This is a genomic window from Undibacterium sp. Di26W (assembly GCF_049340265.1).
GTDB lineage: Bacteria > Pseudomonadota > Gammaproteobacteria > Burkholderiales > Burkholderiaceae_D > Undibacterium.
Window position 1 is genome coordinate 55,053 of record NZ_JBMPOR010000017.1, and the last position, 57,671, is coordinate 112,723.

At 52.7% G+C, this 57,671-nt stretch carries 50 protein-coding genes, 1 tRNA gene, 1 pseudogene and 1 riboswitch (2 of these 53 cut by a window edge); of the genes and pseudogenes, 22 read left to right on the forward strand and 30 right to left on the reverse strand.

Annotated features, from left to right (window positions below):
* The 6 genes in view from ACO0LM_RS18845 to ACO0LM_RS18870 are tightly spaced (at most 27 nt apart) and all read right to left on the reverse strand, a layout consistent with a single transcriptional unit that may run on beyond the window.
* A protein-coding gene (locus ACO0LM_RS18845) for an RNA polymerase factor sigma-54 (protein WP_423038846.1) crosses the window boundary here: on the reverse strand, positions 1–81 show its 5' end (the start). It extends 1,407 nt beyond the left edge of the window; the window shows 81 of its 1,488 coding nt (coding positions 1–81); the start codon lies at positions 79–81; the stop codon falls past the left edge of the window.
* Positions 82–92: 11 nt separating this feature from the next.
* A complete protein-coding gene (lptB, locus tag ACO0LM_RS18850) occupies positions 93–845 on the reverse strand; it encodes an LPS export ABC transporter ATP-binding protein (RefSeq protein WP_423038848.1) in 753 nt (250 codons plus the stop codon).
* Positions 846–1,397, reverse strand: a complete 552-nt coding sequence (gene lptA, locus ACO0LM_RS18855) for a lipopolysaccharide transport periplasmic protein LptA (protein WP_423038850.1) — start codon at positions 1,395–1,397, stop codon at positions 846–848.
* 27 nt (positions 1,398–1,424) lie between these two features.
* The gene (gene lptC / locus ACO0LM_RS18860) at positions 1,425–2,069 is read right to left on the reverse strand and encodes an LPS export ABC transporter periplasmic protein LptC (RefSeq protein WP_423038852.1); all 645 of its coding nucleotides are present in this window, start codon (positions 2,067–2,069) and stop codon (positions 1,425–1,427) included.
* Positions 2,066–2,596 (reverse strand): KdsC family phosphatase, encoded by a 531-nt coding sequence (locus ACO0LM_RS18865; RefSeq protein ID WP_423038854.1) that lies wholly within the window; start codon positions 2,594–2,596, stop codon positions 2,066–2,068. The genes lptC and ACO0LM_RS18865 overlap by 4 nt, the downstream gene beginning before the upstream one ends.
* A 5-nt stretch (positions 2,597–2,601) precedes the next feature.
* Complete coding sequence (locus ACO0LM_RS18870) at positions 2,602–3,642, reverse strand: KpsF/GutQ family sugar-phosphate isomerase (protein WP_422989225.1); 1,041 nt, start codon at positions 3,640–3,642, stop codon at positions 2,602–2,604.
* 113 nt (positions 3,643–3,755) lie between these two features.
* Between ACO0LM_RS18870 and ACO0LM_RS18875 the strand changes: the two genes are divergently transcribed.
* The 7 genes from ACO0LM_RS18875 to ACO0LM_RS18905 all read left to right on the forward strand — a co-directional run bounded on the left by ACO0LM_RS18875 (position 3,756) and on the right by ACO0LM_RS18905 (position 10,922).
* Entirely contained in the window at positions 3,756–5,738 is a 1,983-nt protein-coding gene (locus ACO0LM_RS18875; RefSeq protein WP_423038856.1) for a monovalent cation:proton antiporter-2 (CPA2) family protein, read from the forward strand.
* A 32-nt stretch (positions 5,739–5,770) separates the two neighbouring features.
* Positions 5,771–6,313 (forward strand): adenine phosphoribosyltransferase, encoded by a 543-nt coding sequence (locus tag ACO0LM_RS18880; protein ID WP_423038858.1) that lies wholly within the window; start codon positions 5,771–5,773, stop codon positions 6,311–6,313.
* 38 nt (positions 6,314–6,351) lie between these two features.
* Entirely contained in the window at positions 6,352–6,810 is a 459-nt protein-coding gene (locus ACO0LM_RS18885) for a GNAT family N-acetyltransferase (protein ID WP_423038860.1), read from the forward strand.
* 96 nt (positions 6,811–6,906) lie between these two features.
* Positions 6,907–6,981: riboswitch (S-adenosyl-L-homocysteine riboswitch) on the forward strand.
* 25 nt (positions 6,982–7,006) lie between these two features.
* The gene (gene ahcY / locus ACO0LM_RS18890; protein WP_423038862.1) at positions 7,007–8,434 is read left to right on the forward strand and encodes an adenosylhomocysteinase; all 1,428 of its coding nucleotides are present in this window, start codon (positions 7,007–7,009) and stop codon (positions 8,432–8,434) included.
* A 103-nt stretch (positions 8,435–8,537) separates the two neighbouring features.
* The gene (locus tag ACO0LM_RS18895) at positions 8,538–8,894 is read left to right on the forward strand and encodes a phage holin family protein (protein ID WP_423038864.1); all 357 of its coding nucleotides are present in this window, start codon (positions 8,538–8,540) and stop codon (positions 8,892–8,894) included.
* Entirely contained in the window at positions 8,881–9,708 is an 828-nt protein-coding gene (metF, locus tag ACO0LM_RS18900; RefSeq protein ID WP_423038866.1) for a methylenetetrahydrofolate reductase [NAD(P)H], read from the forward strand. The genes ACO0LM_RS18895 and metF overlap by 14 nt, the downstream gene beginning before the upstream one ends.
* Positions 9,709–10,139: 431 nt before the next feature.
* On the forward strand, positions 10,140–10,922 hold the full coding sequence (locus ACO0LM_RS18905; RefSeq protein WP_423038969.1) for an MBL fold metallo-hydrolase: 783 nt from the start codon (positions 10,140–10,142) through the stop codon (positions 10,920–10,922).
* Positions 10,923–10,956: 34 nt separating this feature from the next.
* Here the strand turns inward: ACO0LM_RS18905 and ACO0LM_RS18910 are convergent, their stop codons facing one another.
* Positions 10,957–11,436 carry an Lrp/AsnC family transcriptional regulator gene (locus tag ACO0LM_RS18910; protein ID WP_423038868.1) on the reverse strand — a complete coding sequence of 160 codons (480 nt, stop codon included), beginning with the start codon at positions 11,434–11,436 and terminating at the stop codon, positions 10,957–10,959.
* 318 nt (positions 11,437–11,754) lie between these two features.
* Here ACO0LM_RS18910 and metC point away from each other — a divergent pair, with 318 nt between their 5' ends.
* Positions 11,755–12,981, forward strand: coding sequence for a cystathionine beta-lyase (gene metC / locus ACO0LM_RS18915; protein WP_423038870.1), 1,227 nt, complete (start codon positions 11,755–11,757; stop codon positions 12,979–12,981).
* Positions 12,982–13,024: 43 nt separating this feature from the next.
* On the opposite strand, the gene ACO0LM_RS18920 is transcribed toward metC, so the two are convergent.
* From ACO0LM_RS18920 to ACO0LM_RS18950, 7 genes are all read right to left on the reverse strand, one after another.
* Complete coding sequence (locus ACO0LM_RS18920; RefSeq protein WP_423038872.1) at positions 13,025–13,528, reverse strand: hypothetical protein; 504 nt, start codon at positions 13,526–13,528, stop codon at positions 13,025–13,027.
* Positions 13,529–13,881: 353 nt separating this feature from the next.
* Positions 13,882–16,152 carry a penicillin-binding protein 1A gene (locus tag ACO0LM_RS18925; RefSeq protein WP_423038874.1) on the reverse strand — a complete coding sequence of 757 codons (2,271 nt, stop codon included), beginning with the start codon at positions 16,150–16,152 and terminating at the stop codon, positions 13,882–13,884.
* Positions 16,153–16,160: 8 nt separating this feature from the next.
* Positions 16,161–17,927 carry an ABC transporter ATP-binding protein gene (locus ACO0LM_RS18930; protein WP_423038971.1) on the reverse strand — a complete coding sequence of 589 codons (1,767 nt, stop codon included), beginning with the start codon at positions 17,925–17,927 and terminating at the stop codon, positions 16,161–16,163.
* On the reverse strand, positions 17,917–19,668 hold the full coding sequence (locus ACO0LM_RS18935) for an ABC transporter ATP-binding protein (RefSeq protein WP_423038876.1): 1,752 nt from the start codon (positions 19,666–19,668) through the stop codon (positions 17,917–17,919). Before ACO0LM_RS18935 ends, ACO0LM_RS18930 begins: the two co-directional genes overlap by 11 nt.
* A gap of 528 nt (positions 19,669–20,196) precedes the next feature.
* On the reverse strand, positions 20,197–22,308 hold the full coding sequence (locus ACO0LM_RS18940) for a prolyl oligopeptidase family serine peptidase (RefSeq protein WP_423038878.1): 2,112 nt from the start codon (positions 22,306–22,308) through the stop codon (positions 20,197–20,199).
* Between the two features lie 272 nt (positions 22,309–22,580).
* Positions 22,581–24,650 (reverse strand): sensor histidine kinase, encoded by a 2,070-nt coding sequence (locus ACO0LM_RS18945; protein WP_423038880.1) that lies wholly within the window; start codon positions 24,648–24,650, stop codon positions 22,581–22,583.
* Between the two features lies 1 nt (position 24,651).
* On the reverse strand, positions 24,652–25,386 hold the full coding sequence (locus tag ACO0LM_RS18950; RefSeq protein WP_422989263.1) for a response regulator transcription factor: 735 nt from the start codon (positions 25,384–25,386) through the stop codon (positions 24,652–24,654).
* Positions 25,387–25,642: 256 nt separating this feature from the next.
* Between ACO0LM_RS18950 and ACO0LM_RS18955 the strand changes: the two genes are divergently transcribed.
* The 7 genes and pseudogenes from ACO0LM_RS18955 (at position 25,643) to ACO0LM_RS18985 (ending at position 34,301) form a co-directional block, all read left to right on the forward strand.
* Entirely contained in the window at positions 25,643–26,941 is a 1,299-nt protein-coding gene (locus ACO0LM_RS18955) for an SPFH domain-containing protein (RefSeq protein WP_423038882.1), read from the forward strand.
* A 2-nt stretch (positions 26,942–26,943) separates the two neighbouring features.
* Positions 26,944–28,356 carry a hypothetical protein gene (locus tag ACO0LM_RS18960; protein ID WP_423038884.1) on the forward strand — a complete coding sequence of 471 codons (1,413 nt, stop codon included), beginning with the start codon at positions 26,944–26,946 and terminating at the stop codon, positions 28,354–28,356.
* A 125-nt stretch (positions 28,357–28,481) separates the two neighbouring features.
* Entirely contained in the window at positions 28,482–28,985 is a 504-nt protein-coding gene (locus tag ACO0LM_RS18965; protein WP_423038886.1) for a hypothetical protein, read from the forward strand.
* A gap of 347 nt (positions 28,986–29,332) precedes the next feature.
* Positions 29,333–30,679, forward strand: a complete 1,347-nt coding sequence (locus ACO0LM_RS18970) for an HlyD family secretion protein (protein WP_423038888.1) — start codon at positions 29,333–29,335, stop codon at positions 30,677–30,679.
* A 265-nt stretch (positions 30,680–30,944) separates the two neighbouring features.
* Positions 30,945–31,214, forward strand: a complete 270-nt coding sequence (locus tag ACO0LM_RS18975) for a hypothetical protein (RefSeq protein ID WP_423038890.1) — start codon at positions 30,945–30,947, stop codon at positions 31,212–31,214.
* Positions 31,215–31,366: 152 nt separating this feature from the next.
* Positions 31,367–32,107 (forward strand): annotated as a pseudogene (locus tag ACO0LM_RS18980) (IS5 family transposase).
* Between the two features lie 76 nt (positions 32,108–32,183).
* On the forward strand, positions 32,184–34,301 hold the full coding sequence (locus ACO0LM_RS18985) for a peptidase domain-containing ABC transporter (protein WP_423038892.1): 2,118 nt from the start codon (positions 32,184–32,186) through the stop codon (positions 34,299–34,301).
* Between the two features lie 405 nt (positions 34,302–34,706).
* Here ACO0LM_RS18985 and ACO0LM_RS18990 read toward each other — a convergent pair whose 3' ends face one another.
* Together ACO0LM_RS18990 and metK are read right to left on the reverse strand one after the other, a co-directional pair.
* Positions 34,707–35,624 (reverse strand): M14 family zinc carboxypeptidase, encoded by a 918-nt coding sequence (locus ACO0LM_RS18990; protein ID WP_423038894.1) that lies wholly within the window; start codon positions 35,622–35,624, stop codon positions 34,707–34,709.
* Between the two features lie 56 nt (positions 35,625–35,680).
* Positions 35,681–36,862: a methionine adenosyltransferase gene (gene metK / locus ACO0LM_RS18995; RefSeq protein ID WP_423038896.1), complete on the reverse strand. Its 1,182-nt coding sequence runs from the start codon at positions 36,860–36,862 to the stop codon at positions 35,681–35,683.
* A gap of 241 nt (positions 36,863–37,103) precedes the next feature.
* Here metK and ACO0LM_RS19000 point away from each other — a divergent pair, with 241 nt between their 5' ends.
* On the forward strand, positions 37,104–37,964 hold the full coding sequence (locus ACO0LM_RS19000) for a lysophospholipid acyltransferase family protein (protein WP_423038898.1): 861 nt from the start codon (positions 37,104–37,106) through the stop codon (positions 37,962–37,964).
* The gene (locus ACO0LM_RS19005; protein ID WP_423038900.1) at positions 37,961–38,824 is read left to right on the forward strand and encodes a lipid A biosynthesis acyltransferase; all 864 of its coding nucleotides are present in this window, start codon (positions 37,961–37,963) and stop codon (positions 38,822–38,824) included. The genes ACO0LM_RS19000 and ACO0LM_RS19005 overlap by 4 nt, the downstream gene beginning before the upstream one ends.
* Here the strand turns inward: ACO0LM_RS19005 and ACO0LM_RS19010 are convergent.
* Positions 38,818–39,714 carry a LysR substrate-binding domain-containing protein gene (locus ACO0LM_RS19010; RefSeq protein WP_423038902.1) on the reverse strand — a complete coding sequence of 299 codons (897 nt, stop codon included), beginning with the start codon at positions 39,712–39,714 and terminating at the stop codon, positions 38,818–38,820. The genes ACO0LM_RS19005 and ACO0LM_RS19010 overlap by 7 nt on opposite strands.
* A 123-nt stretch (positions 39,715–39,837) precedes the next feature.
* Here ACO0LM_RS19010 and ACO0LM_RS19015 point away from each other — a divergent pair, with 123 nt between their 5' ends.
* On the forward strand, positions 39,838–40,455 hold the full coding sequence (locus tag ACO0LM_RS19015; protein ID WP_423038904.1) for a LysE family translocator: 618 nt from the start codon (positions 39,838–39,840) through the stop codon (positions 40,453–40,455).
* A gap of 251 nt (positions 40,456–40,706) precedes the next feature.
* Positions 40,707–41,528 (forward strand): DUF2087 domain-containing protein, encoded by an 822-nt coding sequence (locus ACO0LM_RS19020; protein ID WP_423038906.1) that lies wholly within the window; start codon positions 40,707–40,709, stop codon positions 41,526–41,528.
* Positions 41,529–42,011: 483 nt separating this feature from the next.
* Here ACO0LM_RS19020 and ACO0LM_RS19025 read toward each other — a convergent pair whose 3' ends face one another.
* Entirely contained in the window at positions 42,012–43,358 is a 1,347-nt protein-coding gene (locus ACO0LM_RS19025) for an ATP-binding protein (RefSeq protein WP_423038908.1), read from the reverse strand.
* Complete coding sequence (locus ACO0LM_RS19030; RefSeq protein WP_423038910.1) at positions 43,358–44,104, reverse strand: response regulator; 747 nt, start codon at positions 44,102–44,104, stop codon at positions 43,358–43,360. Before ACO0LM_RS19030 ends, ACO0LM_RS19025 begins: the two co-directional genes overlap by 1 nt.
* Positions 44,105–44,324: 220 nt before the next feature.
* On the opposite strand from ACO0LM_RS19030, the gene ACO0LM_RS19035 reads away from it, so the two are divergent.
* Positions 44,325–44,864 (forward strand): DUF2147 domain-containing protein, encoded by a 540-nt coding sequence (locus ACO0LM_RS19035; protein WP_423038912.1) that lies wholly within the window; start codon positions 44,325–44,327, stop codon positions 44,862–44,864.
* Positions 44,865–44,919: 55 nt separating this feature from the next.
* Here the strand turns inward: ACO0LM_RS19035 and phhA are convergent, their stop codons facing one another.
* Both phhA and hppD read right to left on the reverse strand, forming a co-directional pair.
* Positions 44,920–45,798, reverse strand: coding sequence for a phenylalanine 4-monooxygenase (gene phhA, locus ACO0LM_RS19040; protein ID WP_423038973.1), 879 nt, complete (start codon positions 45,796–45,798; stop codon positions 44,920–44,922).
* 74 nt (positions 45,799–45,872) lie between these two features.
* A complete protein-coding gene (gene hppD / locus ACO0LM_RS19045) occupies positions 45,873–46,985 on the reverse strand; it encodes a 4-hydroxyphenylpyruvate dioxygenase (protein ID WP_423038914.1) in 1,113 nt (370 codons plus the stop codon).
* Between the two features lie 179 nt (positions 46,986–47,164).
* On the opposite strand from hppD, the gene ACO0LM_RS19050 reads away from it, so the two are divergent.
* Positions 47,165–47,668, forward strand: a complete 504-nt coding sequence (locus ACO0LM_RS19050; RefSeq protein WP_423038916.1) for an Lrp/AsnC family transcriptional regulator — start codon at positions 47,165–47,167, stop codon at positions 47,666–47,668.
* Between the two features lie 603 nt (positions 47,669–48,271).
* Here ACO0LM_RS19050 and ACO0LM_RS19055 read toward each other — a convergent pair.
* The 4 genes from ACO0LM_RS19055 to ACO0LM_RS19070 all read right to left on the reverse strand — a co-directional run bounded on the left by ACO0LM_RS19055 (position 48,272) and on the right by ACO0LM_RS19070 (position 52,920).
* Positions 48,272–48,943 carry a GNAT family N-acetyltransferase gene (locus tag ACO0LM_RS19055; protein WP_423038975.1) on the reverse strand — a complete coding sequence of 224 codons (672 nt, stop codon included), beginning with the start codon at positions 48,941–48,943 and terminating at the stop codon, positions 48,272–48,274.
* Between the two features lie 113 nt (positions 48,944–49,056).
* Positions 49,057–50,256 carry a multifunctional CCA addition/repair protein gene (locus tag ACO0LM_RS19060; protein WP_423038918.1) on the reverse strand — a complete coding sequence of 400 codons (1,200 nt, stop codon included), beginning with the start codon at positions 50,254–50,256 and terminating at the stop codon, positions 49,057–49,059.
* A 9-nt stretch (positions 50,257–50,265) separates the two neighbouring features.
* Positions 50,266–50,979, reverse strand: coding sequence for a glutathione S-transferase family protein (locus ACO0LM_RS19065; protein ID WP_423038920.1), 714 nt, complete (start codon positions 50,977–50,979; stop codon positions 50,266–50,268).
* Between the two features lie 12 nt (positions 50,980–50,991).
* Positions 50,992–52,920 (reverse strand): transglycosylase SLT domain-containing protein, encoded by a 1,929-nt coding sequence (locus tag ACO0LM_RS19070; RefSeq protein ID WP_423038922.1) that lies wholly within the window; start codon positions 52,918–52,920, stop codon positions 50,992–50,994.
* 69 nt (positions 52,921–52,989) lie between these two features.
* On the opposite strand from ACO0LM_RS19070, the gene ACO0LM_RS19075 reads away from it, so the two are divergent.
* Positions 52,990–53,571, forward strand: a complete 582-nt coding sequence (locus tag ACO0LM_RS19075) for a 5-formyltetrahydrofolate cyclo-ligase (RefSeq protein ID WP_423038924.1) — start codon at positions 52,990–52,992, stop codon at positions 53,569–53,571.
* A gap of 19 nt (positions 53,572–53,590) precedes the next feature.
* On the opposite strand, the gene ggt is transcribed toward ACO0LM_RS19075, so the two are convergent.
* From ggt to ispE, 5 genes are all read right to left on the reverse strand, one after another.
* Positions 53,591–55,330, reverse strand: a complete 1,740-nt coding sequence (ggt, locus tag ACO0LM_RS19080) for a gamma-glutamyltransferase (protein ID WP_423038926.1) — start codon at positions 55,328–55,330, stop codon at positions 53,591–53,593.
* A gap of 135 nt (positions 55,331–55,465) precedes the next feature.
* A complete protein-coding gene (locus ACO0LM_RS19085; protein WP_422988348.1) occupies positions 55,466–56,053 on the reverse strand; it encodes a 50S ribosomal protein L25/general stress protein Ctc in 588 nt (195 codons plus the stop codon).
* A gap of 118 nt (positions 56,054–56,171) precedes the next feature.
* Positions 56,172–57,134 carry a ribose-phosphate pyrophosphokinase gene (locus tag ACO0LM_RS19090; RefSeq protein ID WP_422988346.1) on the reverse strand — a complete coding sequence of 321 codons (963 nt, stop codon included), beginning with the start codon at positions 57,132–57,134 and terminating at the stop codon, positions 56,172–56,174.
* 120 nt (positions 57,135–57,254) lie between these two features.
* Positions 57,255–57,331: transfer RNA gene (locus ACO0LM_RS19095), tRNA-Gln, on the reverse strand.
* Positions 57,332–57,363: 32 nt separating this feature from the next.
* Positions 57,364–57,671, reverse strand: the 3' portion of a protein-coding gene (gene ispE / locus ACO0LM_RS19100) for a 4-(cytidine 5'-diphospho)-2-C-methyl-D-erythritol kinase (RefSeq protein WP_423038928.1). Its footprint extends 583 nt past the window's final position; the window shows 308 of its 891 coding nt (coding positions 584–891); its start codon lies off the right edge, out of view — the gene reads right to left on this strand; the stop codon is at positions 57,364–57,366.

Genomic DNA, 57,671 nt, shown 5'->3' on the forward strand with positions numbered 1-57,671 from the left:
TTGCAGCAAGCGTATAGATTGCTGCAATTGAGGCGTCAATGCCAGATGCTGGGACGTGCGTAGTTGCAGGCTTTGTTTCATGATGATTCCCGTCACATCCGGAAATGTTCTCCCAGATAGACGCGACGCACGGATTCATTTTGTATGATGTCGTCTGGCTTGCCGCTGGCCAGTACAGCGCCTTGATTGATGATGTAGGCGTGATCGCAGATGCCCAGGGTTTCACGCACGTTGTGGTCGGTAATCAGCACGCCGATACCGCGCTCCTTGAGGAAGCGCACAATACGCTGGATTTCAATCACGGCTATCGGGTCAACACCGGCAAAGGGTTCATCCAGCAAGACGAAGCGCGGATTAGTGGCGAGGGCGCGGGCAATTTCTACCCGCCGGCGTTCGCCGCCTGATAGTGACAGCGCCTGATTTTCCCTGATCTTTTCAATCTGCAAATCGGCCAGCAAGGCATTGAGTCTTTTGACAATGGATTTTTCTGAAAGAAATTTTCCATTGGCATCTTTTTGCAATTCCAGCACGGCGCGGATATTGTCTTCTACCGTCAGCTTGCGAAATACGGACGCTTCCTGCGGCAGGTAGGACAAACCCAGCACGGCTCTCTGGTGTATCGGCAGTTGTGAGATATTGACGGCGTCGATCGTGATATCGCCGGCGTCAGATGGCACCAGGCCAACGATCATGTAGAAGGAGGTGGTTTTGCCGGCACCATTCGGGCCCAGCAAACCAACCACTTCACCGCTTTTCACTTCCAGCGAGACGTCGCGCACCACCTGGCGCGCACCGTAGCGTTTTTGCAATCCCTTGACGATCAAGGTACTAGGCGTGGCAGTCATTTAATTGGTCTGTTTGGGTTGCAGGGTGATTTTGACGCGGCCAGCACCGTCTACATGCTGGCCCGTGGTTGAATTGGTACCGACAGCGATATCATTTTTACTGTCATAGGACAGGTATTCCCCTTCCTGTTCCTGGGTGACTTTCTTGCCTTCCAGATAGCGGATCTTGGCTTTGGAGATGAACTTGACGATTTCTGTCGTCTGATTGTATTCAGCGCGATCGGCTTCGCCTTCTACCCACAGATCCGGGCCGCCATCCCGTTTTTGCCGGAAGCTTATTTTTTTGCTGACTCCGCCGGTCAGCACGACAAACTCGTCACCGTTCGGGGCTTCGGTGACGACGGCTTTTTCTGAATTGACGATCAGGGTGCCGCGCACCAGTTGCACGCCTTTGGACAAGACGCGTACGCTGTTTTTTCCGTCTATTTCAGAATAACCGGCTTCTATGACTGTTTCTTTGAGGCTGTCAGCTTTTTCTGCACTTGCAGGCGTGTGCACTAATGCAAAACAGGCCAGTCCCAGGCATGGGCCAAGGGAGCGTGTCAATTTCATATTTTTCATTGGCAAATATCGCTTTCTCTATTTGGATGGTGTGGAGGGAGCATATTCACGTTTTTTCAAGTGAATACGCACCTTGCTCAGCAGGGCCAGATGCTGGGTGGAATTGTTGGCCTCCATGCCGATGGCTGTGGTGTCCACTTTTCCTGTTTTGACGGTGACGTGTTTGTCGGTTTTGACAATATCATCGTCGGGTAATAACAATAGATAATCGGTTTCCAGTCGCATGAATTGCGAGCTGAGGCCTTCTGGCCTTTCCATGCTGACATTGTCATACAGGCGCACCTCATCGTGTTCACGCTTGGGTGTGATCACCATGGATTTTTGTGATACAACGGCCAGGTCAGCCAGCAAATGCAAAGGTGGGCGATCAACATCAAAGCTATTGATTTGCGGACGCTGAATTTCTATATTGTCATTGCGTGGCAGATGTATCAGGCGTTCGCCAGTGATATGGTAATTCGCCTTGCCATTATTCGACAAACGGATGAAATTGAATTTTTCTACATAGTAATCCGGTGCCGAGCGTGCCGATGTACGGTTCTGTTCATCATTCGCATTGCGGCGTATGACTTCCATCACCCAGATGGTACCCAGGGTAATGACGCCCAGCAGTATCACTGCCAGCCAGATGCGAAAGCGGTCTATGGTCATATGATGTTTCATGACAGGTATGCCTCAATTGCCTGTTCATATCTGCCCTGGGCGCGCAAGATGAAGTCGCAGACTTCGCGCGCTGCCCCCTTGCCGCCGCCGGCAGTGGTGACGTAGTGCACTCTTTGCCTGACTTCGGCGTGGGCATTCGGTACGCTGGCAGAAAAGCCGCAGCGTGTCAGTATCGGCAAATCGATGATGTCGTCACCGATGAAGCCGCAGACATCAGCAGACAGACCCAGTTCGGCGATCAGTTGCAGGAAGGCTGATTTTTTGTCGTGTATGCCCTGGCGCACGTGGGTGATGCCAAGGTCGCCGGCGCGCTTGCCGACGATCGCCGATTGCCTGGCGCTGATGATGGCCGTGGCTATACCTGCCTGTTGCAACAGTTTGATGCCCTGGCCATCCAGTACATTGAAGGTCTTCATCATTTCGCCTTCAGGGCCGAAATGCAGGCTGCCATCGGTAAGAATGCCATCCACGTCAAATATCATGAGCTGGATATTGCTTGCATTCTGGGCTGCAGTTTGTTTCGCCATTTCCATCAGATTACCTTGGCCCGTGTCAGGTCATGAATATGCAGGGCACCAACCAGTTTTCCCTGGTCGTCAGCCACCAGCAACTGGTTGATGCGATAAGTTTCCATAATTTCCACCGCTTCTACAGCCAGTTGTTCTGGCCGTATGCGGCGCGGACTGCCATGCATGACTTCGGCAATCTGCAACTGGGTAAAGTCGCGTGTGCCATCCATCAGGCGGCGCAGATCACCGTCGGTGAAGATGCCGACGATATACTGGTCTTTATCCACCACGGCGGTCATCGCCATGCCTTTTTTGGTGATTTCCAGCAGCGCGGTTTTCAGCCTGGTATCCGGTGTCACTTGCGGGATGGCGTCGCCGGTTCGCATAACATCCCTGACGTGGGTCAGCAGGCGACGGCCAAGCGAACCGCCAGGGTGGGAACGGGCAAAGTCTTCTTCTCGAAAGCCGCGTGCATCCAGTACGGCAACTGCCAGTGCATCACCCAGTGCCAGTGTCACCGTGGTGCTGGCGGTTGGTGCCAGGTTCAGCGGGCAGGCTTCTTTTGCTACATGCAGGTTCAGGTGCACATCTGCCAGTTTGCCCAGGCTGGATTCCGGGTTGCCGGTCATGGCGATCAGTTTGACCCCCAGGCGCTTGATGATGGGCAGGATGGACATCAGTTCAGATGCTTCACCAGAATAGGAGATGGCAATAAATACATCTTGGGATGTCACCATGCCAAGATCGCCATGTGCAGCTTCTGCCGGGTGGACGAAAAAGGAAGGGGTGCCGGTAGAGGCAAAAGTGGCAGCAATTTTGCGGGCGATATGGCCGGACTTGCCTATGCCAGAGACGACCACGCGTCCGTGGCAAGCTAACAACATATACACGGCTTCCGAGAAGCCGGCGGCATCACCGTTACCCAGGCGTTTTTGCAATGCAAGCAGGGCATCGGCTTCGATTTGCAGGGTTTCGCATGCCAGTTTCAAGGCACGCTGCGTGGCTTCAGCCGTACGCACAGGTGCAGCATGGCCGTGGGAAGATAGGGCATTGAATTCGTTCATGCCCGCAGTATAAACGAAATCTGCAAAGCAAGAACTCTGCCAGTTGTAACGTAGTGAATATTGTTTGCCTTAAGGCAGGTTTCAGACGCGATAAATCGGCAATAATAGGAGACATGACAGGTCTAGACACTACATTATTATTGCTGGCAGCCGCCGTAATGGGCGTGGTCGGTTTCCGCATGCTGCAACTGCCGCCCATGCTGGGTTACCTGGTAGTTGGTATTTTAATTGGCCCATATGGCCTGGGTGTGGCGGAAGAAAGTGCCGTCACCCATGAGCTGGCGGAATTCGGCGTGGTTTTCCTGATGTTTTCCATAGGACTGGAATTTTCCCTGTCCAAACTGATGGCCATGCGCAAGGCGGTATTTGGCCTGGGCATGGCGCAGGTGCTGGTGACCATATTGACCAGCATGCTGTTTGGCTGGATCGCCAGTCGCTGGCTACCGCCCTTATTCAGGATCAGTTGGGAAGCTTCGTTTGCCCTTGGCGGCGCGCTGGCCATGTCTTCCACCGCGATTGTGTCCAAAATGCTCACGGAGCGGCTGGAGCTGGAAAGCCTGCACGGGCGGCAAATCATCAGCGTTTTGTTATTTCAGGATCTGGCTGTTGTCCCCTTGTTAATCCTGGTGCCAGCGCTGGCATCAAAGTCCCCTGACCTGGTAAAAACCCTGGCGCTGGCCAGTGGTAAAGCCGTGGTGGTCTTGGTATTGCTGCTGGTGGTCGGGCAAAAAATCATGCGTACCTGGTTCAGCATCGTGGTCAAGCGGCGTTCGCAAGAACTGTTCATGCTGAATCTCTTGCTGATTACCCTGGGTGCCGCCTGGCTGACGGAGAAGGCCGGCTTGTCCATGGCGCTGGGTGCGTTTGTGGCAGGCATGCTGATTTCAGAAACCGAATACCGGCATCAGGTGGAAGAAGATATCAAACCCTTTCGCGATGTGTTGCTGGGGCTGTTCTTCATCACCATCGGCATGCTGCTGAATGTGCGTCTGGTGATCGAACATTTCTGGCTGGTCCTGTTGTTATTGACTGGCCCGGTATTATTGAAACTGATACTCATTGCTGCGTTGGCCAGGATATTTGGCAATTCCACCAGTGTTGCCTTACGTACCGGCCTGGGTTTGGCGCAGGCCGGCGAATTCGGTTTTGTTTTGCTGAACCAGGCCGGAGGCTTGCAACTGGTTGACCCCTTGCTGGTGCAATTGATACTGGCATCGATGGTGCTTTCCATGCTGGCCTCACCCTTTATCCTGGCCAAATCGGATGTCATCGTCATGAAATTCTCGGCCAATGAATGGATGATGCAATCCCTGGCCTTGACCCAGATTGCGGCCCGCACCATGACTACCAAGAAGCATGTGATCATTGCCGGCTTTGGTCGTAGTGGCCAGAGCCTGGCGCGTATCCTGGCAGAAGAAAATATTGATTATCATGCGCTTGATCTGGACCCCGACCGTATCCGTGAAGCACAGGCTGCCGGTGCCAACGTGTCCTATGGCGATGCGGCGCGGCGCGAGAGTCTGCTGGCGGCGGGTGTCAACCGTGCAGCGGCATTGGTGGTGACGTATACCAGCACGGCATCGGCCTTGAAGATCTTGCATTTCGTGAATGAAATGAATCCTAGTTTGCCGGTCATCGTGCGTAGCCATGATGATGTCGATCTGGAAAAACTCAGGGCTGCCGGTGCCACCGAAGTAGTGCCGGAATTGATGGAGGGTAGTCTGATGCTGGCCTCCCATGCCCTGGTCATGCTGGGCGTACCCCTGCGTCGCGTGGTGCACAGGGTGCAGGCAGCCCGCGAGGCGCGGTATGAATCCCTGCGCGGTTTTTTCCATGGCGCCAGTGATGCGGCTGACAGTCCGGAAAACATGCAGATACGTTTGCACACCATATTCCTGACCGAACGTGCCAAGGCTCTGGGACAACATCTGGCAGACTTGAAGCTGGGTGAACTGGGGGTGGACATCCAGGCCATACGGCGCGGCAAGACCAGGCTGGATCACGAGGATGAAATCGTTTTACAGAATGGCGACGTGGTGGTGGTCAGAGGAACTTCCGAAGCAGTCGCAAGAGCAGAGCAGCGGCTGTTAAAATAGCGGGTTATTTTTCAATTTGAAGGACATGCTTGATGTTAAATCCATCAGAGTACATAAAAGAACATATCCGCACCGTGGAAAACTGGCCACAGGAAGGCGTGATGTTCCGCGACATTACCCCTCTGTTGCAAAATCCCAAAGTATTTCGTGTGCTGATTGATATGTTTGTGCATCGCTACATGGACGAAAAGCTAGACGTCGTGGCTGGCCTGGACGCGCGCGGTTTCATTATCGGCTCTGTGCTGGCGTATGAACTGAACCTGGGTTTTGTGCCTATCCGCAAGAAGGGCAAGCTACCTTTCCATACTGTTTCCGAACAATATGAGCTGGAATACGGTAGTGCCACGGTGGAATTGCATTCTGACGCCTGTAAAAAAGGCGACCGCGTGGTCCTCATTGATGACCTGATCGCTACCGGTGGCACCATGATGGCCGGCAAGAAATTGCTGGAACGCCTGGGGGCAACCGTGGTGGAAGGCGCAGTCATCGTTGATCTGCCTGAACTGGGCGGTTCAAAAATCATCCGTGACAGCGGCTTGCCTCTGTATACGGTATGTAATTTTGATGGCCACTAAGATCGTAAGCAGGTTCTAAGTACTGAGCGTTTGCCAACATGCGTTTGTTTCATATTGAAGTAGCTGACCCGGCCTTGCCCGAGGCTGAGGTCTTGCTGGAAGAATTATCTGCCAGCCTGGCCAGTATCACGGGTGACAGTGGCCGCACTTCCTTTGATGTACAGGATGTGCGCGTACCTGATGCCCTGTTTGTACTGGCACGCGATGCCAGTGGCGTGGCGCTGGCTTGCGGTGCCATTCGTCCCATGGACGAGGGCGTGGCTGAAGTCAAACGCATGTATGCGCGGGTAAACACGCTGGGTCTGGGTTCAGCGGTACTCGTTCATTTGGAAACTGCTGCAAGGCAATATGGCTATCGCCATTTACGCCTGGAAACGCGCCTCATCAATCAGCGGGCCATCGCTTTTTACGAAAAACACGGCTATCAGCGGATTCCTAATTTTGGTAAATATGCAGACAAACCGGAGGCAGTTTGTTTTGAGAAAAAGCTGGCGTAAGCAAGCCGATGTCATTTCTCACAAAACCGCTCTGGTGAAGTACGGTCGTCGGCGCAAGAAATCAGCAAAAAAGCCATAGCTGCGCTATACTTCAAGTCTTCCAAGGAGCGTTGCGACGAAACCCCAGGGTTTTTGCCAGGCTTGGAATATCCACAACTGCGCTCACGTTACTTTTTTCATAAGAAAGGAGGGCGTGATGAACGCCGTCGTTACAAGTACATCAAACACCACATCCCAGGATTTTTACGTTGCTGATCTCAGCCTGGCTGACTGGGGCCGTAAAGAAATTCGCATCGCCGAAACAGAAATGCCTGGCCTGATGGCTATCCGTGAAGAATTCGCTGCTACCCAGCCCCTGAAGGGTGCCCGTATCACCGGTTCCCTGCACATGACGATTCAGACAGCCGTGCTGATCGAAACCCTGCTGGCCCTGGGGGCAGAAGTGCGCTGGGCATCTTGCAATATCTATTCGACACAAGATCATGCAGCCGCAGCAATTGCTGCCGGCGGCACGCCGGTATTCGCCTTCAAAGGTGAAAACCTGGATGAGTACTGGGATTTCACCCACCGCATTTTCGAATGGAAAGACGGCGGCTTTTCCAACATGATTCTGGATGATGGCGGTGATGCAACTCTGTTGCTGCATCTGGGCACACGTGCGGAATCCGATATTTCTGTTTTGGCCAATCCAGGCTCGGAAGAAGAAATCTGCCTGTTCAATGCCATCAAAACACACCTGACCATCGATGGCACCTGGTATTCCAAACGTCTGGCTGCCATCAAGGGTGTGACCGAAGAAACCACCACTGGCGTACATCGCCTGTACCAGATGCATAAAGATGGCAAGCTGGCTTTCCCAGCCATCAACGTCAATGATTCCGTCACCAAGTCCAAGTTCGACAACCTGTATGGCTGCCGTGAATCCCTGGTTGATGGCATCAAACGTGCAACTGACGTCATGATCGCGGGCAAGGTTGCCGTGATTGCCGGTTACGGTGATGTAGGCAAGGGCTCTGCCCAAGCCATGCGTGCCTTGTCTGCACAAGTATGGGTAACAGAAATCGATCCTATCTGCGCATTGCAGGCAGCAATGGAAGGTTATCGCGTAGTGACCATGGAATATGCGGCTGAACATGGCGACATTTTCGTGACCACGACAGGCAACTACCACGTCATCAGCCATGCCCACATGCTGAAGATGAAAGACCAGGCCATCGTTTGCAACATCGGCCACTTCGATAATGAAATAGATGTTGCAGCGTTGAAGAAATACACCTGGGAAAACATCAAGCCACAAGTTGATCACGTGATTTTCCCTGACGGCAAGCGCATCATCTTGCTGGCAGAAGGTCGCCTGGTGAACCTGGGTTGCGGTACGGGTCACCCTTCGTATGTCATGAGTTCTTCTTTCGCCAACCAGACTATCGCGCAAATCGAACTGTTTGCCAATACAGCGAAATATCCAGTGGGCGTCTACACTTTGCCTAAACACCTGGACGAAAAAGTCGCCCGTCTGCAATTGAAAAAACTCAATGCACAACTGAGCGTGCTGACAGATGAACAGGCTACGTATATCGGTGTTAAAAAAGACGGCCCTTATAAGCCTGATCACTACCGTTATTAATCACCTTGAGAATCTATCCGGGTTTGCCTAAGGCAAGTCCGGATAGCTGCAATGAAGCTGTATCTGTGGCTACAGCTTCATCTATCTACAGACAGGAGCATGTATGCGTTTACTGGCAACCTGGTTGGTCAATGCGCTGGCTTTGCTGGCTATCCCTTATCTGATGTCGTCGGTGCAGATCGACAACTTTGGCACTGCGTTGGTAGTGGCCGTGGTACTTGGCCTGGTGAACACCATCATCCGCCCCGTGGTATTGATACTCACCCTGCCGGCAACGGTATTGAGCCTCGGTCTGTTTATCTTTGTCATCAATGGCCTGATGTTCTGGGGTGTGGCAAATGTGATAGATGGTTTCCATGTCACTGGCTTTTGGGCTGCAGTGGGTGGTGCCTTGTTGTACAGCGTGATTTCCTGGACCCTCTCGACCTTATTGTTGCAACAAAAAAATGAAGACGCCTAATTTCAGCATAGAATTTTTTCCGCCCAAGACAGCGGAAGGCACGGAAAAGCTGCGTGCAACACGGGCCAAGCTGGCCGAACTCAAACCGAAATATTTCTCTGTCACTTTCGGTGCCGGTGGTACGACGCAGCAAGGTACGCTCGACACTGTGACCGAAATCCGCCGTGAAGGCCATGATGCGGCACCGCATCTGTCCTGCGTTGGTGGCACACGCGAATCGATACGCGCTATCCTTGACGAATTCAAGGCCAATGACATACACCGTTTGGTTGCCTTGCGTGGCGATTTGCCTAGCGGTTATGGTATGGGTGGTGAATTCCGCTATGCCAATGAACTGGTAGAATTTATTCGTGCCGAGACCGGCGACTGGTTCCATATCGAAGTGGCCGCGTATCCCGAAATGCATCCGCAGGCACGCTCACCGCAAGACGATCTGAATAGTTTTGTGCGCAAGATGAATGCTGGTGCCAATGCCGCCATCACACAGTATTTTTACAATGCGGACGCTTACTTCCGCTTCGTCGAAGAAGCCCGCAAGGCTGGTGTCACCGCCCCTATAGTGGCTGGCATCATGCCTATCACCAATAGCACACAGCTACAGCGTTTTTCTGAAATGTGCGGCGCAGAAATCCCGCGCTGGATACGCCTGAAACTGGCCAGTTATGGCGATGATACGGCCTCCATCAAAGCCTTTGGTCTGGATGTGGTGACTGCCATGTGTGAACGCTTGCTGGCAGGGGGCGCACCGGGTCTGCATTTCTATTCACTGAATCAGGCGGCTGCGACTACTGCGATCTGGCAAAGACTGGTGTAGTACTGAGAACATGTTTGCGATCTTAAGCGCGAGCGCAATCGTAGTCCACGCGGGGCTCATGCGCTGCTCTTCACCCCGCTGACGCTCGCTCGCTACAGATCGTAAACACGTTCTGACAAAATCAGAAAAAAGAGATTGCGAAATTATCTCTGATAAAAAATCCCCGAAAGATCTTATCTTTCGGGGATTTTTTTATTGAAGCAAAAGTGAGTGCAAGCCTGGCCACAAAGCAAAAGGACCAAACTCAAAGGCACACACTCAAAGGCACACACTCAAAGGCGCGCACAGCATTGCAGCTTTATTGCCAGCCAGGCCGACGGTAGCAAATGGGCCGGGTTCCTGCTGACTGGCCTTCTCTTGATCCAGCTCAAGAGACGCATTGCCAGCCTTACTACAATAGCAGCTTAAACTATGGCGCTGGCGAGGATCAATTGGCGATAGAACTTTTTAATGATGGCAAACACATCTGCGTGATGTTTAATGACCTGCTGGATGACACGGCAGATCACGCCGTCCAGGCCAATCAATTCCTTGTCGTTTCTGAAGGTGAGGGGGCATTGATAGATCCCTCTGGCAACCTGACGTATAACGCGCTGTTGTTGGCCCTGCATAAGTATGTGCCGAAGAAAAATCTCAAATACCTGTTTGCCTCGCATCAGGACCCAGACATCATCGGCGCGCTCGATAAATGGTTAATGGGTACCGATTGCGATCTGTATGTGTCGAAACTGTGGTCACGTTTCGTGCCACATTTTTGCAACCTGAACCGGGCGGAAGGACGTATCGTCGGCATCCCGGATGAAGGCATGCCGGTGCGTTTGCGCGACACCGTTATCTATGCCGTGCCTGCGCATTTTTTGCATGCAGAAGGTAATTTCCAGTTTTACGACAGCAAGTCAAAGATCCTGTTTTCCGGAGACGTCGGCGCTTCCATGGTGGATGCGCACGACATTGTAATGCCGATCACCACCAGGGCCCAGTTTTTGGAACATGTGCACACCATGGCCGGTTTTCATAAACGCTATATGGTATCCAACAAAGTGTGCCGGTTGTGGGCCAACATGGTCAGGCAAATGGATGTCGACATGCTGGTGCCGCAGCATGGCCGGTATTTCAAAGGCAGGGAAGCCATCACCGCGTTTCTTGACTGGATAGAAAACCTGCAATGCGGCATAGATTTGTTCACGCAAGAGCATTACCGCTTCCGCGCTTAGTGGTGACTTGCTGGGTATAGGCAGGCCCTGTTTTTCAGGATCTGGCAGTTTTCAATACGGCATAGTTGAGAGGCAGTGCAGTGGTGTTCTTGATGACTTCCATGACGAAGCTGGAACTGACATCTTGCAAGTCTGCCACCTTCACCAGTTTCTTGTATACCTGATCAAAGCCCGCCATGTCGGGTACGTGTACCTTCAATAAATAATCAATCTCACCGCTCATGCGGAAGATTTCGACGATCTCGGGAATGGCACCGACACCGGCGATAAAACGCTGCATCCACTTGTCATTATGCTGGGCAGCCTTCAGTGCCACCATCACCGTCAAACCCAGATTCAACTTGACCGGATCGCACAGCGTCACCTGTCGCCGTATGACGCCATCTTCCTGCAATTTTTGCACACGCCGCCAGCAGGGGGTGACAGAAAGATGCACGGCCTGGGCCAGGTCGGTCAGTGCAATAGACGCGTCTTTTTGCAAGATATTTAAAATTTCTAGATCTATTTTATCCATTTTTAATAAATATTAGAAAATGTTCCTAAAAATAGCATGAATTGCCCAAGTATTTGGTAAAAATTTTCTACCGGTGCTTGCTACGATGTAGTCATGCACAGTGCCGGGTTGTCTTGGTGTTGCCTTGATAAGAACCTGTTTGCGATCTTACTGCGCGAGCGTGATCGGGGCTCATGCGCTGCTCAAAATGCTCATGTACTTAAAGTACATTCCGCTTTTTGCGCTGCTCTTCTCCCCGCTGACGCTCGCTCGCTACAGATCGTAAACACGTTCTAAGCAAGCCGGTGCGGGAATCAAACGTGAAGAAATGGAACCGCTATGAATATCGTAGAGCCAGAATTGCAAGCAGCAACCCGTCTTACCCATGCCGGGCGCAAAGGCAAGGCACATTATGGCCCGGTAAATCCGGCTTTGGTGCGGGCATCGACCATCCTGTTTCCCGATGTAGCTGCACTGAAAAATGCCTGCGGTACCCGACGTGCCTATGGCCGCCACGGCAATGAAACCACGCAGGCGCTGGAACAGGCCCTGTGTGCCGCTGAAGGCGCGGCTGCCTGCATGCTGACTTCCTCTGGCCTGTCTGCCGTTACCACCACACTGCTGGCCTTGCTGCAGCCCGGTGATCATTTGCTGATGGTGGATACCGTGTATGACCCGACCCGTGATTTCTGTGATGGCCTGTTAAAGCGGATGAATATCAGCACGACGTATTACGACCCCCTGATAGGTCGCGACATCGCTGCGCTGATACAGGCGAATACCAAGGTCGTCTTTGTCGAATCGCCAGGCTCGCTGACCTTTGAAATCCAGGATATTCCGGCGATTGCTGCCCAGGCCCATGCATGTGGTGCCGTGGTGGTGTCTGACAGCACCTGGGCAACGCCGATAGGCTGGAATTCTTTTGATCTGGGGATTGATGTATCGATCCATGCTGCCACCAAATACATCGTCGGACATTCGGATGCGCTGATGGGTGCCATTCTGACCACGGCAGCCCTGCATGAACGCCTACGCAGCACTTACCGCCAGCTTGGCATGTCCATCGGTGCCGATGACGCAGCGCTGGCCTTGCGCGGCTTGCGTACCATGGCGGCGCGCCTGGCTGTACACCGTGAAAGTGCCAGGGTCGTCGCGCAATGGTTGCAGCAACAACCAGAAGTGGCTGAAGTGCTGTACCCGCCGCTTCCAGGTTGTGCAGGCCATGATTTATGGAAGCGTGATTTCAAACCTGAATATGCATGTGGCCTGATGGGCGCGGTGTTTCAGGCCGGTATCAGCGAACAGCAGGTGGCAGCACTGATCGATAGAACCCGCCTGTTTGGCATAGGTTTTAGCTGGGGTGGTTTCGAGAGCCTGTTACTACCGACCAGTCCGGCTGCATATCGCACCGTGAATGCGGATAAATGGACTGCACCCATGCTGCGTCTGCATGTCGGCCTGGAAGATGTTGATGATTTGCTCAACGATCTTGCACACGGTTTTGAGGCTTTGCGCACTACAGCCGCAGTCCCACAAGAGCGTTACCAGTTGAAGGCAGTGGTTTGATTTTCGTATACAGCCGGGAGCCTGAAAGAATCCCGGTTTTAGTTCAGCCTGCTACCCATTCATAGGCTTTTCTGAACAGGCTGGCGGGTGGCTGGCTGAATTCTTCAGCATGGTCTGCGCCAGGCTCATCCGGTTCCAGATGGCGCATCATGCTCAGGGTTTGCTGTTGGCGGATCAAGCCCTGGCGATTGATCAGGGCGATGGTGTTGGCAATTTTTTCTGCTGCCGCATCCAGATCCAGGTCATAGAAATCCTGGCCGCGTTTGCCCCGGCGGTGATGCTGGAATTGTTTCAGGATTTCGTCGAGTGCCTGCCCGCAGTCTTTGGTATGCAGTTCAAAAACGCATTCGTAAGTGCCAGGGATTAATTGTTGCAGGTCACGATTCAGTTCCATCGCCTTGGAAACACCGGAGCGACGGGTGGCACCGATTTTATACAGGCCATTGCGCAGGCCATCGTTTTGCAAAATGTAGATGGTACCAGGGGTGCCATGCATGAATTGTGGTTCACGCGGCAGTGTCCTTTGTGTACGGTAAGAAGTAGTCATCTTGAAACCTGACATTCTGTAAAGGGATGTAGACCAGTCTACAAAATGTCGCTGGGGTTCAAGAGCCGGAATAAGAGGGTGCTTTGTGCTCTGTTCGTGGATTCGCTTTGAATTTGTAAGATAGTAAACACGTTCTAACAAGTTCTCCCCCTATCCTGAACCCTTCATCAGCTCAGGATTTTAGCCCGCATGCTCCCGTGCGGGCTTTTTTTTGAGGATGCTGGTGCGCAGACTTACGGTCCTTGCCGTTTGTCATAACAATGTCATCTTCCAGCGCTACCATGCGGCCATCCTGAAAGTTTTTCCTCCAAAGGTCGGGATCTTTGCCCGCAGAATAATCTGCGGGCTTTTTTCTATTGCGCTGGCACCGGTGCTTGCGCGGGCGGCGGTGGGCTTTCCGTTATGTCCAGGGTACGCACGCTGGCCCCGTTCAGGAATTCATTGAACATCCAGTCTCCGTCGGCATTGCTGATACCTTCAGGGACGGCGCGTTGCCCTTCGGGTTTGCCAGCCAGTGCTACCCGCATGGTATCTATCCAGATAGGCAGGGCCAGGGTGGAACCAAATTCACGCCCACCCAGTGATTTGGGGTCGTCATATCCCATCCAGGCGACTGCCACGACGTTGCCGGCATAGCCAGCAAACCAGCCATCGACGGCATCGCTGGTCGTACCGGTTTTTCCTGCCAGATCATGCCTGCCCAATTTGACAGAAGCGCTGGCACCGGTACCACTACGTACCACTTCGCGCAACATGCTGTCGGTGATATAGGCATTGCGGGCATCGATGACCCGTGCTTCTTCCTGGGCCACGGCAGGTGGTTTGTTTTCAAACAAGACTTTACCCTTGCCATCGACCACCTTGCGGATCAACCAGGGGCTGACTGCATAGCCGCCATTGGCAAATACGGCATAGGCTGAAACCAGTTGCAGTGGTGTTACCGAACCGGTACCCAATGCCATGGTCAGATTGGGCTGGTGCTTGTCTTTGTCAAAGCCAAAGCGTGGCAGCCAGTTTCTGGCAGTATCCACGCCTATGGATTTCAATATCCTGACCGATACCACGTTTTTGGATTGGGCCAGGGCGGTGCGCATGCTGACGGGGCCATCATATTTGCCGTCATCATTGCGCGGGTCCCAGCGCAATGCATCTTCTGACGTCGCCGATAATTGAACATCATTGATCAGGGTGCCTGGATAAAACCCTTTTTCCAGTGCCGCAGAATAAATGAAGGGCTTGATACTGGAACCTGGCTGACGCCACGCACTAGTCACATGGTTGAATTTTTTGCGGTTGAAATCGAAGCCACCCACCATGGCGCGGAAGGAACCATCTTCGGCATTCAGGGCAACAAATGCACCTTCGACTTCAGGTAACTGGGTAATTGACCAATGTTTTTTGTTGTCCTTTTTGTTGTCTTGTATCACCCGGATGACCGCACCCGGACGTATCTTGAAGCCCGCTTTGGCCTTATCTGCCAGTGCGGCTGCGGCAAAACGCAAACCTTCACCGGTGATTTCCACGCTCTCGCCGGATAGTAATTCTGCCTTGATGATTTTGGTGGAGACCTGGGTCACCACGGCTGACAGCAATTTGTCATTGTCCGGGTACTTGCGCAAGATCTGGTCCATGACATCATCACGCTCATCTTCATCCGCAGGCAGCTCGACAAATGTTTCCGGCCCGCGGTAGCCGTGACGCTGGTCATAAGTCATCACGTTGCGACGCACTGCGTCATAGGCGGCATCTTGTTCTGCCTTGTTGATGGTGGTGTAGACCTTGATGCCCTTGGTGTAGGTATCTTCCTTGTATTGCGCAAAAATGCTCTGGCGTACCATCTCGGCGATATAGTCGCCCTGGGTGTCGAATTGCTGGCCTTTGACTACTTTGATATCTTCCTTGGCAGCGGCTTCCATTTGTGCCTCGGTAATGAAGCCATTTCTGACCATGCTCTTCAAGACCAGCAATTGCCTTTGTTTGGTTTTTTCAAAATTGACGGCGGGATTATGTCTGACCGGATTTTGTGGTACCCCGGCCAGCATGGCGGCTTCTGCCAGGCTGAGCTGGTCCAGCGATTTGCCAAAATAAGTTCTTGCTGCGGCGGAAAAACCATGGCTGCGCTTGCCCAGGAAAATCTGGTTCATATACAGTTCCAGGATCTGGTCTTTGCTGAGGGCATCTTCGATGCGGTAAGTCAACAGAATTTCCTTGAGTTTGCGTGGTATGGATTTTTCGTTTGTCAGGAAAAAATTCCGTGCTACCTGCATGGTGATGGTCGATGCACCCTGATGAAAACCGCCCCGCAAGTCAGCCAGTATGGCCCGTCCTGCACCAATGAAAGAGATGCCGCCGTGTTCATAAAAACGTGCATCTTCTATCGACAGCAGGGCATTTTTCATGACCGCCGGGATTTGTTTGATAGGTACAAAATCCCTGTGTTCTTCACCAAATTCACCGATGAGTGCATTGTCAGCGGTATAGATGCGCAGCGGGATTTTTGGCTGGTAGTCAGTCACCGCTTCCAGTGTCGGCAAATCGGGTACTACTACCAGATACACATAGGCTATGGTTGACAGTAAGACGGTGACGCTGGCACTGATGACAATCGTGATCCACTTCTTCATGGCTTTCCTTATTCTTCCAGGGTTTGCAGCAGGTACAGGCGTTGATAGATACCTTGTTCCACTTGCATTAATTCTTGGTGATTGCCTTGTTCCGCCAGCTTGCCGTGATTCAGCACAATGATGCGGTCGGCATCACGGATGGTGGACAGGCGATGGGCGATGGCAACAATGCTGACTTTGCCACGCAATTCCGTGAGTGCGGTTTGTACTACCTGTTCAGTTTCGCTATCGATATGGGAAGTCGCCTCGTCCAGGAACAGGACGCATGGTTTGCCAGCCAGGGCACGGGCGATGGCCAGTAATTGTTTTTGTCCGGTAGACAGGCGGGCACCACCTTCACCCAGTGGGGTATCGTAGCCATTTTCCAGTTGCAGGATAAAGTCGTGCACGTGGGCCGCCTTGGCGGCAGCGATGATATCGGCTTCGCTGATGTCACGCCCCATGGCGATGTTTTCACGTGCATTCGCAGCCAGCAAAAATGGCTCTTGTGGCACCAGCCCTACCTTGTCACGAAAATGCGCATCGCTGATGCTGGCCAGTGCTTGGTCGTCTATGCTGATGTGGCCAGACTGTGCCGTGTAAAAACGCAGCAAGAGACTGAGCAGTGTGGATTTACCACTGCCGGTATGACCGACGATACCGTAAAAACTGCCCGCTGGTATCTCAAGGCTGAAATCATGCAAGACCGGGCGTGCCGGGTCATAACCGAAACTGACCTGTTCCAGCTTCAGCTTGCCATCGACGATGCGGGCGTCGCTGCTGGCTATGGGCACCTGGTGTTCATTGAGCAGGGTGTTGACGCGTGCTGCGGAGACCACCGCCTGTTGTATCTGGCCAAATTGCAGGGTGATCTGTATCAGCGGCTCCACCACCCGCGCGATGTAGCTGACAAACGCATACAGTATACCTATCTCAACGCCAGAGAAACTGCGCTGGCTGAAACTGAAAATCACCACCACCAGCAAGATTGAATTCATCAGGTCCAGCGCCGGGCGCAGCAACCAGGCATTCGCCCGCAATTCATCCAGCCTGGCTGCGTAGTGCAATTGATTGGTGCTCGCAAAGCGTTCGCCAAAGCGGCGTTCGGCATTGCTGGCTTGCAGCGTACTCATGCCATTGATGCTCTCTGCAACCTGAGCATTGATTTCACTGCGCAACTGGCGTGCGCGGCTGACAGCAGGTGCACTCCAGCGCTGGTAAAACCAGACGATGATGATGACTGCAGGTATCAGCATGATGACGATCAGCATCAGGCGCCATTCCAGCCAGGCCATGGCGGCCAGTGCACCAATGACGACGATGGAACTGTCGAGCATCACAAACAGTACTTGTACATACAGGCTCTTGACGGCTTCGGTATCGTTTGTCACGCGGCTGACCAACTGCCCGGTAATTGCCTTGTCAAAGAAAGCCATGGGCAGGCGCAACACATGCTCATACACTTGCTCACGCAGGCGACGCACAGACCGCATGGCGACACCGGCCAGCCGCGTCAGTTGCAGATACCGCAGCCAGGTCGCGCCCCAGCCGGTCAGTACATAGGCTGCCAGCAGGCCGATGACCATGCCGTTATCCAATTTGTGCGGCAACAGGTAACGGTCTATGAATGCCTTGCCCAGCAAGGGGCCGACTGCTTCCAGGCCAGCTGCCACAAACAGAAAGAATATACCTAGCCAGACATGGCGTTTTTCAGTGCTGGCGGCCTGCAGCAGCAGGCGCACTGCCAGTTTTTTTTCTGACATGGTGGCTGTTTTTTTGTTGATATCAGGCTGCATCCAGGCTTGCTTCCAGTTGTTGATAACGCCATTGCGTTGCATACCAGCCATCCAGGTCCAGCAAGGCCTGGTGATTGCCTTGTTCGACGATTTTTCCTTCGCGCAAAACCAGGATGTGACTGGCTTCCAGCACCGCACTCAGGCGGTGGCTGACGATGACGGCACTGCGTTCGGGATGTTGCTGTCTCAGTTCTGCCAGATGCTGCAGGATATGCGTCTCGGTTTGTGTATCCACCGCAGACAGGGCGTCGTCGAGCAATAGCAGGGGGCTGGCCATCAACAGGGCACGGGCGATGGCGACGCGCTGTTTTTGTCCGCCTGACAGGGTGACACCACGCTCACCTACCAGCGTGTCATAAGCGTGCGGGAAGCGTTGTATATCCTCGTCCACCGATGCCAGCCTGGCGGCCTGCATGATGTCTGCCCGGCTGGCAGCCGGGTTGCTGAGACCAATATTGTCGGCAATCGAGGCCGAGAACAAAAAAGGTTCTTGTGCTACCCAGTTGATAGATTGGCGCAAGGCTTGCAAGCGATACTCCGCCAGCGCATGTCCACCCCAGGTGACCTGGCCTTGTCCGGCTTCTATCTGGCGCAGCAATAAACGAATGATGCTGGATTTGCCAGAACCTGTGGGGCCGACTATACCTATCGTCTGCCCCGGCGCAATCGTCAGGCTGATGTGTTGCAGGGCAGGCCTGGCTTGTCCCGGATAGGCAAAGCTGACCTGGTCCACACGCAGAGTGCCAGTTGGTGGTGTCGTCAGGCTGCCTTCATCATTGACGCTGAGTTCTTGTGTCAGCACCGGTTCCAGCCTGGCCCAGGCTGCCTTGCCGCGTTCCAGCAAGGACAAGACCCAGCCAGCGGCAAACATCGGCCAGATCAACTGCCCCAGATACATGGAAAAGCTGGTCAGTGCGCCTATGCTCATTTCGCCATGCCAGACCAGATATCCACCTACACCCAGGGTCAGTGCCCCGGCGGCTGTCAGGCTGATACCGACTGCCGGTTCATAGGCGGCTTCCCAGCGCTGTGCTGACAGGCTGGCGGCAGCTGCCTGTTCGGCCATGTCGGCAAACTGGGCTGCACTGCGTTGTTCCAGGCCCAGGGCGCGCAGGGTACGCACGCCGGCCAGGGTTTCCTGCACATGGTCATTCAGTTTGCTGAAGCGTTCCAGCGAATCGCGCGAAGCATCGTGAATATGATGGGTAATCCGTTTGAAGGCCCAGGCCATGAAAGGGAAGGGCAGCAGGGCCGCCAGCGCCAGTCGCCAGTCCACACCCAGCAGCATCATACCTATCACCAGGGCAAAGGTCAGGCTGCCATCAAAACCGGCCAGGGCGGCTTCACCGGCCGCCAGTTCGATGGCATCGGCATCATTGGTGCCCAGGGCCATCAGGTCACCGGTTCTTTGTTGCTGGAAAAAACGCGATCCCTGTACGCTCAGTCTTTGGTAAAGCCGGGTGCGTAATTGCATGCCCAGTTGATAGGACGCAGTGAATAACTGAGTGCGCCAGCCTACCCGCAAGAAATAGATGGCCAGGCCCATGCCTATCAGCCATGACAATTCCCACAGCAGGGCAGTGTTGTCAAAACGACCTGCTACCATGCCATCAATGATCATGCCGACACGACGTGGTATCAGGACAGTCATTACGGCGACGGCGAACAACATGGCACCGGCACCAAGGTAATGGCGCCAGTGCTGGCGGATAAACTGAGCAAGAAGCTGGTACAAACTCATATGTGGTTCAGACCTGAAATCAGGAAATTGGTTGCATGTACTCTGCCTGTGGGTGCGTGCGAGCATGAGCGGCAAAGCGGGAAATGATACAGCATTCGTAAATTCCATCCCCCATTCAGTCTGTAGAACTGATATTGCACCAGCGCAAGCATCTTTGCGCTGGCACATTAATTCATCAATACGGTGATAGTAAAAACAAGAAATAACATAGCAGTTTGCCTCATAGAAAGATTCTATAATGCCGTTTTTGTGTTAAGACTGACAAAAGGACGTTGTATGAAAAGTGGTTCACCAAACCGACACAGCCGAATGGCGTCGCCTTGGCCTTGCCCATGGGAATTTTGTTGAGTGAAACCATACGCTATCCATCTGACAAAGTGAATTAACGCGAATGGACAGGCATTAATGTAGCGTCATGATCCAAAAACAAAAGGCAGTCGGGGATGAGCGCTAGCCCAAAGCCGACTGCCTTTTATATTTCAAACCGATTTCAAACTGCTGCCTTCGCTGGCCGCAGTCCTGGCTTAATTAATGCACCTGATTGGCCAGGTTGTCACGCTTGAGCATATCCCACAAGAAGGTATAGATAATCGCATCCATATCGGCACGTTGTGCATTATTTGCTGCACCACCGTGGCCACCTTCTATGTTTTCGTAGTACCAGACATTCTTGTGGCCCTGATCCATCATCTTGGCTGCCATTTTGCGCGCATGACCAGGGTGGACACGGTCATCGCGGGTAGAGGTGATGAACAGTACATTCGGATAGGTCACGCCTGCCTTGACGTTCTGGTACGGTGAATATTTGGAGATGTAATCCCATTCCGCAGGCACATCCGGGTTGCCATATTCACCCATCCAGGAAGCACCGGCCAGCAACTGGTTGAAGCGGCGCATATCCAGCAAAGGTACCTGGCTGACGACGGCATTAAACAACTCAGGGTGCTGGGTCAGGGCGACACCTGCCAGCAGGCCGCCATTGCTGCCACCTCCGGCGCCCAGATGTTTCGGGCTGGTGATCTTGCTGGCGATGAGATCTTCTGCAACCGCTGCAAAATCATCATAGGCACGCTGACGGTTTTCTTTCAGGGCCAGTTGATGCCAGCGCGGGCCGAATTCGCCACCGCCACGGATATTCGCTACCACGTACACGCCACCTTTTTCCAGCCAGCTTTTACCCAGGCCGCCGGAATACAAGGGCGTCATGGAAATCTGGAAACCACCATAGCCATACAACAGGGTAGGATTGTTGCTGTCGTATTTGATATTTTTATTGCGTATGATGAAGTAAGGAACTTTGGTGCCATCTTTGGATGTCGCAAATTTTTGCACAGTTTCATAGGCCGAAGCATCAAAGAAACTGGGGGCAGATTTGAGTAATTCGCGCTTGTCATTACCTGCATGGGCCAGCATGTACACACTGGGTGTCAGGTAGTCGGAATAACTGAGCAGGTAATCATCGGAATTTTCTGCATCAATACCACTCACGCCGACCGTACCCAGGGTCGGTAATGTGACCTGGCGTGCAGACCATTTACCGCTGTCGAATTTCCATTCCTTCAGATTGCTCTTGACGTTGTCCAGGGTTTGCAGCAGCAGGTAATTACGGGTGATGGTGGCACCGGTATAGGACGTGGTATCGCTGGGTTCAAACAAGACTGTGAATGCGCGATTGCCTTTCATGAAGGCCTCAAAGTCGATGGCCAGCACACTGCCGGACGCATACGTCTTGCCACCCACGGTCCATGCTTCACGTGGTGTGATGACGACCTGTTTATCGAAGAAATACAGATCGCTCTTGGCCGGTATATCCAGCTTGATCAGCTTGTCGCCATCTTTCAGATATTGTTCTGAGGTGTAAAAAGTGATCTGGCGACTGACCAGTTCCCTGTGTACACCTTTATGTTCGCTGGAATTGGCTGCTACGGACATGTCGTTTTTCTGGCCTTCGAACAAGGTCCTGGCGGCGGATAATTCTGTGCCGCGCTTCCATTCCTTGACTACGCGTGCATAGCCGGAATCAGTCAGTGTGCCTGTGCCAAAATCCGTGGCAACAAACAGGGTATCTTTATCGACCCAGTCCAGGTTCATTTTTGCTTCTGGCAGGCTGAAGCCATCTTTGACAAAGGATTTGCTGGCGAGGTCGAATTCACGCGTGACAACTGCATCAGCACCGCCGCGCGACAATTCGATCAGACAGCGGTCATAGACGGGTTCACGGCACAGGCTGTTCTTGAAGACCCAGTTTTCGTTTTCTGTTTTGGCCAGGGCATCGACATCCAGCACCACTTCCCATTTCGGGAGGTTTTTTTTGTATTCTTCCAGGCTGGTTTTACGCCAGACACCACGCGGGTGTTCTGCATCCATCCAGAAGTTGTAGACGGCGTCCCCCATTTTACGTATGGCCGGAATACGGTCTTTGGAATCCAGCACGACCTGCAAGTCGGCCCTGAGTTTGTTGAAACCAGCATCGTTGTCGAGCTTGCTGCGTGTGAGCTTGTTCTGATCCCTGACCCAGCTCAGGGGTTTGTCACCCAGAACATCTTCCAGCCACTGGAATTTGTCTTCAGCCTGGGCCAGCGCCAGACTGCTTGCACCTGCCATGCATAACGCAGCGATCAGTTTCATTTGTGGTTTCATTGTTTTCCTAATTGTGGGTCAGGCCGTCTCAGCCCGATTATTTGTCTCTCGACCAGGACGTGTTAAATTGGCGAAGATTTCAGCGCCCCAGCAAAACATTCTAAAGCCAGGCTTTCCGATAGTGCGACGTGATTTACAGGAGGATGCAAAACTAAGTTTTGCTTTTTCGGAAAAAACTGTTGATGGTGGTGGATTGATGTTGTTTTAATATTTTCCTGGTTTGGTATGGCTAGGGCCACAACGCAGTTGGGGTGATTTTGCGTAAGTCTTGTTTAAGCATTCCCTCGCTGTAAAGTCAGCACAAAGCTCACACCATCCACCACATTCTGTACGTTGATGGTGCCTCCCATTTTTGCCATATAGGTTTTGGCGACAAACAGACCCTGGCCGCGGTTGCCGTTGGCACCGGAATCCTGCTGGTCTGACACGCCGTATTCAAAAATCTTGTCGATCATATCATCGGCGATGTGTGGGCCGTTATTGTGTATGGTGATAGTGACAGCGGTTTCACTGATTTGCAGTTTGATGCTGATCGTTGTGTCAGTCTTGCGATAACGTTCTGCATTGCGCAAGACATGGGTGACCACATCTTCAAGTGAATACTCGTCTGCCTTGACCATGATGGCATCATCAGTACCGTGGTAGGCCACATTGGGTATGCCTACCAGTGGCGCATTGCTGGCGACATTTTTCAGGAAGAGCGTGATGTCGATTTCACTGACCTGCAAGACGGTGGATTGAAATGCTTCGCTGGGTGAAGCACTGCCATACAGTATGCGTATGGCTTGCTGCATGCGGCTGATGTAGCGGTTGCTTTGGTCATCCGGGCTGCCATGCAAGACCATCAGAGACTGTAAAGGCGACATGATTTCATGGCCAACGGCATGCCACATTTCTTTTTCCTGTTCCGTACGTATGGTTTCGCGTTCTACATCTTCCTTCACCCGCCGCAACAAATCATGCAGGCAACTGGCGAGTACCCCCAGTTCATCCGGGCTACGCAAATCGCTGATATCGAATTGTTCCAGCTCGCCCGCACCCTTCATGGTTTTCGACAGTGATACTGCGCGTTTGGTCAGCAAGGTAATGCGGCGTATGATACTGATTTCGATCAATAGCCAGGCCAGCGTCAGCGCCAGCAACATGGCACCGACAAACCAGGATACGCGGCTGGCGACCACGCTCAGGCTTTTGCTGACGCTGCGCACATCGCCCTTCAGCAAGACTTCATAATTCGCCAGTGGGGTATTGATGGTTTCGCGGCTTTCCAGCGGAATATCGTATTCATCTACCGGCAGACGACGTATCAGGCGGGTGATGATGTTCCATGATTCATCGCTTTGTTCAACCGCACCGGTCAGGTTCACCAGGTCATCCTTACTGTCCTGAACATCGCGCTTGCGTATGCGCAGGGTTTCGCCAGGCAACAGATTGCCTTGCAAATCCCTGAGTGAAAACGGCGTGGCCGTTGGCGCATTCTTGCTGTCGAGCAGGGCGATGTCAGAGTCGGGTGGCAGTACCGCCAGGCTGACTTCCATCTTGTCCAGGTCTTGCGGTGGCCAGACCGGGCGTTTCTTTTCAAACAGGGCTTCTTGCAAGACGGGTATCGGCAGGCGCAATGAGAAGAAAGTATTCTTTTGGCAGTTGGCGTCCTTGTCGTCCTGATCAGCCTGGTTGCAGATTGCCTGTTGCCAGGCCCAGCCACGAAAATCCCTGACCGGGCGCGCATTTGGTTTATTTGCTTCGCTTTCATTGAAACCGGTCCAGCGCCCGCGCACCCCCTGGTTTTGCCGGGCTGGCGCGACTTCTTCCTCGAAAGGTGCGATCCAGCGATAGGTTTGACCACGCAGGCTGACGCTGACTTTTAGCCTGTGTGCCTGTGACAGGCTGTCATTGCCACGCTTGTGCGAGACCAGTTGTGTACTATTGAAATTGCCTGCCACATAGATGAAGCCACCGGCCCAGGGGTTATTGCCTATGCCGCTGCAAAGCGCCCCGTTATTGCCATATTGCACCAGGCAACCCGACATGGCGATGGCTTGCTGCACCTTGTTCTGGTCATCAAAATCAATCGCGGAATACGGCAGCAACAGGGGTCGTAAAGAGGCCGGCTGCTTGTCTGCCGGTGGATTGAGTAAAGCCAGTTGCCCGGCAGGATGACGCAGGGTGGCCGAAATCTGCAAACGGGTTTTATTGAAATTGCTTTGGTAATTATTGTAGCTGAGCTGTTTTTCCTGCTGTAGTACAGACAGTGCCAGGCCCACAGTTGCCATTGCCAGCAACAGGAAGACGCCACGAAATAAAATCCGCAGCCGGTAAGTCGCCAGCAGGAACTTGCTCATCTCAGTTTCTGCCTGCGTCGTCATCTACCCATCTGAAACCGCGCATGGGGACGTTTTCTATGCATTCAAAATCCGCATCAATTTCGCGGAAGGCATCGCGTATGGTAGAGACATGCTTGCGGATATTGTCGCGGTTGCGTCCGCTTTTGACGACTTCATACAAGTCTTCATACGATACCACCTGGCCACGGCGGGCAAACAGGGCCGCCAGTATGCGCTGGGCTGTCAGCGGCAGGTTGATGCGCTGGCCGCGCCAGATGGGGGTGCGCTGCCGCAAGGGATCCATGCTGAGCTGGTCGGCGACCGGTGTTTTTGCGGCTTCCTTGTAGGCTGCATTCTGGTTGCCATGTTGCTTGCGTTCTTTTACCGAGCGCAGGATTTCCAGGAAGGTTTCTATGAAATCGGCTTCTTCAAAAGTGGCTTTTTGCAGGTAATCCCAGGCGTCCAGCGCTTTCATGATGCTGCGGTAAATAGTCGCTGGCATGGCCGATACCACCAGCACGGGCGTCGCATGCTGCTTGTTGATGGCATTGATGATGGCAACGCCGGCATGGCGTTCGCGCCCCAGTTCTATGTCCAGCACCACCAGATCATAATTCTCACGCGCAATCGCCGCTTCGGCATCGTCGCGGCTGAACCACTGGTCTATGTGGATACCGGGCTTTGCCGCTTCTATCCAGCTTTTTAACTGATTGCTGGTAGGCAGATCGTCTTCGATGACAGCTACTTTTACCACGTTACACTCCGGCATTTAATACGATATCAGCAGTATCCACGGTTTTTCGGCAAAAGTCATAAAGCGGCTGTGAGTTTTTCTTCACACGCGGCAAGGCTTACTCCCGGATGGGAAAAAATAGCTTGCAACAGTGATATTTCTGCCCCTGCCACAGCATTGTATGCTCCGTGAAGGGCAGCGCATGATGCGTATCAGGGAAGCAGGGCAAACGCCACTGCAAGGAACCCTGGAAAAACACCATCATTGGAGAGTTATCATGTCTGACCGTATCAAATCCCTGGTACAAGCCGTACGATCCACTCTGTCTTCCGTCTTCAGCAAAAGCGCTTCGGGACTCAAAGCCGGGGCCAGGGTTACTGCGGGGTCTGGCGTTTTTAGCAAAAGTACTTTCAATCGACTGGTGGTGTTGAGCCTGGTGGGTGGTGCCGTGTATGCCATTAGTACCCACCCGCCGATGCAACGTGTCCCGCGTGGTGAAGTCGGTGTGCGCATCAATCAACTGACCGGCAGTGCCGAACAGGTACGTGACGGTGCCGTCATCGTTGTGCCTGGCCTGCATGAATTGCGTTTGTTCAATCTGCAAGATCAATTGTACCGCCCCACCCGCAGCAGCCGCGCCGATGGCGAAGCACCTTTCCAGTCGGTAGAAGGTTTGTCACTGGGTGTGGACCTGAGCATACGGTATGCGTTTGACCCCGCCAAACTGGCGACCATGTCCAAGAACCTGCCAGAAAACATCAATGCAGAAATCGTCGAGCCGGCAGTGCAGGGCGTGATTTACAAGGCATTTACCCGCTATACGGTAAGGGAAATCTTTTCCAGCAAACGTGCAGAAATCCAGCAAATGATAGAAGCCGAATTGAAACCCAAGCTGGCCGCTGACGGCATTCTTTTACGTAGCGTCATGATGGGCAAGGTGGACTTGCCAGCCGACTATAAGCGTGGCATGGAAAAACTGCTGGCGGAAGAACTGGAAAGTGAAAAAATGCGTTATACCCTGGAATTGAAAGACAAGCAGGTCAAGCAAACCGCGCTGGAGGCGGATGCCGACAAGATCAGGCGCGAGAAAGCCGCCGAAGCTGCCGGTAATGAGCAAATCATCGCTGCCAAGGCGCAGGAAGAAGCCATGAAGCATGTCCTGCCCTTCAAACAGAAACAGATAGAGCAGCGCCAGTTTGAAGCCGAGGCAGAAAAGGTTTCGCGCATCAAGACCTCGGAAGGTACGGCCCAGGCCCGCATCATCGAAGCCCAGGGTGAAGCCGATTCCCGTCGCAAGCTGGCTGATGCAGAAGCCTACCGGCAAGACCTGGTCGGCAAGGTCGCCAGTTCACAACTGGAACGTGACGGTGCCCTGTTGACCAAGCACCCCCTGCTGATACAAAAAACCATGGCCGATAAATTGTCGGACAAGATATCGGTCATCATCGCCCCTCCACCGGCTGATGGCGGCTTCATTGGTTCAGCTTTGCTGGGCGCAGGCAAGAATGGTCGTGCCACGCAGCAAAAAGTAGCGGCTGAAGCCGAAGCAATCAATGACAACAAGGAAAGCCAATAATCATGTTTGCCACTTTAGCTGCTGTCGCCGTACTCGCCGTTGTTACCCAGGACCAGGCACAATTGCGCGCCGCCCCCAAGGATGGCGCGCAACAACAGGCCATCCTGTGGCAGGGCGACAGCCTGGAAATTCGCGGTGAGAAGCTCGACTACCTGCAAGTGTATGACCACAGACGCGAACGCGCCGGTTATATCAAGGCATCGCAGGTGCGCCTGGTATCCATGCAACCGGACGATGCTCCCGATGCCTTTGCCGTCATCCGCTTTTTGCGTGATACGCCGGGGGCCGAAGCCTTGGGTATCAGCTATACCGCTGCTTACCTGAAGGCTGCACCAGCGAATGCTATCGGTGCTGAAGCCTTTGACGCACTTGGCACCATGGCAGAACGCCTGGCCAGGCGTGCTTCCAGCAAACAGCCCAAGCAAAATGAAGCGACCATTGCGGCGCACCTGGAAGTGGTCGCCAATTACGGCATCAGCATCAAGGGTTACGAGCGTGAAGGCCGCATGCAGCTTTGCTATGACGGTGAAGCCTTCCGTCGCGTGCTGGCCATGAATGCCACGCCTGATCAAAAAGCCCGCGCCGCCCTGGCATTGACACGCCAGGATTGCATAGACCCGACCATGCGCCCGACTGAACGTTTTGCCCTCGACCAGTGGCGTGCCGATGTACTGGACCGCGTGAATACCACCAGCCTGCCCGAGTACCTGAAAAATCGTGTGCGCATGCGCAAGGCCAGCGTCTGGTCCAGTATCGCCTTCCAGCGTGCACGCAAAGGCGAAAAGGTGGAAGAAGCCGCTAACCGTGCATTGACCGAACTGGCCGCCGTCAACAAGGAGGAATTTGCCGATGAAGATGTGTATGCCTACGCAGAGGCCGGTGTGCGGGTAGGCACAACACGCTGGGCCGCAGAGCCCGCAGTCATCCCCAAGCCTGGCCTGAACATCGTCACTGCTGCTGGCCAGCCAGGCGAAACCTGCGTCATGCTGACTGACACCAAACATGACGTCAAAACCCCGCTGGCAAAACGCTGTACCTATAGCGTGGTGTGGGCGGCATCAGCGCGCGCCAATACGCACAGCACGGCATTGACGCTGGCGGTACAACCGATGGAAAACTGGCGTGAACTCTGGCTATTCCACCAGACCAGCCAGGGCTGGATCATCGATATCCTGCCGCCGGCCAACAGTGACCCTGACCTGGGCTATGCCGAATTCGCCGGCTGGGTACCAGGTACCAACAAGATGCTGGTGGCGCGTGAAGCCAAGGTCGAAGGCAGATTCAAGAAAAGTTTTGAAGTCGTCAGCATGGATAGCCTGCAAGTTGAAAACGGTGCCGACAAGCCGGGATCTTTGAGCGTGTTTTACAAGTGGCAAGACCCGGCGTGGAAGAGGCAGACGATCAGTTTGAGGTGAGATGTTTGTAGTAACCGCAGTTGTAGTAATTAGTCGCAGTAATCAGACGTGGTAAGCAATAGAAATAATGCAGGTTTTCATTCAAACGATACTTATACATTTATATCATTATCAGGAGTTTTGCCATGAATTTCAAATTAGCATCTGTCGTTCTGTTATTCGCCAACAGCATCGCTTTCGCACAGGACGTGTCACCCAAAATGCAATTGCCTGACTGGGCAAACAAGCAGCTTGATGGCTTGTCCAAGCAAGAATCAATCGAGGTGAACAGCCGTATCAATCCCTTTGTTTGGCGTGGCAATTTTCTGGGAGCTGGCAAGGGGGATCTGGCGGTATTGGTCAAGGACAGCAAGAGCAAAAAAGAGGGTATCGTCTTTTTGTCTCATGGCAAAACCAAGCCAGTTATCGTAGGTGCAGGGCATGCGATTGGAAATGTTGGCAATGGCGGTGATGATTTTTCCTGGCTGGAACTTTGGTATGTCGAAGATAAGGGATCGCGGCCGCGTAGCTATCACGACAAGTCTGTCAGATTGCAGAACGATGGCATCGTGGTAGCGAAAGAAGGCTCCGCCAGCGCCTTGATTTATTTGAAGGCCGGCAAAGCGATTTGGCAGCAGCAAGGGGACTGATTTTTAAACACACACATGGTGGAACTGGATCTTAAAAAGAATGCCTGGGCATCAGATCGATGTCCAGAGTATGAATGAAAGCTTTTTCATGATCTGGTCATTGTACTTGATCAAAGAGAGATCAAAGGAGTCGCTGACCACGCTACCGCGAATTAAGTATATCAGAAAAATATTAAATAGTTTTTAAGTGTGGCAAAAATATATTTTTTAACTTTGTTTGACATTTCTTCAGTGTTTCATTTATGCTTTTTATCAGTGCACCCGAGGTAAGTGCTTTTAGAAATATTTTCGTAGATAAAAGAAGATGCCAGCTAAAACGCAACAACTTGCAGTTAACAGGGTAGGTGATGAGTAACTCCATCCCCTTATTTCGCCCTGAAGTCACAGCAGCGTTAGGCAGTCAATGGATCGGTTCCATACGTTTGGCGCAACCGCTCTCCGCTTCCCTGATTGCAATCATTGCCTTGATCATTGCCGCAGCATTGATTTCTTATATCACGTTTGGCAGTATTACCAAAAAAGCCCGTGTCACCGGTATCACTGTACCTGTCGGAGGCCAGCTCAGCTTGGCAGCACCCAATGCGGGTATTTTGTTAAGTACCCATGTCAAGGAAGGCGAGCAAGTCAAGGCCGGGCAAGTTCTGTTTACACTGAGCACAGAGCGTCAAAATAGCCAAGGCGAGCTTACTGCCCTGGTTGCTCAGCAACTCGCCAGCCGCGCCGACAGTATGGCCGCGGAACAAAGACTACGCCAAAGCCAGTACCAGGAAAAGAAGCAGGCATTGCAGCAAAGACTGGCTAATCTCGCACAAGAGCATACCCAGCTGGAGCAAGAACTGATGCTGGCCCAGCGCCGCCAGCAACTGGCGCAACAAAGTGTCGCCAAATATGAAACTTTGCAAGGAAATGGCTATGTTTCGGCTGCCCAGACCCAGCAAAAGCAGGAAGACCTGCTCGACATCAGCACACGTTTGAGTACACTGCAACGTAGCAAAACCCAGTTGCAAGCTAACCAGATTGCCCTGCAAGCAGAACTCGATAGTTTATCGAATAGCCTGGCAACAGATCTTACGCAAATAGAAAGAGCCAAAGCCAGCCTCAAGCAAGAAGTCGCAGAAAATGCCAACCGCCAGGCGGTGCAAATCGTAGCAATGCAAGCTGGCACGATAAGCGCCCTTACCAACCAGCCAGGGCAAGCTATCAATGCTGGACAAGTGCTGGCTAGCCTGATACCTGTTGATGTGAAAGCGAATGCAGACGACAAGAATGCAAGTGTTAAAGCCGGTTTGCTTGAGGCGCATTTATATGCTCCTAGCCGTACAGCCGGATTTATCCGGCCTGGTCAGGAAGTGCTGATACGTTACTCGGCATTTCCATATCAAAAATTTGGATTGCACACAGCAACAGTTATTGATGTTAGCCGGACTCCGTTTGCCCCAGCAGAACTACCGGCACATCTTGCGAGCACCATACTTAGCAATGCACAGCAAGCCATCAACGGTTTTAACAGTAGTGAGGCGCTTTATCGCATCAAAGTCAGATTGAACGAGCAAAGCATCAATGCTTATGGAGAGGCTCAGACCCTCAAGCCTGGCATGACACTTGAAGTCGATGTATTACAGGATAAGCGAAGAATTTGGGAATGGATATTGGAACCAGTCCTGGCTTTGACACCTGTCCAATCAAAGAGTTAGTGGACTGTAACAATTGAAAACAGAGTGCCTTCCGCTTGCGCGACGACCATGGCTGCGTTGCAAATGCTCGCGATAGTTCACTATCGCTGTGCATAAGTGTTAACCTTGCCTTGCCCTGATCGCCGGGCAAGCGTCTTTCACTTCTGTTTCAACTGTTACAGTCTACTAATCATCAGAAGTATTTGATGTGTCGAGCGGATCAAGATTTAAAAACCGGACAGGACTGACCGGATATTCAGTCCATAACTTTATTGGAGTACATGTAATGCGAGTATTAGATAACCAGGCAGTAAATGAAGTTTCCGGCGGCACAGATGGTAGTCAATATCAATTGAGTGGCATGTCGGCGTGGGCAATCAGCGTCAATGCTGCCTATAACTCTGCCAACTGGCAGACAATTGGCGCAGATGGCAGCGTCGATAATTCTGCCTTTATAAACACTTTGTTTAATGATGCTGAGGATGCAAAGTACAAGCAATTGCAATCTTTGTATGGCAGTGAGACAGATGGTACATTGCAAACTTTGTATCCATAGATTCTCCTTCAAGATTTAGAAAATCTAGTGCGAAAATAACCAGATATTAACTAGGGACTGTTGACGTTTGAACGTAAGTCTTTGAAAAAGAAAGGCAAACTTGTATTGTTAAGGTTCTCACACCGGATCAACACGAGTTTGCCTTGCCCTGATTGCTGCTCAACGACGAGCTTTGGTCGAAGCTGCAGAAGATTTTGCTTCAAGAACGAATTTATAACTAGCGCAATTTACGTCTGATGGTAGAAGCGATGCTATATCGGCTGAGAGTGGGCTGCCCGTGGAGAGACTGACCGAAAGCGTTTGGTCGCTGGAACTCGATTTATAAGAGATTTAATGCCTGGTCAACCTGCGAGAAGTGGAGTGCAGTTTTTAAGGTACTGGTCACAGAGCCGGATGTTGAATGGATTTTTATCGATGGCAGTTGTGCCAAGACACATCACCATAGTGCAGGAGTCGCCAGTGATAGTGATGAAGGCATAGGGAAAAGCCGGGCTGGTAATACAACGAAGATTTATTTGGCAGTCGATGGTTATGGATTGCCAATCGATTTTACTGTTACCAGCGGCGCTACCCATGACTGCAAGGCTGCGCCAGAACTAATTGCCGTGCTGCCGCAGGCAGGAGCCATGATTGCCGATAAAGGATATGACAGCGGATTGATACGAGAGCAAATCATAGCAAAGGGAAGTCGTGTCGTTATCCCGAGAAGACGCAACTCTCTCAAGGGAAACGATGACCTTGATAAAGGGCTGTATCGATACCGTCACCTCGTCGAGAATGCGTTTGCCCGCTTAAAACAGTTTCGGGCTTTGGCGACGAGATTCGACAAGTTGAAACGTAATTATGTCAGTGTTGTCGCCATGGCCTGCACCTTTTTATGGTTGCCTATGTGAAACGTCAACAGACCCTAGTAAAGACAAATTAAAAATATACACATCGCATGTTTCACAGGTAATTTAAATTTCTTCAATGTCTCCCATCCTCCAAACTGAATCCAGCGAATGCGGCCTCGCCTGCCTCGTCATGGTCGCCAGCCATTTTGGCTATCACTCTGATCTTGCTGATCTGCGCCGCCAATTCTCCATCAGTCTCAAAGGTGCGACCCTTGCGCAGTTGATGCGTCATGCGTCTGCCATGCAGTTGAACAGTCGCCCGCTTCGTCTGGAACTGGATGAGTTCGATCAACTGGCCCTGCCTTGCATCTTGCACTGGAATTTGAATCACTTTGTCGTGCTCAAAACTGTGCATAAGGATTGGCGTGGCAAAGTCACTCTGGTCTTGTTGGACCCGGCAGTGGGGGAAAGACGTGTACCTGTTGAGGAAGCATCCAGTCACTTTACGGGCGTGGCACTGGAGTTGGCACCCAGCCCTTCATTTAAACCCAAGGATGAAAAAAAGCAAGTCGCCTTGCGTGATCTTACCGGCCATATCGTTGGCCTGCGTACTGCTATCGTCAAGGTATTGGCATTAGCCTTGGCGCTGGAAATCTTTGCAATTTGCTCACCTCTGTTCAATCAGTTCGTCATTGATGAAGTCATCGTCAGCGGCGACAAAGAATTATTGGTGGTACTGGTATTTGGTTTTGCGCTGTTGATGATCACCCAGAATGCCATAGGCCTGGCGCGCAGCTGGTTTTTGATGCGCTGGAGTATGGATATCAGCCTGCAATGGTCGGCACGTGTGTTTGCTCATCTGGTGCGTTTGCCTGTCTCTTATTTTGAAAAACGGCATCTGGGTGATGTGGTGTCGCGTTTTGGTTCCATAGGTGTTATACAAAGCACCCTGACCAGCATGTTTGTCGAGAGTGCGCTCGATGGCCTGATGGCCGTGTTGGCGTTGGTCATGATGTTGGTGTATAGCCTTAAGCTGAGTATGTTGGTATTGGCTGCAGTGGCCCTGTACGCGGGTTTGCGTTGGGCCTTCTATCAGCCATTTCGTGAAGCATCTCAAGAGCGGCTGATCTTGTCTTCCAAAGAGAGTTCCCACTTCCTGGAAACCATGCGTGCCGTCACACCCTTGAAGTTGTTTGGCCGCGAGACTGAACGCCTGTCGCGCTGGCAGAACCTCAAGATCGATGTACAAAACCGCGATATCAAGACGCAAAAGCTTTCTATCATCTTCAAGGTCAGCAATACCCTGATCTTTGGCATGCAGGGACTAGCGCTGTTTTATATTGGTGCTGGCCAAGTCATGCAAAATACACTGACGGTAGGTATGCTGATGGCTTTCTCCAGCTATGCGGGTACATTCACTGGCCGTATTTCCAGTCTCATTGATGTCTTTATCAGTTACCGCATGCTTAGCCTACATAGTGAAAGGCTGGCTGATATTGTGCTGGAAGAGGCTGAGCCAGAAACCGCCATCGAAACCGATATCTCGCGTATCAAGCCTGTCATCGCCCTCAAGAACATTAACTTCCGTTATGCTGACGGTGAGCCTTGGGTATTGAAGGATATTAACCTGACGATACCCGCAGGCCAAAGCATTGCCCTGGGTGGGCCCAGTGGTTGCGGCAAGACGACCTTGTGTAAAATTATTCTGGGTCTGTTGAAACCAACAGAAGGTGAAGTATTGATCGATGATATTTCCATCAGCCAGTTAGGCGTTAAGACATACCGTCAACTGGTGGGTACGGTCATGCAGGAAGATGTCTTGCTGGCTGGTTCCATCATGGACAATATCGCCTTCTTCGACAGTCACTGTGACCAGACCAGGGTAGAAGAGTGCGCCAGGCTGGCAGCCATCCATGAAGAAATCAGCAAAATGCCCATGGGTTATCAAACCTTGGTCGGCGATATGGGTAGCAGTCTGTCTGGTGGTCAAAAGCAGCGCGTCTTGCTGGCACGTGCGTTATACAAACAACCGAAAGTGCTGGCGCTGGATGAAGCAACCAGTCACCTCGACGTGAATAATGAGCACAAGGTCAATCAGGCACTGGGTGCTTTGCAACTGACACGCATCATGGTGGCGCACAGACCCGAGACTATCAATGCGGCCGAACGTGTGGTGTCCTTACAGGATGGGGTTATGATTGAGTTACGGGCAGCAGTGCCCAAAGAGGGTGTGACAAGTTTGAAGTTGGCATAAGCAGATTTAAATATTTTAAAAATAGCGATAATATCTACCAAAATCTGAGCCGGTGTAAATGCAAGAAAACTATCCTCAATTCAACGCTATCCCGGAAGTGTCTGTAATCAATCAGCAGAGCCGGGTTTTGTTGACTAAACTGCATATGCTGTAAGAGCGCATAATCATTGTTGCCTTGTCGGGAGATTCGCGATTGTAGCCATTTTCAAAATGCTGAAAAAGAGCTTTGAATTGAAAAATATTTCCTTTGGCATCTGTTGTGTTGTGGATATTTAATCGAGTGGTCACAATACAATTGATCCTTAGTTTATGCTGGAAAAACGGTGTCTGCGAGACGCTTCGGAAACTGTAGAAAGTTAATAGGAATTTCTGTCGCAAACGATGACAGCATTTTCTTTATTTTAGTCAAGGATTCCGCGCCGTTCTCAGCGGTGCCGCCACATTCTGCCTTATCCAGTTTTGCATGTCTTGCCAGATGCGCTGCACTTCTGTGTCTGGGGGCATCTGGGTGGCGTTGGGTAATTCTATAGTGACTACGGGGATATCTTTGTGCAGGCCGCTGTAATTGCCCAGTGAGCCTGGATAGACGCCGACGCGATTATAGATGAGGCGGCCAAAGCGATTCGGTGGCGTGGTGGGGCCGTCAAAATCGAGTACACCGAAAGGCGCATGTACCGAGATGATGACATCAGGTTTGAATTTTTCTATAGTGTCATAAACCCAGCGGCTTTCGGGTTCGGATATGGGGGCTTTGCCGGGGTAACGGCGCGGGTCGCTGCGGGTGACGCGAGCCCAGTAGCTGGGCGCTTCCTTTTGCCAGTTGGGAGTAGGGAAATTGCGGTTCAGGTCTATGCCGCGGGCATTCACACGGCGTGGCTTGGGAGCCAGCAAGCCATCGGGGTTGACCACCGGGGCAATTTTCCAGTTGAATTCCAGTGGGCTTTTTTGCATGGTCTCTATCCATTTAAAGACAATGGAAGAAGCCGTCTGTTCATCACCATGTATGCCACCCAGCAACAGCACGCGTATGGCTTGCGGATATTTGGCATCGGCTTTGATATCCCGGAACAACACCGGGAAACCATTGAGCGAATGCGCGCCTGTCGGGCTGAGCTTGCTGTTCTTGCAGTCGTTCAGGCTGACTTTGGGCAGGCGTGCCACCAGTGGAGTGCACCAGTCGGTGACAGCTCTGGGTTTGGCAGGGGATGGGGCAGACAGGCTGTTTGCAGATGGCATGGACAACAGGCCAGCCATCGCAAACAAAGCACCGAGTTTTTTGCAGCGAAATGCAGTGAACTTACTTCTGAAAAAACTTACCGGCATTCTTGCTTCTACTCCCAGTGCTGCAAATGACGCATTACGACAATATGGACGATAAATTACAAACCTGCAGCAGCGCGCAAAATCGCTGACTTGTCGGTACGTTCCCAGGTGAATTCCGGTTCTTCACGACCAAAGTGGCCATAGGCTGCGGTCTTGGAATAGATAGGACGCAGCAAGTCCAGCATCTGGATGATACCTTTTGGACGCAAGTCAAAATGTTCATTCACCAGCGCGGCGATCTGGTCATCAGGGATAAGGCCTGTGCCTTCGGTGTAGACCGTGACGTTCATCGGGCGTGCCACGCCAATCGCGTACGCGACCTGAATCTGGCATTGACGGGCCAGGCCGGCCGCCACGATGTTCTTGGCAACATAGCGTGCCGCATACGCTGCAGAACGGTCAACCTTGGTCGGGTCTTTACCTGAGAAAGCACCGCCACCATGCGGGCAGGCACCGCCGTAGGTATCGACAATGATTTTACGGCCGGTCAGACCACAGTCACCTTGCGGGCCACCGATTACAAAACGGCCAGTGGGGTTGATGAGGAACTTGGTATCTTTCAGCCATTCTTTCGGCAACACCGGTTTGATGATTTCTTCGATCACGGCATCGATGAAAGACTGCTTCATCTTGGTTGCTGTTTCGCTTTGATCGGGACTATGCTGGGTGGACAGCACGACCGTGTCTATGCTGTGTGGCTTGCCATCAACATAGCGCATGGTGACCTGGCTTTTTGCATCCGGACGCAGGAAAGGCAGGCGCCCATCCTTGCGCAGTTGTGCCTGGCGCTCTACCAGCCTGTGGGCATAGTAAATCGGCGCTGGCATCAGTTCCGGCGTTTCATCGCAGGCGTAGCCAAACATCAGACCCTGATCACCGGCACCGGTGTTCAGATGGTCGTCAGATGCCTGGTCAACACCCTGGGCGATGTCGTTGGATTGTTTGTCATAGGCAACCAGGACTGCGCAGCCCTTGTAATCGATACCGTATTCCGTATTGTCATAGCCTATGCGCTTGATGGTGTCACGTGCCACCTGGATGTAATCGACATGGGCATTGGTGGTGATTTCACCGGCCAGCACGACCAGACCAGTGTTGGTCAGGGTTTCGGCGGCAACGCGGGAACGGGGGTCTTGCTCAAAAATTGCATCCAGGATTGCGTCGGAAATCTGATCAGCGACTTTGTCCGGGTGTCCCTCGGAAACTGATTCAGACGTAAAAAGAAAATCATTTGCCATCGCAGGCTCCTATAAAAATTGACCGTAAAGATTTTGCCGCAGTCGGAAAGAGATCCTGCGACGCTTTAGCGAATTTTATTAACCGCCTCGCAAGTTGTCTGTTAACTCGGCGGTGGCTTGCTTCTTATTGAATTGTCCTGCGGTTAAGCAGGTCAAAGCTAGCCAATGTGTGATATTTTACGCTCGTTCTGCTTTATCTGTCGAATATCCCCTATTTTTCAACTGTTACTTGAGCGGCGTCATGCTTGTCACATTGTTTCGTCTTCTTTCCATTTTCCCATTGTCGGTCTTGCATTTTGCCGGGGCTGTACTGGGTTGGGCGGTATATTTGTTGTCAGGATCATATCGTCGTCGTCTGAAAGAAAATATCGCCAGGGCCGGTTTTACTGGGCATTTGCATGAGGCCATACGCGAGGCTGGCAAGAATATCCTGGAACTGCCCTTTATCTGGTGTGCCAAGCCGGAACGAGTGTTAAAGACTGCCAGCATAGAGAACTGGGAACTGGTACAGACTGCTCTGGACGGTAAAAAAGGGGTGATTTTTCTGACGCCGCATCTTGGCTGTTTTGAGATCGTTGCCCAAAGTATTGCCATGCGTACCCGTCTGACGGTCTTGTATCGCCCTCCGCGCCAGGCTGCACTCAAGCCGCTGATCGAGGGTGCACGCGCACGTGATAATTTGTTGCTGGCAGCGGCTAACCTGTCCGGTGTGCGCATCATGGCCAAGGCCCTTAAGAAGGGCGAGGCCATAGGCTTGCTGCCCGATCAGGTGCCGCAAGAAGGTGAAGGTGTCTGGGCCAAGTTTTTTGAAAAACGCGCCTATACCATGACGCTGTCTGCCAAGCTGCACAGCATGACGGGTTCGCCCATCATTTTGACTTATGCAGAAAGGCTGCCATTCGGGCGTGGCTATGTGATCCGGTTTGTGCCATTTGAAGAAGAACTGGGGACAGACCCGGTAGACCAGGCAAGTGCTATCAACCGTGCCATGGAAAAACTGATTGCCCGTTCGCCAGCCCAGTATTTCTGGAGTTATAACCGCTATAAAAAACCGGATGGTGTGGATGGCCCGGAATCGCGCTTCGGACAGGGGCAGGCATGAGAGCTGTGCTGGTCTTGATGTGGCTGTTGCACTGGTTGCCTTTGCCTGTGCTGGGACGTCTGGGTGAAGCCGTAGGCAGTATGCTGTTTGTCGTGATACGCAAACGCCGCCACATCACCCTGAAAAACCTGTCCCTTTGCTTGCCGCATCTCAGTGAAGCTGAAAGAGTGGCGATGGCCAGACGGCATTTCCAGGTCTATGCGCGCAGCGTGCTGGAGCGCGGCATACTCTGGTGGGCATCAGAAGCACGCCTGAAGCGATTGATACGGATCGACCCCGCCGTACCCATGGCGGCGATAGCGGCTGGCCCGACCATACTGATGTGCCCGCATTTTGTCAGCCTGGATGTGGCAGGCGTGGCGGTGATGCTGGAATCCTCCCTGTGTTCCATCTATACGCGCCAACGCAGCAAGGTATTTGATGCCGCCCTGCGCAAGGGCCGCTCGCGTTTTCGTCCGGTGAAACTGTTTTCGCGTGCCGAAGGGGTCAAGCCCATCATTCGTGCCATGCGCGAAGGTCTGCCTTTCTTCATGTTGCCGGACATGGATTTTGGTGCCAAGGATGCCGAATTCGTGTCTTTCTTTGGCGTGCCTGCTGCGACACTGACGGCGGTGTCAAGGATAGCCGCGACCACTGGTGCCAAGGTCATTCCCGTTATCGCCACCATATTGCCGGATTACCAGGGCTGGAAAGTGACTTTCCATGCGCCATGGCAAAACTATCCGGGCGACGATATGGTGGCGGCCACACGTTATATGAACGCCTTCATTGAGCAAGAGATATTGAAAGCGCCCGCTGAATATTTCTGGGCACACAAGCGCTTTAAAACCAGGCCTGCCGGTGAACCTGGTTTTTATTGATGAAGACCTGTGACGGCCTGCGCCGTCACTTCAAATTCCTGCTGTAACCAATCCAGAAACGCCAGGCGGCGCTTGTCCTCATCAAATGGCGAAGCTGACAGCAAGACATAGTCAGTCCCATCTGCCATGAATGCATGTGGTGCCAGCAATTGTCCGTTGCGGATTTCATCTTCCACCATATAGACCGATGCCATGGCGGCACCCAAACCGACGCAGGCTGCTTGCAGACTCAGGTAAAAATGTTCATAGGTCGCCTGGCTTTTGCCACGCGCAGTTAGCCCGCTGAGTTTTTGCCATTGCGCCCAGGCGTCGGGCCGGGTAGCAGTGTGCAGCAGGCATTGCTGATTCAATTGCAGTTTTCCCTGTTTGAGCAAGCCTTGCGCGCAGACTGGGGCGATTAATTCCTGGGCGACCCGGGTGACATGGTAGTTTTGCGTCCAGACGAAGTCATTGCGCCGCAGCGCCAGGTCAATATGTCCATGGTGCAAATCCACAGGTCCGCCCGCAGCAAGTAAATGGATTTCCATCCCGGGGTATTGCTGCCTGAATTTGCCCAAACGTGGGATCAGCCAGCGCATGGCTATTGTCGGTTCGCAAGAGATGACCAGCGCTTGATCTTCAGTTTGCCTTAACTGGCGTAGCCCGGCTTCCAGTTGCCGCATGATGTCAGTGCAAGTACTTTGCAAGTTCATGCCAGCACGGGTTAAAAAAATGGCGCGGTTGCGGCGTTCGAATAAGGCAATACCCAAATTCTCTTCCAATTGCTTGATCTGGCGGCTGACAGCGCCATGAGTGACATGCAGCTCATCAGCCGCCTTGACCAGGCTTAAATGGCGTGCCGCCGCTTCAAACATACGTATCGCATTCAAGGATGGCAGGTGATAGCTCATCTGTGAGATTTTCTCAATGATATGTTTGAGTATAAATCGATTTTCATCATTGTGATCCAGCTTCAGAATACATTTATACGTGAGAAGTGATCACGAATATAAATTTTACTCCTGAGGAAGACCATGACAGAACTCATTGCCGTTGCCATCATCACTATCCTGGCTGTTATCAGCCCTGGGGCTGACTTTGCCATGGTGACCAGAAACAGTTACCTGTATGGCCGCCGTCCTGGTCTGCTGGCCGCCAGCGGCATTGCCCTGGGTGTGCAAGTGCATGTCATGTACACCATGCTGGGTGTGGGATTGCTGATTGTCAAATCCCCCAGTCTGTATTTCGCCATCAAGATTATTGGCGCAATCTACCTGATCTATATGGGCTACCAGACTTTTTTTGCCCGTGCAGTCATGAATGCAGAAATCACGGAAGGGCAACAATCAGGTAAGCTGGCAGCCTTGCGGGCCGGCTTCATGACCAATGCCTTCAATCCCAAGACCACTTTGTTTGTCCTTAGTACTTATACCCAGGTAGTGCAGATCGATACCAGCCTGCTGACGCAATTTGGCTACGGCTTGTTCATGTCCTTTGCGCACTGGATATGGTTCAGTCTGGTTGCCTTGTTTTTCTCTGATAGCCGTTTGCGTGCTGGCATGCTCAGGCAACAGGTGGTGTTGAATCGTTTCATTGGCGCAGTATTAATCGTTTTGGGTGTGTCACTGGCCAGTTTGCCTGCCTTGCATTAGTGATCGCTTATTGGTATTGGCAGTTGACGAAATTTGAAGGCGAGCCTACAATTGTCGCACAGGTGCTAAGGGGCGCCTGCCCGCACAAGAGGCTCTCACCCTGCAAATATACATCTCTATTAATGTGATAATTGCCATGTTTCGTTTGACGTCAGCGGGTCGTCGATAAGCGAACTGGAGTTCATCATGTTATCGTCGTACTACCCATCCCTGTTCATCACCCAACAGCTCCTGCTTAACGGAGCTGCAGCATGAACGCACTTACTACAGAAATCAAAACCCGCGCCCGGTTATTGCAAAAACTGTTGGAGACGCGCAATACTGCAGCCAGCAAACGCGCCCTGATCTTAAGCCGGCAGCGCAACTGGGAAATTCCCGACAACTGGCAACTCAAGCACTGCATGAACCTGGCCGCGGCCGATGCTGGTTTCCAGAACTGGGAACATGCGCGTGTCATCCTTGGTGGCCAGGCACAGGCTGGTGAAGATATGGGTGACTTTTGGCATGGTGCTGAAGTCACCTCGTTCTTTAATCACTGGTATGCCAGCTATGCCGAAGCACAGGAGCAATTACGTGCCACTGAGGCGGCTTATTTGCTGCCTTACCGGCGTCAGTATCTGGTCGTTACCAGCGATTATTTGCAGGCGATGGGTGTCAGCGCTGCGCCAGAATTTTGGGATGCTATTGGGCGTGATTTGGTGTTGGGATATGGCAGCGCGAGCTGGCTGAGCCTGGCGCAGCAACGCCTGCAAGCCAGCCGTACCGAGCGTTTCAAGGCCAACTGGGATGCGTCCCAAATCATGCTGGACTTGCAGTCAACCGAAGTTGAGGCTGAGCGGGTGATGAAGTCGTTCATCAAGAATGGCCGTCTGGTGAGTATTCCTGAACAACGTAAAAAACGTCTGGTGATCTTGCGCTGGCTGGTGGAGCAATTGCAGTTTGAACGACGCTATGTGGAGGCTGACATCAATACGTTTTTGCTGCAGTTTCATTCGGATTTTGCGACCTTGCGGCGGGAGTTTATTATGAATGGGCTGATGGAGAGAGCGGAGGGGGAGTATTGGAGGGTGTGATCGGGATGTTGATTTTGATGCAAATGAAATTCTCAGTTTTGATATACCTACCTAGCTATTAAACCTTCAATTTGACGTTAATTGAGTTAAGGTCATTCCTGCGTAGGCAGGAATCCAGCGGCGTTCGTTGCATACTTGTGTTGTGTGTAAAGCGATTGCTCTCCGTAGACACAAGCCGGGTCTCGGCCCGGCGGCCGAATTCCTTTCTTTGCTTCGCCAAAGAAAGGAATCAAAGAAAGGCGACCGCAGACTTGCCCTTTGGGTGCTTGCGCTACGCTCCAGCACAATTTGTGCATCACAAAAAATGGGAAAGCTTCGAAACTCGCTTCGCTCAAACACGAAGCTTTCTGATCCATTTTCTGTGACGCACAAATTGCAGCGTCCCAAGCGGTTGAAAATCAAGGGCAAAACCAACAACAGCAACAGCAACAGCAACGTCACTACGACAGCAGCTCATATTTTTCGCGGCCAATTACTCACCGATTAGACCTGCTCCACTCCAGCCTGCAAAGGCAATCTGACGCTCACCGCCAAACCGCCACCCTCACGATTGGTAAACCGTATTTCGGCATGCAGTTGTATCGCCAGTTGGGCGACGATTGCCAGGCCAAGCCCGGCGCCGCCGGTGTCGCGGTTGCGGGAGGATTCGAGTCGGACGAAGGGTTGCATCACGGCGTCCCATAGCTCTTCGGGGATGCCGGGGCCTCTGTCCTGTACGGTGATGACGGCATGCTGCGGGTCGCTGTTCAGGGTAACTTCCACTTCGCTGCCAAACTTCAGGGCATTGTCGACGAGGTTGCCGAGCAGGCGGGACAGGGCCAGGGGGCGGGTTTGTAGAGTCTGACTGCTATTGCCATGCAGGCTGACTTGCTGGCCAGTGTCGCAATAGTCTTGCACCAGGCTGCCAGCCAGGGCATCAAGATTGATTTTGCTGCTTGCTTCCTGATTCGTTTGTAATTGATTTTGTACCTTGGCATAGGCCAGACCTTGCTCTACCAGTTTTTGCATGGCGTGCAGGTCGGCTTGTATTTTATCGCGCTGGCTGTCGTCATCCATGAGTTCGGTGCGCAGGCGCAGGCGGGTGATGGGGGTTTGCAGGTCGTGGGTGATGGAGGCCAGGATTTGCATGCGTTCTGCCAGATAAGTGTCTATGCGTTCTTGCATATTCTGGAAGGCGGTAGCCGCACGGAATACTTCTCGCGGTGCCCGGGCGGGGAACTGTGGCCTGGCACCTGGTTTTACCATGGCGTCGGCTGCTGCAGCCAACATCGCCAGTGGGCGTGTCGCTGTCCTGACTGCCAGCCAGGCTGCCAGCATGAGGATGGCAAGCTGTACGCAGAGCAGCGAGAACATGCTCCATTGTATGGTGTACGGTGTCGCAGTCAGGCGGACGGTGATTGGCGCACCGTCACTCAAGGTCAGATGCAATTGCAGGATTTTTTTATCGTTCTCAGTGCGCACGCTGATCCTGATTCTTGCCGGATGCTCCAGATTATTTTTTATGGCCTCTATCGCCTCGTTGGCAATGTCCACGTCTATGCTGTCCGTGGCATCCGCGGGTGCGGCTTGCAAGGTATATACGTAGTTGTTGCGGGCCAGTTTGTCCAGCCAGGACTGACGTTCGCTGACTGGCAGACGATCAAGAAAGGAAATGGCATTGGCGACATCCTTGCCTACCGAATAGACCATATGGTTTTTTCTGACCTGCATCTTGTCCCATTGCGACGAGGCAAACGAGAGTGAATAAGCCATCAGCAGGGCACTCAGCAAAATCAGACACAGACGGCCAAACAGGGTGTGCGGCCAGTGCGGGCTTTCCATGATGTGCATCAGCTTTCCCCTTGTGCCGTGACCAGGGCGCAGAAGACATAGCCTTCACTGCGCACGGTCTTGATATAGCGCGGTTCACGGGCATCGTCGCGCAAATGCTGGCGCAGGCGGCTGACCAGCAAGTCTATGGAGCGCTCGAATAAATCAGCGTCACGACCCTGGGTCAGGTTCAGCAACTGGTCACGATTCAACACGCGTTGCGGGTGTTCAACTAAGACTTGCAACAGGCGGTATTCAGCACCGCTGAGTGTGACCATGACACCGTCTTTATCAAGTAGATGGCGTGCCAGGGTATCGAGTTGCCAGTCACCAAAATTGAGCATGGCGGGTGGTTTTTGTTCGCGAAGCTTGGGCGGCAACATGCGCGTGCGGCGCAAGACTGCCTTGATGCGGGCCAGCAATTCCCGTGCAGCGAAAGGCTTGGTCAGGTAATCGTCGGCACCCATTTCCAGGCCGACTATGCGGTCAGTCTCTTCTGCACGTGCTGTCAAAAAAAATAGGGGAATGACTTTGTGCGGACCTGAGCGCAATTCGCGGCACAGGCTAAGGCCATCTTCGCCCGGCATCATGATATCGAGCACGATGAGGTCAATGACGCTGCCTTCGAGCAAGGCACGCATTTGCTTGCCACCAGCAGCCGTGCTGACCTTGTTGCCATTCTTGCGCAGGTACAGGGCAGTCAGTTCGCGTATTTCTGCATCATCATCAACGATGAGGATGTGATCCGGGGATTCTGTATTTTCCATGTGCTGGGCCTGGCGCTCATTCTTGATGGTTCATTCCATAGTGCTTTATAGCTTAAATAGCGGCAGAGACAAAATCTTTTGTATCCCAGTGTATCTGAGTGCCGTTGACACATAGTCAGATGCAAATAAGGCATTTCCTGACATCTGCCAGATACCTTGCGACTGTCTAATGACGTTGCCGTGATGAATTCATCACCTCGACAACTCAAGGAGAACTGACATGAAAAAGCAAATGATCGTTATCACCACTTTTGCCACCGTATTGATGAGTACCTGGTCTGCCCAGGCCCAGCAGGCTGGTTTGTCTGATTACTACCTGGCACCTGTGGAAGCGGAAATTCAGGCCAACAAGCTCGCCAATAACCAGGCAAATAGGCCAGACGCATTCGCTGGTACCTGGCTGACCCAGAGCGGTAGCCTGGAAGTGCAAATCGGCAATTGTGGTCAGTCTGTGTGCGGCAAAGTCAGCAAGATCAACGATGCGGCGAATTTGAGCAACATGACGGCGATGGGCAGTACCGCAACGCCTGTATCCGCGATACCTGTATTGGGTAAGACCATTATGGAGGGCTTTACGGCGAGCGGAGCCGCCACCTGGTCAGGCACGATTTTCAATCGCGCCGATGGCCAGACCTATGCGTGCCAGATGCGCATGCTGAGCCCGACTGAGCTGGAAGTCACAGCATACAAGGACAAGCCAGAAAATGGCCGTAGCCAGGTATGGACGCGCGTATCAAATACCGTCACTGCGCAAAAATAAAAATGGGGGCATCACTTTTGATGCCTCCATTTCAGTTTTCAATCTCAATGCAGACCTATGGCAGCAATTCAACTTCGCCTGGCAACAAGGTATTGGCTGGCAAGGCATCGAGTTGTTTCAGGCGCTGATAGTAGGGCGTGAAATCCGGTGCCGTGCCATCAAACAATTGCTGGAAATTATCGATGACGAAATAGGTTTCCTGGAAGCTGTCTATCTTGTACAGGGTTTGCAGGCAGCGCTGTATGTCCAGATGGACGTGGCGCGACGCTGTACCCGGCTTCAGGCAGTATTCGACTTCACCGCCAGATGACAGTATGCCTGCACCATAGATACGCAAACCCTGCCCGGTCCTGATAAGGCCAAACTCCACCGTATACCAGTACAGGCGCGCCAGATAATCAAGGCCGCCGAGTTTCATCGCCTTTAGTCCGCCCTTGCCATATAACTGCATGTAATCGGCAAATACCGGATTGAACAGCATGGGTACGTGGCCGAAATAATCATGGAAGACATCGGGTTCAACGATGTAATTGAATTCTTCCGGTTTGCGCAGCCATACGGTGACAGGGAAGCGACGATTGGCCAGGTGTTCAAAGAAAGTCAGTTCTGGTATAAGGCCAGGGACCGCGACTATGCGCCAGCCAGTGGCAGCAAAGAGTTCTTCAGAAGTACGGTCAAAGCGCGGGATACCGTCTGCCGCATCCATCTTATGCAGTGCTGCGATAAATTCATCACAGGCGCGGCCGGGCAAAAGCTCCATCTGACGCTGGTACAGCTTACGCCACAGGGCATGTTCTGCTTCGGTATAGGCGGCCCAGTCTTGTTCGACGACGTAATGTTCGTCGGCCTTTTCATAGTTGCCACGCAGGGCGGCACCATTCGATTTCTCGGCAACGGTGGCGAGAAAATCTTCGTTGGTAACGGTGGTGTCCATCATATTTTAGAAAAAAGGCTGACATCAATAATGACAATCAACCTTTTTTTATCTCCATTCAGGTTTGGCGAAAATCAGACCGTTGTTTCGTCTTTGATGACGCCACGACGGATCTGATCCAGTTCTATCGATTCAAACAGGGCGCGGAAATTACCCTCGCCAAAACCCTGGTCGCCCTTGCGCTGGATGATTTCAAAGAAGATAGGGCCAATCACTGTGGTCGTGAAAATCTGCAACAGCAATTCACGTGATGTTTCTGTGCTCTTGCCATCGACGAGTATGCGCAGCTTGCGCAATTCGTCCAGGTTTTCACCATGGCCAGGCAGGCGACGATCAACCAGGTCATAGTAGGTTTCTATGGTGTCCTGGAACACCACGCCATTGGCTTTCATGTCACCAACGGTGTCATAGATATTGTCCGTGCCCATGGCGATGTGTTGCACACCTTCGCCGTGGTACAGGTCCAGGTATTCAGCGATCTGGGATTTATCATCCGAGGATTCATTGATTGGGATACGGATTTTGCCGCAAGGTGAAGTCATGGCTTTGGATTTCAAGCCTGTGTGTTTACCAGCGATATCGAAGTAACGGATTTCGCGGAAGTTGAACAGGCTTTCATAGAAATCTGCCCATTCCTTCATGCGGCCACGATGCACATTGTGGGTCAGGTGATCGATATAAGTCAGACCTTTGCCGACCGGGTTGGAATCGACACCGGGAATCGCCACGAAGTCGGCATCATAAATGCTGATATTGCCGATGGCACCCGGTTCTGCACCATCTTTGCCGTGCCAGCGGTCGACAAAATAAATCAGTGCATCGCCTATGCCCTTGATGGCAGGAATATTCAATTCCATAGGGCCGGTTTTATTGTCGAAGCCCCAGGCACCCAGATCCAGTGCACGCTTGTAGGCGGCATTGGCATCCTTGACGCGGAAAGCGAAGGCGCAAACGGATTGGCCATGTTTGCGGGCAAATTTTTGTGCGAAAGAATCAGGTTCTGCATTGATGATGAAGTTCACACCGCCTTGGCGGTACAGCGTCACATCCTTGGTACGGTGTTTGGCAATCGCGCTAAAACCCATGGTGACGAACAAGTCGCCGAGTGCTTTTGGATCGGGTGCTGCGTATTCGATAAACTCAAAGCCATCGGTACCCATAGGGTTGTCCCAAGTCTGGAAAGTCATGCCTGTCTCCTTAGTGTCATCATCAGTGTCCGCTGCATCTGACTGCTTTCAAGGCAGGCTTTGATGTAGCTCAAGCTATCAGTATAGTCCGCTAAACGCGCCATATAATTGCCAAATACCCCAAAGACTTCGCGATTTGAGCAATAATATTGCTTAAATCATTTAATTAATGGCAGATTATGATGGAAATTGAACTGGATAAAATTGACCGCAAAATCCTGGCAATTTTGCAGGCGGATGGCAGGCTGACCAATCAAGAGGTGGCAGAGCGGGTGAATCTGTCGCCTTCACCTTGTCTGCGCCGCATCAAGCGTCTGGAAGACAGCGGTGTCATACGCAAGTATGTAGCCCTGCTGGAACCGGCCAAGATAGGCCTGGGTTTGCTGGCTTATGTCAATGTGCGGCTGGAAAAGCACAGTGATGCCCCCGGCAAGGGTGCTTCACGCTCGCCACGTGATGACTTCTCGGCTTCGGTAGGACAATGGCCTGAGGTGGTAGCTTGTTATGCGATGACGGGGGAAATGGATTATTTGTTGCGGGTGCATGTGGAAGACATGAACCATTTTTCGCGTTTCATGATGGAAACCCTGTTGCGTCATCCTGCGGTGTTGGATGTAAAGTCGAGTTTTGCCTTGCAGCAGATTAAGGATACGACGGCTTTGCCGGTAGTGGTGGGTGGGTGATTGAAGGTTTGGGCGATGGATGGCATTGTGCTTATTTGCCTGTGTGCCCCTGAGCATAGTTAAAACAATTAAGCTCAAAATCGTCACTCCTGCGAAGGCAGGAGTCTAGTGGCGTTCGCAACATATTATGTAGTGATTTAAATCACTGCACCATGATTATGCTGCTGTTTTTTTAAATGCCTGCATACGTCATTTACGATTGCAGGCCGGTGGTAGACCGGCGGCTACACACCTTTTTGCTTCGCCAAAAAGTTGTGCCAAAAAGGCGACCCAGGCGTCGTCGCCCCCTAAAGGGGGTTCCCGTTTGTGCAGTACAAAAAATGGGAAGATCCGAAACTCGCCTGCGGCTCAAACATCGGCTCTTCTTTTTCCATTTTCTGTACCGCACAAACGGCGTCGACACATGGGAATTGCAAAAGTCAAAAACAACCTCAAAAGCAACAGCAACCCCAAAAGCAACGTCAATGCGACCTTCAGTCAAGCTTCTTATTACTGGATTGATCAATGATTGAGACACAGAGAAAACCAGGTTTTGCTTTTCCTCCTGCTTTTCTCTGTGCCTCTGTGTTGAGAGGTCTTGACCTGTAGCCAAACCTAGTAAATCTACTTCGAACTATCCTTCATCCCCGGCAAATGACTCAGCCATTTGGCGGCTGCGCGGGTATTGGCCTTGATGGTGTAGTCGATGGCAGCGACCTGTTCCTGCATGGCTTCTTTGAGGACGCTGACGGCGTCGGCGGGCAGGATTTTCAGGTAGGCGTCGGCTTCGCCATATTCGCGGTGGATTTCCATACCGGCTTTTTTGGCGATGTGTATCATGGTCTGGTTGGATGACAGGCAATGCATGTACAGGGTATCGACATCATCATTACGGCAGTGGATGGCACCACGTTCAAACAGCTTGGAACCGATTCCCTTGCCACGCGCAATTTTGGAGACGGACACACCAAATTCGGCGACCTTGTCTTTGTCAGTGACGTCATCATTCTCGGCGCGTGGTGCATAGGCCAGATGGCCAACACCGACAATGCGGAAGTGGTGGCTGATGACACCAAATACTTTGTCGCGCGAAAAATCGATGCCGTCCACGTATTTTTCTATCATCGCGTCCGGCAGGTAAGTACCGAAGCGCAAGAGGCGATCACTTTCTTCCAGTCCAAGAAAATGACGCAGGATGCGATGCCTGTCCTTTTCCGACAATTCCTTGACGAAAACGGTAGATTTGGAAGTTTTTTTGCTGGCGTCCAGCAAGTGTTTTGGATCTTCAGGAAACATATCTGACGCATTCATGGCAGCTCCTTATGGGTAGCTTTTGTGCACTGCACAATGCATTGTAGATGATCTGGCCTGATTATTCCAGCGATGTGCAGGCTTTGAGAATAAAACTTCTATTGTTGCGCGTTTGCGGCTGCTTCCAGTGCGTTTATTCTGCCTGCGCGTATGGCTATCGGGATCTGCTGGGGCTGATGGGCATACAGGCCGGCAATTTCGCCGCCATTCACTTTCAACACGATGTCCAGCGCCTGGCTTAACTGCAATTGCGGGGCGAAGACCGTGTCTGTTGCCAACTCTTCAAGAGTCAGGCAGGCACAGGCACTGAGCATCTCAAGAAAACGTTCCGGCTTGCGCAGGGCGTCGCAACGTGTCAGTAAATCAACGGTGTCTGCGGCTGATAGCGATGTGGCATCTTTGATGTGTACATGTTCACGCGCCAGCATGACAGCCATGTCACGGCAATCTGCCGGTACTTTGAGACGCTGGCAAATACCGTCCGCCAGTTTTACCCGCAGTTTTTCTACGGGCAGGGCATCGCTTTCTGCCGACGCTATCACCAGATCATGCAGCAGCACGGCAAACCGGGTGCTCAGTGGGCTGTTGCGCTGTGCGGTGGCATCCAGTATCTGCATCAGATGCTGGCCGCGCTCATGACCGGTGTCTTCAAAGAGGGTATTCAGTTCAGGCAATAATCTTTGCAGGGCACCGCAACTGCGCAGCACGGCAAACATGCGGGAAGGCCGGGTTTCCATCAGGCCGCGTGACAGTTCTTGCCATACGCGTTCTGCTACCAGGGCATCCACTTCACCGGCGGCTACCATGCGTTGCATGAGCGCGGTGGTTTCTTCTGCCACGCTGAAATCCTGTGGCGGTATGGCAAAGCGGGCGGCAAAACGTGCCAGGCGCAAGATGCGCACCGGGTCTTCGCAAAATGCCAGTGATACATGGCGAAATACCCTGTCCTGCAAATCGCGCAGACCACCATAGGGGTCGATGATATTGCCAGCGTCATCCTGTGCCATGGCATTGATGGTCAGGTCGCGGCGTATCAGGTCTTCTTCCAGCGTGACATCGGCATCGGTATGAAATACAAAGCCCTTGTACCCGGCAGCAGTTTTGCGCTCGGTACGTGCCAGCGCATATTCATCATGGGTTTGCGGATGCAAAAATACCGGGAAGTCTTTGCCCACCGGCAGATAGCCCTTGGCCAGCATCTCTTCTGGTGAAGCACCGACCACCACGAAATCGCGGTCCTGCACAGGCAAGCCCAGCAGGGCATCGCGCACGGCACCGCCGACGATATAGGTCTTCATGGCGCTGCTTCAGGCTTCCAGACTGCCATTGTGTCCGGGCAGGCCTTCGGTTTCCAGCAGTGCTTCCCTGACCCACTGGGCGACGGCGGGATGGGCCAGTACGCGTTCGGCATAAGCCTGCAAGGCAGGGGCCAGTGATACACCATAGGTGCGGAAACGCATGACCACTGGCGCATAGAAAGCATCGGCGATGGAAAAGGCACCGAACAGGAACTCATGCGCGCCGTATAGGGCCAGGCAGTCTTCCCAGATTTCGCTGACGCGACCTATGTCGGCTTGCGAGCCTATGCTACGGCCCTTGCCAGGCAGTGAGGCGCGAATATCCATGGGCATGTCGGTACGCAGGGAAGAAAAGCCAGAATGCATTTCTGCACAGATACTGCGTGCCGTTGCGCGTGCTGCCACATCTTCCGGCCACAGGTTGAGTATGGAAAACTGTTCGGCCAGGTATTCGCAAATCGCCAGCGAATCCCAGACTGTGATCTCGCCCGCCAGCAAGACCGGCACGCGGCCAGCGGCTGAATATTCGGCGATGCGATTGGTGGTGTCGGGCTGGTTCAGCACGATGCGGACTTCTTCAAACGGGATGCCAAAAGCCTTCATCGCCACCCAGGGACGCATGGACCAGGATGAATAATTTTTATTGCCGATGATCAGTCGCAAGCCGGCGCGTTCTTGGCCCAGCATGGCTGCCAGTGCAGGTTGCATTTCAGTATCTTGCATGAGTTTTTACACTTAAAAATTGGTAGGAAGATCCGCATCAGCAGCCGTCATGCCCTTTGGTATCACCACGCCCAGACGGCTTTTCAAGGACTGGGGTTTTTTCTCGAACAGGGCAGCATAATAGGTGGCATTCGACAACACATTCTTCACATAACTACGGGTTTCATTGAAGGGAATGGTTTCTGCAAAAATAGCACCTTCTACCGGTCGACTCAGTTTTGCCCGCCATGCTCTGGGGCGACCAGGGCCGGCATTGTAGGCGGCTGACGCCAGCGCCTGTGAGCCGCCCAGGTCGGTCAGCACCATATTGAGGTAATTGGTACCCAGGGCAATATTGGTGTCCACATCATTGACTTGTTCCGGCACAAATTTGCCCAAGCCAATTTTCTTGGCGACATAGCGCGCGGTAGCTGGCATCAACTGCATCAGGCCAGATGCACCCACATGGGATTTTGCATTCATGATGAAGCGCGATTCTTGGCGTATCAGGCCATATACCCAGGCCATGTCCAGCCCCAGTGCCTGGGTGGTTTTGTACATGCTTTCGTTGAAAGGCGTGGGGTAGCGCTGGCTGAAATCGAGCTCACCCTTGGTGCGGTCCGACGTGTTGACCATACGATCCAGCAAGTTGTTCTGGCGGGCCAGTTCGGCGGCGGCCAGATGCTGGCGTTCGCTCATCTTGCGCAATTCCCAGTTCCATTCACGCGTACCTTCAAAGCGCAGGTTCATGGCATAGAACTTCAGGGCTCTTTGCAGGTTGGGATTTTTTTCCATCGGTGCCAGTTCTTCCGGCGTTACTGGTTTGACAGTAACCGGGACACCGATTTTCTGGCCCAGTTCTTCCAGCGCAAGTTGTCCATAGAAATGCAACTGATCGGCGATGCTGGCAAATTGCACACGCGCCTCTTCATTCTTGCCTTCGGCTTTCAGGGCGCGACCATACCAGTATACCCATGCTGGATCAGCCTTCAAGGCTGGCGGCATGCTGGTGATGCCGGTTTTGACCAGTTTCCAGTCGCCTTCGCGCAAGGCAGTACGTACCCGCCATTGATAGGCTTCCTGCGACAGCGGGGCGGTATCGGCACGTTGCCAGTAGCCCCGCGCATCCGGTTCCAGTTTCAGCGCGGCTTGCAGGGCAATTTGTGCCCAGCCCGTGGATTTTTCTGCATCGTTGAACTGGCTGGCATAGCGACTGAGTATGCTGGCTGCCTGTTCATGATCGGTCTTGGCCAGACGGCCCAGGGCGATCAGGTAGAGTTCATGGGCAGTGTGGCCGGCTTCGGGAGCTTTTTTTGTGACAACAGCAGGTTTGTCGATGGCATCGGCCATCTGTTTTTCCGGCACGTTCAACAATTTGCCCAGACGCTGCGCCAATGGCAATGCGCCGTTTTCGCCAGCCATGCGGACTTGTGCCCACAAGTCGTTATTGCTGAATTGGCCATTGCCTGCCAGGTAAGTCACCATGTTGTAGCAGCCATCGCCGTAGTCGCGTGGCGAATTTAGCAAATTGCGTGCTTCACTGGCGACCTTTTGCTGTTTGATGGCCCTGGACAGCACGGCATAACAACGTAACTGATTGTCATCTGCCACCACGAACAAAGGATATTGCTGGTCAAAGGTTTCCCATTCGCCGCGTTTGCCCAGCATCAATAACCAGTCATTGCGCAGGCGGTCGGCGATGGCGCTGCCTTCATACTTGCTCAGAAATTCACGAAATTCGGTATTCGTGGTTTTCACCAGCCGTGCGCGCAGGCGATAATAATCAATATAAGAGGGGATTTCGTAATTTTTGAGTGCCACTGCATGCTGTTCTGCATTGCCGGAGTCATCATGGAAGGCGGCGTCGCGCAAGGCCATGAAACGGTCATCATCGTCGATCATGCCTTTTTTTGCCGCAGCAGCGCTGGCGACAGTGGATGCGCCGAAACCTGCTAAGATCATCAGGCCAAGTCCAGCTAAACTTTTTTTCACAGACATCTTTAGACAGTTTTTGATTACATTTCTAACAGTATGACACAGCCCAAGGCCAGCGCACATCCGATGTACACAGAAGCAGCACGCAGTCGTCAGGACTTGCGGAAAAGTTTACTGCAAAAACGTCGGGATATTGCAGTTAACATCCGACAACAATGGGACAGGCAACTGGCCGAAAAGTTGCTGCAATGCTGTCAACAGCAACAGATCACCAGCCTGGCTGTGTACTGGCCGATACGGGGTGAGCCTGATTTGCAGGCAGCGTATGCAGCCCTGTCAGAGACCGGTCTGCAACTGGCGTTACCACTGGTGCTTGCCAAACAGCAGCCCCTGCAATTCCTGGCCTGGCGGCCGGGTGACCCCATGCTGGCGGATGAATATGGCATACCAGTACCAGCCCAGCGCACCCAGTTTATACAGCCGGCAGCGCTATTGATACCCTGTGTAGGCTTTAATGCCGGCAGGTACCGCCTGGGCTATGGCGGCGGGTATTACGACCGCACCCTGGAAAAAACACCGCGCCCGCTCACCATAGGCATAGCCTATCAATGCACACAGGCGGATTTTGCTGCTGACACCCATGATATCCCTATGGATATCGTCATCACGGAAGCCTGAGGTGTAAAGTCCAAAGGGCTTAAAACCCGACCGCACTGCCATCCGGATTGCGCGGGTCCGAATAACCGGCAAATCCTTGCGGATAAACTTGTATGGTCTGGGTCTTGCCCAAAGTCGCTGCCGGGCGCAATATCTGACCTTTTTGTTCCAGCAGGCGCAGGGTATCGATGCTGATCCCTTTTTCATAACGCAACTGGTCTGGCATCCATTGCTGATGGATACGCGGCGAAATGGTGGCTTCGGCTACATTCATGTCATGGTCAATGACATTCAGGATCGTTTGCAGGGTCGTGGTGATGATGCGGCTGCCACCGGGGCTGCCAGTCACCAGGAAGGGTTTGCCATCCTTCAGTACGATCGTCGGTGACATCGAGCTTAGCGGTCGCTTCCAGCCCTGCACCGCATTCGCATCACCACCCAGCAAGCCAAAGGCATTCGGTACGCCGGCCTTGACCGAAAAATCATCCATCTCATTATTCAGCACGATGCCGGTGCCGCTGGCGACGATGCCGCTGCCAAAGTTCAGGTTCAGGGTGTAGGTGGTGGCGACCACATTGCCGAATTTGTCGGCCACGCTGTAATGCGTAGTCTGGTCGCTTTCATACGGCAGGGGCTTGCCTGGCTTGATGTCGGCGGAAGGTGTGGCACGGTCCGGCTGTATTTTCTTTACCAACTCATCGGCATAGGCGCGCGAGGTCAGGCCTTTGGTCGGCACTTTGTAATAATCCGGGTCACCCAGAAATTCGGAACGGTCGGCATACGCCAGTTTCATCACTTCGCTGAGTTGATGCAGGGTCTGGGCACTGTTGGCACCCTGTTCCTTCAGGGGGAAATGTTCCAGCATGTTCAACATCTGGATGATGTGCACACCGCCCGAGCTGGGTGGTGGCATGGACACCACTTCATAGCCGCGATAATTGCCGCGCACGGGGATGCGTTCCACCGCCTTGTAATTTTTCAGGTCGCTGGCAGAGATCAGGCCCTGATGCTGCTGCATTTCGGCGACGATTTTTTTTGCGATCGCACCTTCGTAAAAAGCCGTAGCGCCTTGCTCGGCAATCAGCCGCAGCGACTGGGCCAGGTCTTTTTGCAGCAGGTGCTCGCCAGCCTGCATGGGTTTGCCATCCTTGAAAAAGATGGCACGGCTGGCGGGCCACTGGCCCAACTGGTTTTTACCAGCGTCTATCAGTTCAGCCAGATGCGGGCTGATGTCAAAACCCTGCTCGGCCAGGCGTATTGCTGGTGCAATCACGTCCTTCCATTTCATGCTGCCATATTTGCGCAGGGCCAGGTCCATGCCGGCTACCGTGCCAGGCACGCCGACCGCCAGGTGGGTATGCAGGGATTTGCCGGGTATCACCTTGCCATTGGTATCCAGGTACATGTCCCGTGTGGCTTTTTCTGGTGCCAGCTCACGAAAATCCAGGGCGACATCCTTGCCCGATTTGCTGTCATGGATAACCATGAAGCCACCGCCACCGATATTGCCGGCATTTGGCAGCACCACCGCCAGCGCAAAGCCGACTGCCACGGCAGCATCCACCGCATTGCCACCGTGCTTGAGTATCTCCAGGCCTACCTGGCTGGCCAGGGCCTGCTCGGTCGCCACCATGCCTTGTTTGGCATAGACCGGGCTGATGATGGGGTAGCTGGTATCGTATTTGATACCGGCCGCCAGTTGCGCCTGGCTGGCAGGGCTGAGCAGGCCAAAGCACAGGGGGATGAGCAGACTCAGGTATAGCTTGCGAGGGGAGGGCATGCGAATAGCTCCGGAAATCAGTGATGGCAGAAATAGTAATACCAATTCTGACATGGTGTGCGTGCAAAGTATCCCGTCAGCGCAAAATAAAAAAGCCGCCCGAAGGCGGCTTTTCGTATAAATGCAAAATGCAAATTATTTTGCTTCAGCTTCTGCAGAAGTTGCACCGGCTGGGATAACAGCGATAGCAACAGTTGCGTCACCACCATGTACCACAGCTGTCACGCCTTTTGGCAGTGTCAGTTGGGATACGTGGATGGATTGACCAGCTTCCAGTTTGGACAGGTCAACTTCAACGAATTCTGGCAATTCTGCTGGCAGGCAAGAGATGTCCAGTTCAACAGCAACGTGGCTGATGACTGCGGAGGACAGTTTCACTGCTGGAGAAACGTCAGCGTTGATGAAGTGCAGAGGCACTTTAACGTGGATTTTTTGGTTAGGATCTACGCGTTGGAAGTCAGCGTGCAAAACCAGTTGTTTGTAGGCGTGGACTTGGAAGTCGCGCAACAATACTTTTTCTGCTTTGCCATCCACTTCCAGGTCCAGAATGGAAGAGTGGAATGCTTCTTTTTTCAATGCATGGTACAGCGCATTGTGATCCAGAGTGATGGCGACCGGTGCTTCTTTACCGCCGTAGATGATGCCAGGTGTTTGGCCAGCATTGCGCAGGCGGCGGCTCGCTCCGGTCCCCTGTTCTTTGCGTGCAAATGCGATTACTTTCATGGTGTTACTCCAAAAAATGCAAACCGTTTATTCGGTTTTGCGGTATTGAACCCCCGCGACCAGGGGTCCAGAAAATAGCACCGTCAATTGACGGTGCCGGGAAAAACTTAATGCGTATTTAGTCCGTGAACAAGGAAATCACAGACTCACCCTTGGTGATGCGGCGGAACGTTTCGGCCAGCAGGCTGTCACAAGACAATTGACGAATCTTGGGGCAGGCACGGGCCGCTTCTGTCAGCGGGATGGTGTCTGTCACCACCAGTTCATCCAGCGGCGATTGCGAAATACGTTGTATCGCAGGGCCGGACAAGACCGGGTGGGTACAGTATGCCAATACCTTCTTGGCACCACGTTCTTTCAATACTTCAGCAGCCTTGGTCAGGGTGCCTGCAGTGTCAACCATGTCATCCATGATCACGCAGTTGCGGCCTTCGACTTCACCAATGATGTTCATGACTTCAGAGACATTCGCTTTTGGACGGCGTTTGTCGATGATGGCCAGATCGCAACCCAGGCGTTTTGCCAAAGCACGGGCACGTACCACGCCGCCCACGTCAGGGGAAACTACCAGCAAGTCTTCGTAATTCTTGGCGACCAGGTCACCCAGCAAAATCGGTGAAGCGTAAATGTTATCGACAGGGATATCAAAGAAGCCCTGAATCTGGTCGGCATGCAAGTCCATGATCAACACGCGGTCTACACCGGCTTCTTCCAGCATGTTGGCAACCACTTTGGCAGAAATCGCGACACGCGCAGAGCGTGGACGGCGATCCTGGCGGGCATAACCAAAATACGGGATAGCGGCAGTGATACGGCCAGCGGAAGCACGTTTCAGTGCATCAACCATCAACATGATTTCCATCAGGTTGTCATTGGTTGGCGCGCAAGTCGACTGCAAAACGAAAACATCTTTACCACGCACGTTTTCATTGATCTCGACCAAGACTTCACCGTCAGAGAATTTGGAAACGTCTGCCTTGCCGAGAGGGATGCCGAGTTGCTTGGCGACACCGGCAGCCAGTGCAGGATTGGCGTTGCCAGTGAAAACCATCATGTTGTCATGTGCGCGCGCATTTGCCATGGCTGGAACCTATCGGCTGAGATTGTGGGTCTGGCTTATTTTGCATGGGTTTTATACAAAATGAACCGCTGATAAAACTGAAAAAGCCGCCGCACAATCTATGCGGCGGCTTTAATTTAATGGCAGGGGAAGAAGGATTCGAACCTTCGCATGCCGGAATCAAAATCCGGTGCCTTAACCAGCTTGGCGACTCCCCTACACAACCGTTTGCCTGTTTCCAAGTTCGCCGCTATTTTAGCGTCAAACCAGCTTCAAGCCAAATGTTTTTCGATCCCAATTTCTGCGCCATCGGGTGGCGACTCAGTGCTTTTGCTTTCCATGATGTCCAGCGATCCGGTACTTGTTTTAACACTGTGTCTGCTGCCGTTTCGTCGGCAAAAGCACAAAAAACACAAGCCCCTGATCCCGTCATCTTTGCATGTCCGTATTGCGAGAGCCACTTGATGGCTTCATCTACTTGCGGAAACAATGCGCAGGCAACTGTTTGCAGATCGTTTTTCCAATGAATTTTTGCATCACTGGAAAAGTCCGCTATTC

Coding starts and splice junctions, on each gene's coding strand:
- lptB (WP_423038848.1), bottom strand. CDS start 845: ATGACTGCCACGCCTAGTACCTTGATCGTCAAGGGATTGCAAAAACGC.
- lptA (WP_423038850.1), bottom strand. CDS start 1,397: ATGAAATTGACACGCTCCCTTGGCCCATGCCTGGGACTGGCCTGTTTT.
- lptC (WP_423038852.1), bottom strand. CDS start 2,069: ATGAAACATCATATGACCATAGACCGCTTTCGCATCTGGCTGGCAGTG.
- ACO0LM_RS18865 (WP_423038854.1), bottom strand. CDS start 2,596: ATGGCGAAACAAACTGCAGCCCAGAATGCAAGCAATATCCAGCTCATG.
- ACO0LM_RS18870 (WP_422989225.1), bottom strand. CDS start 3,642: ATGAACGAATTCAATGCCCTATCTTCCCACGGCCATGCTGCACCTGTG.
- ACO0LM_RS18875 (WP_423038856.1), top strand. CDS start 3,756: ATGACAGGTCTAGACACTACATTATTATTGCTGGCAGCCGCCGTAATG.
- ACO0LM_RS18880 (WP_423038858.1), top strand. CDS start 5,771: ATGTTAAATCCATCAGAGTACATAAAAGAACATATCCGCACCGTGGAA.
- ACO0LM_RS18885 (WP_423038860.1), top strand. CDS start 6,352: ATGCGTTTGTTTCATATTGAAGTAGCTGACCCGGCCTTGCCCGAGGCT.
- ahcY (WP_423038862.1), top strand. CDS start 7,007: ATGAACGCCGTCGTTACAAGTACATCAAACACCACATCCCAGGATTTT.
- ACO0LM_RS18895 (WP_423038864.1), top strand. CDS start 8,538: ATGCGTTTACTGGCAACCTGGTTGGTCAATGCGCTGGCTTTGCTGGCT.
- metF (WP_423038866.1), top strand. CDS start 8,881: ATGAAGACGCCTAATTTCAGCATAGAATTTTTTCCGCCCAAGACAGCG.
- ACO0LM_RS18910 (WP_423038868.1), bottom strand. CDS start 11,436: ATGGATAAAATAGATCTAGAAATTTTAAATATCTTGCAAAAAGACGCG.
- metC (WP_423038870.1), top strand. CDS start 11,755: ATGAATATCGTAGAGCCAGAATTGCAAGCAGCAACCCGTCTTACCCAT.
- ACO0LM_RS18920 (WP_423038872.1), bottom strand. CDS start 13,528: ATGACTACTTCTTACCGTACACAAAGGACACTGCCGCGTGAACCACAA.
- ACO0LM_RS18925 (WP_423038874.1), bottom strand. CDS start 16,152: ATGAAGAAGTGGATCACGATTGTCATCAGTGCCAGCGTCACCGTCTTA.
- ACO0LM_RS18930 (WP_423038971.1), bottom strand. CDS start 17,927: ATGCAGCCTGATATCAACAAAAAAACAGCCACCATGTCAGAAAAAAAA.
- ACO0LM_RS18935 (WP_423038876.1), bottom strand. CDS start 19,668: ATGAGTTTGTACCAGCTTCTTGCTCAGTTTATCCGCCAGCACTGGCGC.
- ACO0LM_RS18940 (WP_423038878.1), bottom strand. CDS start 22,308: ATGAAACCACAAATGAAACTGATCGCTGCGTTATGCATGGCAGGTGCA.
- ACO0LM_RS18945 (WP_423038880.1), bottom strand. CDS start 24,650: ATGAGCAAGTTCCTGCTGGCGACTTACCGGCTGCGGATTTTATTTCGT.
- ACO0LM_RS18955 (WP_423038882.1), top strand. CDS start 25,643: ATGTCTGACCGTATCAAATCCCTGGTACAAGCCGTACGATCCACTCTG.
- ACO0LM_RS18960 (WP_423038884.1), top strand. CDS start 26,944: ATGTTTGCCACTTTAGCTGCTGTCGCCGTACTCGCCGTTGTTACCCAG.
- ACO0LM_RS18965 (WP_423038886.1), top strand. CDS start 28,482: ATGAATTTCAAATTAGCATCTGTCGTTCTGTTATTCGCCAACAGCATC.
- ACO0LM_RS18970 (WP_423038888.1), top strand. CDS start 29,333: ATGAGTAACTCCATCCCCTTATTTCGCCCTGAAGTCACAGCAGCGTTA.
- ACO0LM_RS18975 (WP_423038890.1), top strand. CDS start 30,945: ATGCGAGTATTAGATAACCAGGCAGTAAATGAAGTTTCCGGCGGCACA.
- ACO0LM_RS18985 (WP_423038892.1), top strand. CDS start 32,184: ATGTCTCCCATCCTCCAAACTGAATCCAGCGAATGCGGCCTCGCCTGC.
- ACO0LM_RS18990 (WP_423038894.1), bottom strand. CDS start 35,624: ATGCCGGTAAGTTTTTTCAGAAGTAAGTTCACTGCATTTCGCTGCAAA.
- metK (WP_423038896.1), bottom strand. CDS start 36,862: ATGGCAAATGATTTTCTTTTTACGTCTGAATCAGTTTCCGAGGGACAC.
- ACO0LM_RS19000 (WP_423038898.1), top strand. CDS start 37,104: ATGCTTGTCACATTGTTTCGTCTTCTTTCCATTTTCCCATTGTCGGTC.
- ACO0LM_RS19005 (WP_423038900.1), top strand. CDS start 37,961: ATGAGAGCTGTGCTGGTCTTGATGTGGCTGTTGCACTGGTTGCCTTTG.
- ACO0LM_RS19010 (WP_423038902.1), bottom strand. CDS start 39,714: ATGAGCTATCACCTGCCATCCTTGAATGCGATACGTATGTTTGAAGCG.
- ACO0LM_RS19015 (WP_423038904.1), top strand. CDS start 39,838: ATGACAGAACTCATTGCCGTTGCCATCATCACTATCCTGGCTGTTATC.
- ACO0LM_RS19020 (WP_423038906.1), top strand. CDS start 40,707: ATGAACGCACTTACTACAGAAATCAAAACCCGCGCCCGGTTATTGCAA.
- ACO0LM_RS19025 (WP_423038908.1), bottom strand. CDS start 43,358: ATGCACATCATGGAAAGCCCGCACTGGCCGCACACCCTGTTTGGCCGT.
- ACO0LM_RS19030 (WP_423038910.1), bottom strand. CDS start 44,104: ATGGAAAATACAGAATCCCCGGATCACATCCTCATCGTTGATGATGAT.
- ACO0LM_RS19035 (WP_423038912.1), top strand. CDS start 44,325: ATGAAAAAGCAAATGATCGTTATCACCACTTTTGCCACCGTATTGATG.
- phhA (WP_423038973.1), bottom strand. CDS start 45,798: ATGGACACCACCGTTACCAACGAAGATTTTCTCGCCACCGTTGCCGAG.
- hppD (WP_423038914.1), bottom strand. CDS start 46,985: ATGACTTTCCAGACTTGGGACAACCCTATGGGTACCGATGGCTTTGAG.
- ACO0LM_RS19050 (WP_423038916.1), top strand. CDS start 47,165: ATGATGGAAATTGAACTGGATAAAATTGACCGCAAAATCCTGGCAATT.
- ACO0LM_RS19055 (WP_423038975.1), bottom strand. CDS start 48,943: ATGTTTCCTGAAGATCCAAAACACTTGCTGGACGCCAGCAAAAAAACT.
- ACO0LM_RS19060 (WP_423038918.1), bottom strand. CDS start 50,256: ATGAAGACCTATATCGTCGGCGGTGCCGTGCGCGATGCCCTGCTGGGC.
- ACO0LM_RS19065 (WP_423038920.1), bottom strand. CDS start 50,979: ATGCAAGATACTGAAATGCAACCTGCACTGGCAGCCATGCTGGGCCAA.
- ACO0LM_RS19070 (WP_423038922.1), bottom strand. CDS start 52,920: ATGATCTTAGCAGGTTTCGGCGCATCCACTGTCGCCAGCGCTGCTGCG.
- ACO0LM_RS19075 (WP_423038924.1), top strand. CDS start 52,990: ATGACACAGCCCAAGGCCAGCGCACATCCGATGTACACAGAAGCAGCA.
- ggt (WP_423038926.1), bottom strand. CDS start 55,330: ATGCCCTCCCCTCGCAAGCTATACCTGAGTCTGCTCATCCCCCTGTGC.
- ACO0LM_RS19085 (WP_422988348.1), bottom strand. CDS start 56,053: ATGAAAGTAATCGCATTTGCACGCAAAGAACAGGGGACCGGAGCGAGC.
- ACO0LM_RS19090 (WP_422988346.1), bottom strand. CDS start 57,134: ATGGCAAATGCGCGCGCACATGACAACATGATGGTTTTCACTGGCAAC.